This window comes from Rhizobium sp. 01N48 (assembly GCF_056399145.1).
Map to the genome: position 1 here is coordinate 334,920 of NZ_JBFTQT010000004.1, position 55,424 is coordinate 390,343.

Consider the following 55,424-nt stretch of genomic DNA (forward strand, 5'->3'; position numbering starts at 1 on the left):
CACATCGGGTGACGGATCGTGCTCAGGTCGCGATCGGGCGACGATCCCACCGATCCCACCACCGAAAACTTCGGCCCATACCATTGACCGACCCCTGAATCTCGCGGCAGCAGCGGCAAGGCCGAAAACCGTCGCATCCGCGGTAGCGTCGATAATCAGGTCGCAGTTGGAGATCGTTTCGAGTGCGGTGGCGGTCCACTCCGAACTCTCCTGGCCGCCAAGGTTTACGATTTGCACGGTGACCTTCGCGTCCGGAGCAATCTCGAGTAACCGTGCCCGCAGTACCTTTGCTTTGTGTGCACCGACACCACGCCAATCCAGCTCATTCCTCACCAAGTTTCCGGGAGCGAGAATGTCGTCGTCGAACAATTCAAGCTTCCGGGCACCCGATCGCACGAGCATTGCCGCCGTTCTCGATCCGAGAGACCCACATCCGATTAGTGCGATCCGCTTGTCGGCGAGCTCCGAGTTTGCAGTTGGAAGCCGTCGTTGGCCAGCGTCTACAACAAATGTGGAGTAGCCGTAATGGCGGACGCCGCCATCAGTCTTGCTAGACACCATCGCTAACCAAGCGGTGGAGTCATCTACAAGCAGGTAGGTGGCAGGCGGCCAATCCGGAAATTCAGTGGTGAGGCCTACGGCCTTCAAAACCGACGCCAAGTCTTCTTCTTTGGCGGGTCCGGGAAACATGATTCCGCGAGGAACGCGGATTGCGGTCCCCTTGTAATTAGTGGCGGTCGATACGGGCTTACTCTGTTGCCAGATCTTGTCTTCGTCCGAGCCAAGCATGGTAAGATGTGCCACGGCAGCGTCGCCGTAGTAGTGCTCGTTGACCTCGATTGGAACCAAGTGGCCATCATTCATGGCCTGGATCAAAAGCAATGCTTCCTCTGGTATGACAAGCCTGAAGTAGGTGCCGCGAAGACGCTGGCCTTCAGATGCCGCGTGAGCCGAGGGAACCCCGTCGCCCCCTGATTCAGCGCTCTCGCCAACAAGCAAGCGGTGGGCGCTTTCGATCATCATCGAGCCAGTGCAATTCAGCTCCCAGTTGTCGGGCCGATATTCGAGGCAAAGCTCGCCTGACGTACCGTACTGATGGCCGGATAGGCGTTCGCTGTCCGCGTTGAATACCAAGGGAGGAATCGAAGGGAAAAATTCCGGGTAGCGCATTACAAGACGCCATCTGGAATTCGCCTCGACAATCTCAAAATCCAATAACAACTTCAGTCCGTCCAGGCGCCACCGCACGTTCTGGAGCCAGTCAGCCGATTGCTCAAGCCGTGCAATTTCAAGCCGCTCAGACAGGCCTCGGCCAGGGTCAGAAACCCACCAGATCATTTGACGCCGAATCCTGCCGGCTTCCCCGGAACACGCGCCTGAGCGGGGAAAGAGGGCACGGCCGCGGCCACGCTCGCGGCCGTTGCAGGACGTAGTAGCGACGAGGCCGGCTTTGGCGCCGCACGATCTCTTGCCCGTTCGGCCAGACCACGACCTATGCGAGGCGCCACGGAGTCGGTTATCACCTGACGGCTGCTCACCTGGGCGGCATAGAAGAAGTCTCGCCGAGCTGCTTCCAGCCACTCGGAGAACGCAGCTTGGCGTTCCGGATATTCGGCCCACTTGTCTGCGAAGTTCTCCAAGGGGTCAGACGGATTGGCTATGTGGTATCGGACGCCGTCGAAACCGATGAAGCGGTCCATCTTGGTCAAGATCGAAACGAGAGCTTGTCCGATTGTTTCCTCGCCTTCGTATGCGTGAGCTGCCAAGGTCGTAAGGATGACCGAGATCGGTTTGACGTCCTTGCGGCCCGCGAACATCTGATCGCGATGCCGCTTGAGGATCATGATTGCCTGTTGCAGCGGGGTGACTACCTGGTACTCAGGAATGCTTTCCACGCTCGCCTGCGTCGATTCGGCGAGCTTTTGGCGCCTGCGCGAGAAAGCGTCAGCCATGCGCGAACGGAACCAATTGGCATAACCCTTGGGGTTGGAACGGGGCCAGTCGCCCGTGCGCTGAAAAAAGAGTGGGTGCTTATTGTCTGTGATGGCAATCGCGGTCCCGACCCATTGCGCATCAAGTCCCTTCGCTTCCAGCAGCAGTCGCGTAGAAGCGCCGTTAGGTAGCGCTGGCACAATATCCATATGGAATTGTGCCCCATCCGCATATTCGAGCGTCCAACAACGACGGCCTTCTCCGAGCGGCTTCACCATTGCCTGAGCTATACGATAGGCCTCGATTTCCACCCGAAGCATTTCCTTGAGGGTCTGTTGGGTCAACTGTTCCTTCGCCAGCGCGGCAAGCTCGCAGACCGAGTCGATGTCATACTGACCGTTTTCGTCGTCCGGTTTGATGACGGTGCCCAGCCGGAACGAACCCTGGGAATACACTTGGGGATCGTATTGCTTCACCGTCGACGCGTCGCGATGCAGCCAAGTACCCAAGGACTCGTAACGAGAAACCGCCTGCTGGTATCTAGTGGGTGAAATACTAAGCTCGTCCGCCAACGCCTCGAGGTAGCCTTCGGCTTCCTTTGTAATCGTAATCATGGCGCCCTCATCCTACTAATCCAATGATATGCACGACCACTGGTGCCTGCGCCGGTCGGCGCATAACGCCTGACAACTCGACCAGCTTCGTCCCAGAACTAGGCCGAGTTCGCCGAAACAGACAAACCTGAATGGATGGTGCCCCCCGGCGACTTATCGCACGTAGGTTGCATTTAGGTTCGCGCCGCCCGCAGATCAAGAGGGGCATGTTACAGGGGGTGCCTAAAAATGGAGAAACGAGATCAGCCACCTAGCAAACGAAGCCAATTCTGGACTCGAATACGCTTTTGACGTCGGACTGAGGCTCGACCACTTCCATTTGAGCTCGGAAGCCGCGTCGCGTCTCGCGAGAGCCGAAGTCGACAAGCTTGTCAGCGGATGGGACCACACGAGAGACCACGCTCCCGTATGGATCGAGCTTTCGGAAGAGCCCGTCAACTGAACGAGGAGACGGATATGAAGACCAAGGACTGGAGAGACGACTTAGCGCTGAGGCTCGAGACTTTGTCGATTCCTTCTTAGTTAAAGGCGCGAAACACGAGGGCGTCTAAGAGGCGATCAAAGCAGAGTTCGAGAACTTGGGGGCGACCTACAAACTTGATCCCGACCCGGCGGACGAAGATGCGGAGACGGTCGATGAACGCGCGAACGACTGGGCCGGTCGCCCGCACAACTAGAAAACATCTGACAAAATTGCGACATTCTGTCGCACTACCTTTAGTTAAATAGTTAGCTAGCTAATTTGTTTGCACCTGTATCTTCTCGATCCAGTCCTTCTTCGTTCTCCATCAAGTCCTTCGCCGAGCCACCGGGACGTTTTCGGTAGTGCGAGATAGGTACCGCTCTGCGATGGGAGCGTTGAAAATCCAGATCTTCCCATTGAGCCGGCACCAGTAGATGCTTCCCCAACGTGACTGGAGAGCAAGCGATGATCGTCATCAGGGGAGAATGCCGGCGAGGTCCTAGGGCGGAGCAGCCGGCGACATCAAAAATGCCTAGAGGGATTTGCCTCCCTTGTAACTCCGAGGCTGACGATGAACAGACCGTGCGGAAACGTCGGCTCCTGCTGCGGACAACTCTGGAGCGTGGTGCCGCGATAGATGTGTCCTTTTTATCCCATGACGAGAAGATGAAATTGATCCTGGAGATCATGGTCGCTCGCACAGCAACTAGGTAACCGGAGCGGGACGGTAGTGACATCAGAAGGAAACAGTTCGATGTATCGCGTAGACGAAGGCGTCTGGCACGATCACATGGGCAACTTAGCTTGCCACTCCGTGTTTCAAGTTGAGCTACCTTTTAGCCACTGTTCACCCCTCAAGCAGACGGTTGAGAACCATACCCATCGTTTCGCGATCATATCAGAGGGGCTCCCGAGGATCCCGCCGTGGTCGCCGCGGAGCTACTGCTCGCGAAGGGGCACCTGAAACCCGTGACCGTCATTATCGTGCAGGCTCGTATCATTTCCTTCGCTGTTCCCTTGGGCAGCTTCTACCTGAATAAGCGGATGAAGTGGGGAAAATGGAAGCAAGGCGTCCACTTTGCATGTCGTACCGCAGGATACCGCCATCGCATCTCATGCGTGGCGCTTGATCGACAGGGCAGGCTTCAAATCGGGCGGAATTGTACAGTGTGGTCCAAGTCTTGGGCTACGCAAATCGCTGACATTGACAGGCGCTGGAATCTCCACAGTCCCTGGTGATTTCGTAACACGCGCCGGCGAAATCATCCGCTACTAAACACGGGAGTTTGGAACACAATGGTCGACAACGGTCTGCTTGATCAACCAATACTGCGAATCCGGGCAACGGCCGTGCCGCCGCACGCCGGCCAAATTAGCAGCGATCACGAGTCGTCGAAAATCCCCGTCGGCTTTGTGATGCTGTTTGATGCCACAACAAATATGCCGCTTACCCTGTTCCACCAATTTCTTATCGAGACAGCGGTAGCGGGACGATCGAAATTCGAAGATTGGAAAAACACGGAAGAGGCTTACGCTGACGACGGAGCGAACTACGCTGCTTTTTTGTACTTTCGAGGAAAGACGCTGGAAACCGGTACATTTGCAGATCTTAAAGGCTACTCCGAGACGCTCGGGGCCGCTATTTCTAGCAACACCGGGCGAGAATTTGCCGATAGTTCCAAAAGCCGCCGCGTTGGTACGATGGTCGCATTTTACGAATGGGGATTCAATCGTGGCTCTATCGCTAGGGTCATTCCCGTTCGGCATGAGGCGAGGCTGCCTGCAGGGGTGCGGCCACATTGGACACAGTCCAGATCTCAGGATCCAATCAGAAGGCTGACACCTAGCGGTTCGGGACTTGCGGAAAAGGTCAAACTCATACCCATCAACTTGCTTCAAAGCGTACTGAATAACCTAGGGCCAAGGGTGGATAAGCGTGAGCCTTACGGGCCTGCATCCAGAGATAGAGTTGTCGCCGAAACCGGATACGGCACAGGGGCGAGGATTGGCTCCATCGCCGACGTTGAAGTCATCGATGTCCTTAATGCGGAGAGGCTGATCGACCCCACGGACCCAAATCAATTGCATACTATCCACGTCCGAACGAAGGGCCGGGCGCCAGAACTCATTTTAGTACAACAATCGATCTTGAGGAAGTGGCTGCTCTATATCCGTGGTGAGCGTGCAGAGATATGCCGCAAAGTCGCAGAGAAATTTGGGAAGGAACGCCATGTATCACCAAAACTGTTCTTAAACCACATCACTTCAAACGACAGGGATCTCGGCCGAACAGCGTCAAAGGATACACTCTCGCGTGCATTCACCTCAGCAATCATCCGTGCTGGCGGGATATTGCAGGAACGGCGTGCTCGTATCGACATCAACGGTGGGCCAGTCACCGATGATCGAGGTAACCCGGTTTGGGAGCCTTATGATGCTGCGGCGAACAGCTTTCACCATTTGAGACACACGTATGTCGTCATGACATACCATGCGATGAAGCTGGCTGGTCACAAAAACCCGTGGAAGACGATCAGCGAGGCCATCGGTCATAAGCATATTGCGACAACAATCGATACGTACGCCAAGCACGTCGCCATTGATGAAGGCGAACTAGGTGACGCCGTTGCAGCTTTACTCACTTCACTCGATGGTGAGTAACATGGCTTGGCGCAAGGGCAAGCGGGTCTCGGCACATCTCCGCCCGCAAAATGTTCAGCCACGGCACGGCGACGCAGGCGGACTGGGTATTAGCTCTGATGACGTCGTGACGACGATTACATTTCGAGATTGGTCAGCGGAAAATTTAAAGCAGGTCGTTCGATTGAAACTGTTCCAGGAAACTCCGGCATTAGTGCTGCCTTGCGCAGCTTTCCTTCAAGAACGTGGACAAGGGGCGAGACCAACTACACGTGAGGGATTCCTCAAGAAGCTAAAATATCTCTCGACATTCATTTCCGCCTACGGCGCCTCGTACGGAATACGCATCGTAGAATATGCTCATTTTTCGTCGCGCTTCATGGACGAATTCAAAAAATGGCTGAGCGGGCAAGGCAATGTACGTCCAAAGGTCAACGATAAAGGAGGTCTCGCGAAGATTACCGTGGGCAACGTGTATAAACTGGTTCGCGATCTTATTCGTTGGATATCTGACGATAATCAGTACTCCGAGCTCGCCCCAACCGGGATCTCGTTTGATCTTAACCCGTCAGATAAAGGCTATAAGGATATTAAGTCGCGGCCTGCGTTACCCGAAGTTGACCTGAAGGTAATCAGAAGAGCTTGCTTTGATGAGCTCGCAATCACAATGGCGAAATTGAAACGCGGCCGATTGATACTTGAGGATGAAACCATCGTCATTCCAAGTTTATCTTCCCCGCCAAAAGCCTTCGAACCTTTTGACGTTTGCTTGAAGGCCTACCACTCCGTTCAGCAGCTTAAACTCTCGCCGAGGGATTTTAAATCGAAATGCCCTGGTTTAAAGCGCGCTTTGAGGCCTCCATACAACCTGCTAGGCGACGTCCTCGAACACATCCATTTTACGGCACGATCAATCGTTCCAGTAATGGTTCTCTTAGCCATGCACTTCGGCTTTGAACCAGATACCTTTGTGGCCTTGGACTGGTCACGTGAAAAGGACTCTCAGCTATATGGCGCCGCGCGAGGTGTCGTCACGGGGGTGAAATACAGAGGCGGACGGCGGGAGAAGTCAAAATCATACGCGCGTACAGATAAGAAAGATTTTTCCCCCGCGGGCCTTTTTAACGTCCTGAGGAGAATTTCTACCGAAACTGCAAAGCTAGTTGAGTCCGACTGCAAGAAAATTTTCTGTTTTACCCGACGTACTGGCACTTTCGGCTTCTTCAAAAACTCGGGTGAATTTAACAAATCGCTCAACCGCTTCATCAAACAGCATCGACTGCCTCACTTTACACTTTCGTCGTTCAGGAAAACCGGCGGAACTCTAGTTGGAAAATTAACTGGAGGCGACGTAGCCGCACAGAAGGAGCACCAGCAGCATGAGAGCGTAAATACGACGCTGAGGAGCTATCAAGACGAAAGCAACAAAGCTCGAAGAGCGGATAAACTTGCCGAATTGATGAACATTCGCGCACGCCGACTCAAAAACGGTGGAAAGGTCGATACTAGAGGCGGAGGACTTCCAACGCGCCGGAAGTTGGCCGCGACTATGGGGTTTAACTGTATAGACCCATATGACTCTCCTCAGCATGGCCAAACGTCTGGGCAGTTGTGTCAAGCTTATGGACGTTGCCCAGCTTGTCCATTAGCCGTGATCGATCACCTTAGCGCGCATGATTGCTGCCGTCTGCAGCAATTGCGAACACGGCTCATTGAGGCCCGTTCGACGGTTGATCCATCTCGATGGCAACGGCACTGGCTTCCTCAGCTTGTAGCACTGGACAATGACTGGCTTCCCGCGTTCACGCTAGACACTAGAGAGAAGGCAAGCGTCATGGTTCTGCCGCCTATTCCTGAGGTTGATTGAACACATGTCTAATCGATATGGCAAGCGGAAGCCGGAAGATCCTGCGTACCTTTGGTCTTTGGCACGATTATCGGTCTACCAGGTCACGCCTTATTCAATGTTTGACGACGGAGTATGGCGTTTCGATCCTTTGGTTGCCGGAAAAGGCACGATCCCCGCGAATTGGCGCCTGGGTGTTCCCGACGAGGTATGGCTGTCTCGCAGATTTCAACGGCTAATTCGCGATGCAAAGCGCTTCATAATCGCCTATATTGCAGCCGACCGTCCACGACCGTCGTCAATAGTGTCGCGAATAATTTGCCTTCGAAAACTGCTGTTATGGATGTATCAGCGCGATTATCTTTCATTTTCTCAACTAGATCCACGAGCACGAAGAGAATATTTCGATTTCACTTGCGGCCAGTATATCGATGAAAACGCCAATTACAAAGTCGTTGCAGACACGATAGACGGCCACATGTCTATCATTACGCTGCTCTTTAAGCATCGAGACATGTTCGTTAGTGTGCCGCGAGTGCAACTCAATCATGGAGATATGCAAGGCGTCCAATGGGGTGGGTTCGGGAGAAAGGCGGGAGCTAAGATCCCAACACCTATCCCGCCTGTACCAGACGAGATTTTTAATCCGCTTATGGAAGAAGCTCTTCAATGGATAGATGTCTACAGCGCCGATATAATCGAGCTTGTGCGCATGCAGGAAGCCGCCGCTGCCCAGTGCCTCTCGTGGAAATCTAACAACTACGCTGAGTTTATCAATTCGAGGCTAGAGGGGTATCAGTTCCGGCTTTGCCCGAGAACGAATAAGCCTTGGCGTCTTCCACTCCAGCAGGTGGAAGAGCGATTTGAAAACGATGAGGACGGCGCTCGAACGCGAGGTTATCGCCCCGTCAGCGTATTGCGCACTCTCGTAAGCCATCTGCTGGCTGCATGTTCTATAGTCGTTCAGGGTTTTTCCGGCATACGTGTCAGCGAACTTCTTGGTCTGACAGAGACTGGAGAGGTAGGCGATGACCTTCCATCTTGCGTTCAGGTACGTAGTAGTATGGAGGGTCTTAATGAGGTCTTCCTTATGAAAGGCCTGATATTCAAGGGGAATCGTAGCGAAGACGCGCGTGATGGATCTTGGGTCATAGGAATACGGCCGGCTGGCAGCGAGTTCCGTCCAGAGATCGTACGTGCGTTGCTAGTGTTGAGAGAATTGATTGCCGGATGGCGCCTGCTAACTACCGATGAGCAAGCGTTTCTTAATCCCCGAGTTAATCGTGGCTTTCCCCGGACGAAAGGAAGCGTTGGCGCAACGCGCGTGGAGGTTATAAGCGAGCTTCAGCAAAGATTTCTACAAGAGAAGGTAAAAGTCCCGACGAAGGTGTTCGGTTGGCATCTGACAACACATCAATTTCGGAAGAGATTTGCGCAGGACATTGTGAGGTGTGATCCTGACGCAATGCCAGCCGTCCGAGAGCACTTTAAGCACATATCGATGCATGTGTTGGAAACAGGATATCTAGGTGACGACAATGAGCTCATTAAACTCGTTGATGACTTTGCTTTACGTGATGCAGCCGCCCAACTGATCGCCATCATAGACGGTGAACCGGTCTCCGGACGTATGCCGGAGGTGTTCCGTAGACGTACCCGACATCTTGAAGCCCAAGTGCTCGGCAAACTCTCTAAGGCCGAGCGCCAGCAGAAAGTGCTCGAGTTTGCGGAAAGTGAGGGCCTGCGTGCGTGGCCAACAGTCTTCGGCACATGCCTTTTCCGCCCAGAAACCGCGTTGTGCCATTTTTCCGAGAAGGGCTTCTATGATTCTTCAGCAGATCGACCGCTCGCAAGTGGACGTTGTGCAGATATGTGCGGGGAGTGTTCCAACTTAGTAGTATCCCGTCGCCACCTGTCCTATTGGAAGAGTAAATATATACAGAATGAGAGGCTTTTGCGTCTTTATAAAAGCGAAGGAAACGTGACTTGGGGTCTACTGGCTGCGCGTCGCGCGCGGGTATCCGCAAGCTTCTTAAAAGATCACGGGATAGAACCGGAGGAAATTTTAAATGCCGCGTAACGTCGAAGATGATTTTATCGCAGCTTTCCACCGGATCTCGGCGGGCGCGCCCACTCATCCCAAGCTATGTGCTAGACTTGCTGCCGGCAAAAATGTCGCAGCTAATCAATCAACAGTCGCGCTTGAAGCGGGACATTCTAGGACGCTCATATCGCAGCGCGCCCCTGGATACGAGCGGATTTGCGAGTTGTTAAGCTCCGCGGGTGAAGCCGCCCAGCCGATTTCGCAAAACAGCCGACAGTCTAGGTCCGAAACCTCCACGGAGAGGCTTGCTAGGCTTACCGCGGAAGTGAGGCTCCTGACGATGCAACGGGACCGCTTCGCCACATCACTTTCAGAAGCCTACCTCGCCTTAAGCATCAAAGATCGAGACATTGCTAGCCTGTCCGAGCAGGTGAACAGGCGCGACAGCAATCGGATTGATTCAGACAGCTTCGATCCATAACATCTGAACACCAGGACCCCGTATAAAGTTCGAGTCCTGTCGCCCCGACCATTTAATCAGATTTTCGGCAGCCCCCAGGAGCCGAGATCACAATCAAAACTCTGATGAATAACTGGATTTGGCAGCCGCGTCGCGGCGCAGCGCGAATTATTGATTCGACATCTGTCAACAACATTTGACGTGGATATCCAGTATTAAATTGGATTAAGCCGACGCTGAGAATAAATCAGCTGGTAAACCTATGGTCGTCTCGAATATCGCGCCGATTTGTGGCATGGATATACAGGAGATGCATGAGGTTGTTCATGATTGATATCGCTGGAAGTCAATCTATTCGTGAATGGATGTCAGAGGCACTTTCGAAATTGATCGATAATGCTATCCAGTCCGGTTGGCCGGAGCATGATGTCGCCCTGTTGCTGATGGAGCTTGCAGAGGATCATTTCATGCGGGTTACGGCCGGCGTTATCATTGAGGACGCGCTGTATTCCCAGCGCGCCGCCAATATCAAAAACTGAGCGCGATCGCGTCGCGCCAGTCGCTTGCAAGTGTCATTTCTGCTCGATGGACACGCCGTTCTGGCCGATGCTCATCTCGACGCCCTTCGGCTTCGTCTGTTCGTGATAGATATAGGCACCAAGCCCGGCGACGACGACAATCAGAGCGCCGATAACAACATAAAGACCGTTCGAGTTTCTCAAGAAACATCCCCCAACATTTTGATAATGCGCGGGAATAACGCGAAACCTCGATTTTGGTTCCAGCGTTCAGTCGTCGTTTGCAGAGTTCAGGTTTTCCGGACGGATACCCTCGTCGCTGCCGCTGCGTGCCTTCAGCCGGACGCCTGGGCCACCCTCGTCATGATTGCCGCTGGCGATAAACAGCACGCCGCCGGTTTCGAGCGCCTGCTTGACCGCCAGCAGTGCCTGCGGCTCGCCTTGCGTCTCGTCGCGCTCAAGAGTTTCGAGGGTTGCGACGGGCAGGCCGGAGGCGGTTGCCAGTTGCTCTATGGAGATGCCCATCATGGCGCGGGCGGCGCGTATCTGCATGGCTGTGATCATAAGGAAAGACTAGCGCGCCGGTGGCGGTTCGCAAGGCCTCAGTGGCGGTCGCGAGCGTTTGGATTGCGCATATACCGCGCCTCGAGCGCAGCGCAGCCCCAGACGACACCGAAGAGCAGGTAGACATGGCGCCAGTGGTCGATGTCGATGACGTTGCCGATCGCCGCATGGCCGAGGACGCCGATCCAGGCGATCATCAGATAGGGCTGCCAAGGCCGGTTCTTCAGCAGGTTCTTGAAGCCGAGATAGAAGGTCCAGAAAAGCATGCCGACATAGCTGACGAAGCCAAGCCAGCCGTAGGTCGTCAGAGATTTCAGCCAGATATTATGCTCGTCTTCGGGAAAGATGGTGCCGAACACCATCGGCCCGATGCCGAGCGGTCGCTCCATCATCATCGTGAAGCCGATCCGGTGGCGATCGAAGCGCCCGAGGTGCTCGCCGTCATATTGCTGCACCAACTGGGCGCGCGTCGAGAAGAGGTCGCTGACCTTGGGAAACTGCAAGGCGATGACAAGCGACGCCACCATCATCAGGATCGCGGCCAGCGACAGAACGAGAATGCGCAGCCGGAACGCGCCGCTGCGTTCCTTGAGCAGCATCACGAAGATCAGGAGGATGATGGTGAGCAGGAACAAGCCCCAGGCCGCGCGCGAGAACGACAGGAAGACGCCGAGTGCGAGGATGAGGAGTGCCGCCGCCTTGATCGGTGCCGCGCGCAGGTTTCCCGTCAGGATGCCGTGCACGAGATAGAGGGAAGGGGGCACGAGGAACGGTCCGAACACGTTCGGGTCCTGGAAGGCACCCTTGGCGCGGTCGTAGAGCGTGAAGACCTCGGAGCCCGGAAAAGCGTGGAAGTAGCCAAGGATGCCGAGCATCGAGGTGATGACGGCGGCAAACGCCCAGGCATTGAAGATGAGCGGCAGCCGGCGATGACTGTCCTCGATGATCGCGGCGTAGAAGACGGCGGTCAAGGCGAGGAAGGTCGAGACTGCGACATACATCGGACCATCGGCGAGATCCTTCATCTGCGTCAAGGACAGCATGCCGCCGACGTTGAAGGTGATCAGCAGCGCCAGAAGCGGAACGGTATAGCGCGAGATCCTGAGGCCAAGGATGAACCACAGCCCGACGAGTCCGGCCATCCAGAGTTCATACGGGGCGGGTTCGCTGATGACGAAGCCCGACAGGAATACGCCGACGGTCACGGCCGCCGAGCCGATCAGCCGCAGTGTTGCCCGTTGTGGATGGGCGACGCGTGGGTATGTCGCCTCGATCGCGCTCAATAGGCGTTTTCCGTGTTAAACAGGCGGAACGGCGTGAGGAACAGGATCTTCAGGTCGAACCAGAGCGACCAGTTCTCGATGTAGTAGAGATCGTAGGCCGTGCGGAACTTGATCTTGTCGTCATTGTCGACTTCGCCGCGCCAGCCGTTGATTTGCGCCCAGCCTGTGACGCCGGGCTTGACGCGGTGGCGCGCGAAATAGCCCTCGACGACATCGCCGAAGGCGCGGTCGCGGGCCTGTGCAAGCACGGCATGCGGGCGCGGGCCGACGAGCGACAGATTGCCGAGAAGCACGTTGAACAGCTGCGGCAGTTCGTCGATCGACGTCTTGCGGATGAAGCGGCCGACGGGCGTGACGCGCGGGTCGCCCTTGGTGACCGCCGCCTTTCCGGTCGGGTCGCTCATGTTGGTGTACATCGAGCGGAACTTGAAGACGTTGATGACCTCGTTGTTGAAGCCATGCCGCTTCTGCATGAAGAAGACCGGTCCCTGCGACGTCGCCTTGATGGCAACGGCCGTTGCCAGCATGATCGGCCAGAGCACGAGAAGCGCAAGCACGGCGAAGAAGATATCGAAGCAGCGCTTGGCCACCGAATCCCAGTCGCGAATGGGCTTGTTGAAGATATCGAGCATCGGCACCGATCCGACATGCGAATAGGCGCGCGGACGGAAGCGGAGCCGGTTCGAATGCGCGGCGAGACGGATATCGACAGGCAGAACCCAAAGCTTCTTCAACAGTTGCAGAATGCGCGCTTCCGCGCTGAGCGGCAGTGCGATGATCAGCATGTCGATACGTGTCAGGCGCGCGAACTCGACGAGCTCGCCGATCGTCCCGAGCTTCGGATAGCCCGCGACCATTGCCGGCGACCGCTTGTCGCCGCGGTCATCGAAGATGCCGCAGATGCGGATGTCGTTGTCGGGCTGCTGTTCGAGCAGGCGGATGAAATCCTTGGCCGGCTGGCCGCCGCCGACGAGAACCGCGCGGCGCTCCATGATGCCGTTTCGCGCCCAGTTTCGGATGCCGTAGGCGAGCAGGAAGCGCGATGCGAGCAAGAAGACGCCGCCGAGGATGAACCACGAGAGATAGGACCGCAGCTGTGCCGTATCGACAGGACTGACGATCGCGACAATGGCGACCATGGCACCAAAGACTAGCGTCCATGTCAGGAGCACCTTCGGCAGCGGGCGCGTGCGGGCGCGCAGCGCCGGGATCGTGTAGCAATCAGCCGTCTGCAGGGCGAGCACCAGCGCGGCGCCGACGCATATGGATGCGACCGCGCGCATGGAGATCGTTTCCTCCGTATCCATCCACAGCAGGAAGGAGAGGAGGCCGATGCCGAATTGCGAGAGAAATTCGATCAGGCGAAACTGGCCGATCATGATCGCGGGCGTGCGTGTGCCGTCGCTGAACTGCTCGGCGATCTGACGCGCATAGTCGTTGAGCGGCTCTGAGGTGGTTTTCTCAGTGCCGCCGCCGCTGCGTCGATTGACGTCGGAAACTTGCTTGCGCAGGGTTTCCAGATCAAATTGATCGTTGTTCTCTGCCTTGTTCATGAGGCTACCGCCGCTGTTTCACCAGTCGGCAATAGCAGAAAGCCCCTAAGAAACGTTTTACGAAGTGGCTTTACTTGTCTTTGCGGCCCGGCGCTCAAGCAGTTCGCGATAGAGTTTCAACACATCCTTGGCCATGACCGTGGCGGAAAAGACCGACCGTACCTGATCGATCGGAGGCATGGTTTTCTCGTGCCATTCGGGAACGCGAATGGCGTCCGCCATCACCCGGGCGAGGTCGTCGGCATCGTCAGGCGCGACCAGCGCCGCGCTATCCTTGCCGAGCGCTTCCGGAATGCCGCCGACGCGTGTCGCGATGATCGTCTTGCCGGCGCCCAAGCCCTCGAGGACGATATAGGGCATGGCTTCCGCGCGGGAGGGTACGACGAGGTTCTGCGACATCGCGAATGCCTGCTGCACGCGCATCGCAGGCAGCATGCCGATACGCTTGCCGAGGCCGCGCTCGACCATCATCTCGCGGTAGCGATCTCGATCCGGTCCGTCGCCGATCATAAGAGCCGACAGCGGCCGGCCGATCAGGCGCTCCGTCTTTGCAAACGCGTCCACAAAAAGGTCGGGACCCTTAAGGTCCCGCAACATGCCAACATAGATGAAGTGGACGGCATCGGACCGTGTCGGGACGAGCTCGAAGTCTCGCTCGCTGATCCCGTTGTAGATCAGCCGCGTTTGCGTCCGCGGGCGGCCGACCCGCTTGGTGTAGGTGTCGCGCTCGTACTCGCAGATGAACACCAGGGCGTCCGTGAGATATTCCTGCAGCCGCTCCATGCGGAGCACGAACTGCCCCAGAAGCGACGAGCGGGAATAATGAAGGCTTCCGCCATGGGCAGTGTAGAGGCGGGCTACGCAATACCTGTTCACCCGCAGGGCTGAGCCGGCTAGCCGCGCGAGCACACCGCCTTTGGCGCCGTGTCCGTGCAGCACATCCGGCCGCAAACTTTTGATCTTCTTGTAGGCGTCCCAAAGCACGCCAATGTCCGAAGGGCTGATCGAGCGCCGGATCGGCACGCGCGTCAGCCCCAGCGCCAGATAGGGCCTGATGTCGTCGAACAGCGCGTCCTCGTGCTCTCCACCGGTCGAACTGTCGCAAAGAATGCCCACTTCATGGCCGGCCTTGCTGTGCTCGATCACCAGATCGCGCACGTGGCGGAAGATGCCGCCGACCGGGGACCTGAAGCAGTGAATGATGCGAAGGGGCCGCTGTTCGCTCATCTATGATCAGAACAGCCGTTCGCGGACATAGAGCGTATCGCCGGCGATGATGGCGGACGAGATGTTGACGCGTCCCGTCATCACCTGGCCGTTGATCTTTCTGGTCACATCGACGGCGCTCTGGTTGGCGCGCGGCGTAAAGCCGCCGGCAACGGCGATCGCGTTCTGCGCGGTCATGCCCGGAACATAGGCGTATTGGCCGGGCTGGCCGACTTCACCCATGATGAAGATGGAGCGATAGCGGTCGACATCGATGGTGACGTCGGGATCACGGAGGTAGCCCTGCTTGAGTTTTTGCGCGATCTGACCGGAGAGCTGCTGCAGCGTACGGCCACGCGCCGGCACCTGACCGACAAGCGGGAAGGCGATGTAGCCGGCCTGGTCGATCGTGTAGGTGTTGGTCATGCTCGGCTGATCGAACACGGTAATGCGAAGCCTGTCGCCGCTATCCAGCGAATAGGGCTGGATCGTTGCCTGGTTGAATGCGCGCGGCGCGGGCTGATAGCTGTTGCAGCCGCCCAAGACTGCTGTCATGGCGGCGAGGCTCAAAGCCATCAGAAACTTGGGCTGTGCGACGGGCATCTGCTTCTCACAGGAAACGAAACTCTTGTCCCGTTATCGATCCGTTAGGGTTAATGACCGGTAAAGACCGCCATCAAATTCGCTCTTTCTTGAACTGCGAAGGCTGTCAGCCCTGCGCCTCCAAGCATTAACCCTTGAGTTACTATAGTCATTTACCCTCGCGGCACCTTTGTTCTTGGAGTACGAGCATGTCCGGCGTGACGGGTAATCAGGATGTCGATATCGATCTTGCCCAGCTGGTCCGCGGCGTTTGGGCCCGCCGGCTCAAGGTCGTGGCGATCACCTTGCTCGGGGCAGGGGTAGCGTTTGCCGGCGCCAAGATGATCTCGCCGAAGTATCGCAGCGAGACCCGCATCCTGATCGAGCCACGCGCGCCGGCCTTCGCCACCGCGCAGGCAACGGATGCGAATGCAGGCCAGCTCCTCGACGAACTGAACATCTCCAGCCAGGTGCAGCTCCTGCAGTCGGCCGATCTGATCAAACAGGTCATCAGCAGCCAGAAGCTCTACGATCTCCCCGAGTTCGACGCAGCCGCCAACAGCTCCGCGCTCGGCGACATTCTGATCGCGCTGCATTTGAAAAAGAGCCCGCTTGCCAACCCGCCGGAAGAGCGCGTCATCGACGCCTTCGTCGAGCGCCTGCAGGTCTATCAGGTTCCCGGCTCCCGCGTCATCGGTATTACCTTCACCTCCAAGGATCCGGCGCTCGCCGCAACGATCCCCAACGCCATGGCCGCCGCCTATCTCGCCAAGCAGAGCGGCGCCAAGCTTGATTCCAACTCGGAAGCCACGCGTTGGCTGGAGCCGGAAATCGAGAACCTCCGGACGAAGGTCAGCGACGCCGAGCAAAAGGTTGCCGAATACCGCGCCGCGCACGGCCTGCTGCCGACCAACGGCGGCGGCAATTTCCAGACGCAACAGCTGAACGATATCTCCGCCGAACTGACACGTGTCCGCGGCGAGAGGGCCAATGCCGAGGCGCGCGCGCAGTCCGTGCGCAATGCGCTGTCATCGGGCGAAGCATCCGATACGCTGCAGGACATCATGTCGTCGCAGTCGATCCAGCGGCTGAAGGGAACGGAATCCGGGCTACAGTCGCAGATCTCCGACCTCCAGACGTCGCTCCTCAACAACCATCCGCGCCTGAAGAGCCTCCGCGCCCAGCTCGCGGACATCAAGACGCAGATCCGTCAGGAAACGCAGAAGATCCTGGCAAGCATCGAAAACGAAGCAAAGGTCGCGACGCTTCGCGAGCAGGAGCTTGAGCAGCAGTCCAACAAGGTCAAGGCAAACAGCGCCCAGGCCGGTGAGGATGAAGTTGGCCTGAATGCGCTTGAGCGCGAAGCCGCCGCCCAGCGTCAGCTGCTCGAAACCTACCTGTCGCGCTTCCGCGAGGCCGCCTCGCGCGCCGACAAGAATTCCAGCCCGGCGGACGCCCGCATCGTGTCGACCGCCGTTCAGCCGGTCGACCCCTACTTCCCCAAGGTCGTCCCGATCGTTGTCGTCGCAGCACTCGCGACCTTCATCATGACCTCGATCGCCATCATGCTGGCGGAGCTTTTCAGCGGCCGCGCGCTGCGGCCGACGTCGAGCGCCGAGGTCGAGGAACGCATCGAACGGGAAACGGTCGAAGTCGTGGTCGTTGATGCGCCGCCGGCACGCACACCGGCGTCGAGCATGCTTGCCGTCCAGCAGGAAGAGCAAGACGAACAGGAAGACGAGGTGGCCGAAGACCTCGTCCTGGAAGAGCCTGAGGATGAGAACGAGTTCTCCATCGCGTCCGTCGCACATTACCTCATCGGCAGCCGTGCACCCCTCGCGATCGCAATTTCACCGACCGGTGACAATGGCTCGGCCGCGACCGTTGCCCTGGCGCGCACGCTTGCGTCCGCCGGCTCCCGTGTCGTGCTCGTAGACATGACGGGCTCCGGTCACCCAACGGAACTGATGGCGCAAGGCCGCTCGCTGCCTGGCGTCACCGACCTTCTGTGCGGTGAGGCAGCCTTTGGCGACACCATCCATGGTGATTACCTCTCCGACGCCCACTTCATCCCGCAGGGCACCAGCGACATGCGTCGCGCCATGCGCGGGGCCGATCGCCTCTCGCTGCTGCTCGACGCTCTCTCCTCGGCCTACGATCTGGTGCTGGTCGAATCCGGCGCTGCCGATGCGGCCGGCGTCTCCAAGCTCACGCAGAGCAAGACGGTCGAAATCATCCTGTCCATGCCGGAAATCGTCGAAGAAGAGTTCGTGGCCGCGATGACCAGCTTTGAGGAAGCGGGTTACGAGCGCGTCGTGCTGATGTCCGGCGGCAATACGGATGGCAATGCGGCGGTCGCCCAGCAGGCGGCCTGATCAAACGCCGGCGAACCGGCGCAGACGCTGGGCGGCGCGATAGAGCCGCTGCTGTGACTTGATATAGGCCTTGGCTCGGGTAACGAGCCGATGCGCCGTGCCGGCGACCATGCCGCGAGCGGTGAGGGGCAGCACCACATCATAGTGATCAGTCTCGACAGGCGCCCAGGAGCGCTTGTAGCCCTGGTCGCCCAGGCCGAAATCGAACATGCTGACGCCCTTGCCGTGCAGCCCCGATATCATCTGCCAGAACAGAAACTCGCCCGGGCTGGCCTCGGCGCCGATGCTCTCGTCGATCGCGCTGAACTGGCAGATCACATGATCGCCCTTGCGCGAGATGCCCGCGACGGCCGCCACGTGACCGGCATGCTCGCCTCTTAGCTGGATCGCATGCATTTCGAGACCTGACAGTTCCCTCTCGGCATCACGGACATCAATCGCGCCGTGCAGAAATGCCTTCGTCTCGGCGTCGGCGAAGACATCGGGCAGTCCCATCGCCTTGAAGCGTTCGCTCTTCAGCCGGAAGAACTGGTCGAGAAGCGCGTGCTGACTCTTGGCATCCGTACCATGGACATAATCGAAGCCCCCGATCTCCTCCAGCCGCTTCGACTGCACCCGGAACTTCTTCCGCCGGCTTTTGGCGTTCAACTGCTTCAGCGTCGCTTCCATCGTGTCGAACAGCGGCAGCTGGTAGGCGTGGTTCTGGTTCTGCACCGTCGGCAGCAGCGCCAGCGGATTACGGCGACCGCGCCATGTCAGAGGAATGTTCTGCAGGAGCAGGAGATCCGCTTTGCCCTTGAGCGCGCCGGAGATATGGGCGGCAAGGTGTCTTGCATCAAACGCCTCGGAGGAATCCGCGAAATCGGCGGCAAACAGGCCGGTATTGATGTTGCTATGGTCGGCGCCGATGAACTTCGCGACACGCACGCCGCGCGAGCGGACGACCTCGACGGGGAGAATGAAGACGGTTCGCGTCCCCGACCGGCCACGGATGATGGCGGCCGGATTGCCGTAGGCCTTCATCCAGGAGGCGCACCAGTCATAGCCCTGGTGCAGGGAGTTCAGATTGTCACGCTCAAGCGCGCGCCATTCGGGCTCGATAGCCTCTATGGAATCGACAATGTCGATCTCGATCGCATCTAAGGACAGCCGCGCATTTATCTCCCTGAGCTTCGCCAATCCGGCATCTGCGTCGGCGGCGATGTCACGCGGCGCGGATTCCAATGGAAGCTTTTGCGTTTGCACGGGCGTTCTCCGGGAAAAGATACTGCCCGGGAAAATAGCGCGGCAGCGCATCCATTTCCTTTACGCGCGCCGAGCCGACGGCTTTTCCGTCAATCACGGTTAGTCCGCGATTAATGCCTATTGCTGCTTCGGGCCGGCCATCCACTTGATGATGACCATCGCAGGCAATACCCAGAGCAGCCCCGTCAGCGAGAAATAGAGCAGGTGGCCCCACCATGGCGCATTGCCGAGCGTCGCAACCGCGATCGTATTCGCAACCAACGCATAGACCAGAACGAGGACGACGATGAGGATGGTGCCGATGAACTTGCGAAGGCGGACGGGCATCTGGTGAATTCCGGTATGGGATGTGCAGGCCACCGCGACGGCATGCCGCAAATGTTCGGACTTGTTTTGCATCAGTGGCTAAGGCAAATCAACTGTCGGAACGAAGGAGTCCGTCCATGGCCGTCGCCGATCTTACGACTGAACAGGAAATTCTGCGCCAGGTGCGCAAGCAGGATAGCAATCGCAAAGCCATACGAATTTGGCTCGGCATCGTCCTTCTCGCGCTGTTCTGTCTGGTGATTGTGGGCGGCGCGACGCGACTGACCAATTCCGGCCTGTCGATCACCGAGTGGAAGCCGATCCACGGCGTAATCCCACCGCTGAACGCCACGGAATGGGAAGAAGAATTCAAGCTCTACCAGCGCATTCCCGAATTCCAGCAGATCAACAGCGACATGACCGTCGATGAGTTCAAGGGCATCTTCTGGTGGGAATGGGCGCACCGCCTGATCGCCCGCGGCATCGGCGTGATCTTCGCGCTGCCGCTCCTCTACTTCTGGGCAACCGGCAGGATCGAGCGCCGCCTGCGCTGGCCTCTCGTCGGCATACTGGCGCTCGGCGGCTTCCAGGGCGCCATCGGCTGGTGGATGGTCTCGTCGGGCCTGACCGCGCGCACCGATGTCAGTCAGTACCGCCTGGCGACACACCTGATCACGGCGTGTCTGATCTTCGCATCCTGTATGTGGATCATGCGCGCGCTCTCGCCGCATTCCGAAGACACGGCGCCGACCAAAAGCGCGCGCGTATGGGCCTGCGTGATCGCCGCGCTGACCTTGTTCCAGATCTATCTCGGCGCGCTGGTCGCCGGTCTCGATGCGGGCTTCACCTACAATACATGGCCGCTGATGGACGGCGCCATCGTGCCGTCCGATCTCCTGATCCAGCAGCCCGCCTGGATCAACTTCTTCGAAAACCCGAAGACCGTACAGTTCATCCACCGCATCGGCGCCTACACGCTGTTTGCCGTGACGCTGATCAACATGATCATGCTTTTGCGCGCAGCACCAGCAACGACCCACGCACGCCGCGCCGTCGTCATGTTCGGCCTCGTCACCATCCAGGCCTCGATCGGCATCGCCACATTGCTGCTCGAAGTCCCGCTCGACTGGGGTCTGCTGCACCAGGGCGGCGCACTCGTCGTCTTCGGCTTCGCGATCGCCAACTGGCGCGGCTTCTACGGCGAATACCCGCACGCGACGGTTATTTCCGAACGCGATTGATTTGGGGCCACGACCTGCGTTGTGAATGCACGGGTCGTGGCTAGCCTTGCGCGGCGGCCGCGCCTTACAGCAATCATCAAGTTTGCCTCAGCGAGATCCGGCCGGAAGCCGATCTCGCTGTTTGCATATCTGCCTACCGCCAAACCGGTGCAGCTTCTGGCTGGAATCAGTTTCGCGCTTATGGCAGCCAAAAGCGCCGATACGCATAGCCGAGCCTAGCGTGAGCGATGGTTGCTGGTAGGGTAGGGATAACGCCGCCGCGTATGGAAAGCGCTCAGGCATCCGGAGGGCGGATATAGCGCGCCCTGTTTACCGTGGCGGCAAGACTGACATCCAGTCCCCGCCACCGGGCAACCGATGCGTCCAATCGAACGACACATAACCCCTGAACGAAAAAAATCCGGCTGCGTCGCCGCAGCCGGATTTCAATTACTTACGTCCGAAAATCAGTCTCAGAAAAAACCGCGGCGCTGCCACCAGCCGGCCTTCTTCGGCTTCCCGTCGCCATCAGTCGCTTCCGTGGTCGACGACTTGACGGTTGGTTCGGAGGAGGCGACGTTTGCGCCGCGATTGGCGCGAACGGGCTTTGCTTCCTCTTCAGCAGCGGGCGCTGCCAGATCGGCGGAGGCCTCAGTGACTTCCGGCTCGGCGGCAGGGGCTGCTTCGGTAACCGGAGCTGCTTCAGCGGCAGGTGCCACCTCTGCTTCCACCACAGGCTCTTCGACCGGCGAGGCCTTGCGGCTGCGGCGAGCGCGCTTCGGCTTCACGTCTTCCGTCACCGTGGCGCCGGCTTCGACGGCGGCCATGGCCGAAGAGGCTTCGACAGCTTCTGCTGCGGCAGCTTCCACGACAACATCTACCGGTGCGCTGTCTTCGGTTGCGACTGCGGCATCGTCCGTGGTCTCAACTGCTTCCGCGCTTGCGGCAACATCGCCATCGGCTTCGGCAACATCGTCGCCCTCAGCGCCTTCGCCACCTTCCTCGCGGTTGCGGCGACCGCCGCGCTTGCCGCGACGGCGGCGCTTGCGGCGCTGTGCGTCATCGCCTTCGGCGCGCTCTTCGGAGCCGGCAGCGGACGTGGCTTCGGCGTCGTCGCCTTCCTCGTCACCACCGTCCTCGTCGCCAGCCTGTTCCGCACCGTTCTCGTCGGATGCCTGCTGCTCGCCATTGCCGTTGCGGCCACGACGACGACGGCGACGCTTGCGCTTGCGTCCATCACCTTCGCCCTCTGCACGGGCAGCGGCAGCCGGACGTTCCGACGCCTGCTTTTCTTCCAGCTCTTCGTCTTCTTCCTCGTCGATCTCGATCACGACGTCATCGTCGTCGTCTTCGGGGATCGCCGCGAAGTTGAAGAGGGTTTCGATCTTGACCGGGTTCTCGACGGCTTCGCCGCGATCGATCGCGAAATGCTGCGCGCCAACCGCGCCATCGGCATCGATGATGATGGCGACGCCGAAGCGGGCTTCATAGTCAACGATCGTCTGACGCTTGTGGTTGAGGATATAAAGAGCGATCTCCGGCGTCGTGCGAACCGTGATGTCGTGGGTCGTGTTCTTGAGCAGATATTCTTCGATACCGCGCAGCACGTGCAGGGCAACGGAAGACTGCGAGCGAACGTGACCGGTGCCGCCGCAATGCGAGCAGACCTGCGTCGTCGATTCGAGAACCGATGCGCGAATGCGCTGGCGCGACATTTCGAGCAGGCCGAAGTGCGAGATGCGGCCAACCTGGATGCGGGCGCGATCGTTCTTCAGGCAATCCTTCAGCTTCTTTTCGACAGCGCGGTTGTTGCGCTTTTCTTCCATGTCGATGAAGTCGATGACGACAAGGCCAGCCAGGTCGCGCAGGCGCAGCTGACGAGCGACTTCGTCGGCGGCCTCGAGGTTGGTCTGCAGTGCCGTGTCTTCGATCGAGTGCTCGCGGGTCGAACGACCGGAGTTGACGTCGATCGAAACCAGCGCTTCGGTCTGGTTGATGATCAGGTAGCCACCCGACTTCAGCGTCACCTGCGGCTGCAGCATACGGTCGAGCTGGGCTTCGATGCCGGAGCGCGAGTAGATCGGGTGAATGTCGCGGTAAGGCTGGACCACCTTGGCGTGGCTCGGCATCAGCATCTTCATGAAGTCTTTCGCTTCACGATAGCCTTCTTCGCCGGAGACGATGATCTCGCCGATATCCTTGTTGTAGAGGTCGCGGATCGAACGCTTGATGAGCGAGCCTTCCTCGTAGACGAGGCAAGGCGCGGTCGATGCGAGCGTCAGCGTACGGACGTTTTCCCAAAGACGCATCAGGTATTCGAAGTCGCGCTTGACCTCGACCTTGGTGCGGTTGGCGCCGGCGGTGCGCAGGATGACGCCCATGCCCTGCGGCACTTCGAGCATCTTGGCAATTTCCTTCAGGCGCTTGCGGTCCTGAGGGCTGGTGATCTTGCGGGAGATGCCACCGCCACGTGCGGTGTTCGGCATCAGAACCGAATAACGGCCGGCAAGCGATAGGTAGGTGGTCAGGGCGGCGCCCTTGTTGCCACGTTCTTCCTTGGCGACCTGAACGAGCAGGATCTGGCGACGCTTGATGACTTCCTGGATGCGGTACTGCTTGCGCGGCTTGCGCTGCACACGGTCAGGAACTTCTTCCATGGCGTCTTCAGCGCCGACGTTCTCGATCACTTCTTCTTCGTGATCATGATCGTCGTCATCCTCGTCGTCACCGCGGCGGCGCGCATCGACGTCTTCGGAAATCGTGTCGGTCTCGACCATGGCGGCCATCTCGCCGCCGTTGGAACCTTCGTCGTCGGACGATGCCGCGGCGTCAGCTTCAACCGTCGCTTCGTCAGCGGCGGGAACGACCTTCTTACGGCTCCGGCGGGGCTTGGCTGCCTTCTTTGCAGGCGCTTCCTCGACGGCTTCGACAACCTCTGCAGTCTCGACGGTCTCTRCTACCTCTACCGCGGCTTCGACTGGCGCATCAGATTCGTCCTTGGCAACGATGCCGACATCGGGTTGGTCCTGGGTCGCGGGGTCGATCCGTGCCGTATCAACATGCTCGACATCGTCGTCGCGGCGATGCTCTTCGGCTTCGGCGCGCAACAGGGCCTGACGGTCGGCAAGCGGGATCTGGTAATAATCGGGATGGATTTCGGCGAAGGCCAGGAAGCCGTGCCGGTTGCCGCCGTAATCGACGAAAGCAGCCTGCAGCGAAGGCTCGACCCTCGTTACCTTTGCGAGGTAGATGTTGCCGCGAATTTGCTTCTTGTGTTCTGACTCGAAGTCAAATTCTTCTATGCGGTTTCCGCGAACGACAACGACGCGCGTCTCTTCCTCGTGAGACGCGTCGATAAGCATTTTGTCTGCCATGTAAGCTGAGCTCCTCGGCGCGGTCGATCGTCGGCAGTCTCCGCAGTCGATAAGACAAGGGGAGTGCGGACCGTCATAGCAGCGCCGGATAGTGAAAGTCGCGATTGGTTCGGTGTGGAAGGCAGCAGCCAGACAGCAGCGGGGAAACTCTTCTCCCGGGGTCTGTAGACTTTAGATAAAACCTGCTGCGACACCATAAAAGACCAAGCGAGATCGACAAAACAAAGACCTTATTCAGGCCCGATGAGTTTGCTCTCTCTTTAAAGAGCGGTTGGTGGCAATCCACCGATGAAGTTTCCGCATACTCCGGAAAAATCAGGATCCATTGTCGAGTGGAAGCATGTAAGACGGCGGACGATTGCCGGTTGTGGCGCCAGGTCCTTTGCGGTTGGCTGCCTTGTCGGCGACTCTATCCCGTCAGTGCTTCTACCCTAAAATTGCTTGTATGTTTTCTCCGTCACAATAGCAAGGGAAAAGCCAAATGTGCCATAATATTGATGGATTTGCAGCATCATAAAAAATAGCGGTGGACGAGGTGATTCCGGCGCGGCGACAGTGACAATTGTTCTCGGTCGCAATCGCGTGTATCGCGGGATCCGGCATTGATGACAATTGGGGCATGACAGTCGGTTGTATAGCGAGACGCGGCGCGCAACGGTGAAATCCGGCTTGCGGACGAAAAACTTCAGGGCTTGGCTGGTTGCCGCGGTGATGGCCGCGGCCGTTCCGTTGGTCGGTCATTCGGTCGCGGCCGCGGCCGGCGAAGAGCGCCTTCTGGCCTACGGCGCGCGTATCGTCGGCGACGACGCCAGGACCCGCATCGTCATCGATTTCGATCGTCCCCCGAGCTTCTCCATCCACTACATTGCCAATCCGGAACGGGTCGTCGTCGATCTTCCGGCAACGGCCTTCGGTTTCCCCGCCAAGGATCTCGAGGCGAGGGGGCTTTTCAAGGATATCCGCTACGGCACGATGGACGGCGACAGCGCCCGTATCGTGTTGACGGCGACAAAGCCCGTTCGCATCGGCATGGCGAGGGTTCAAGCCGATGAAAACGGCAAGGGCCAGCGCCTCGTTCTCGAAGCCGAGATGACCGACAAGGCGACGTTTGCCGAACTGGTGAAAGCCCAATCCTGGAACGAGCCCGAGGTCGCGCAGACAACCAGCGCCATACCAGCGCCCGAAAAGGCTGAGCCCGGCGACTTCATCGTCGCCGTCGATGCTGGCCATGGTGGCATAGATACCGGCGCGATCGGCGTCGACACGAAGACCCAGGAAAAGGATGTCACGCTGGCATTCGCCAAGACTCTCGCGGACCGGCTGAACCGCGAGCCCGGCATCAAGGCTTTCCTGACCCGCAAGGATGATTCGTTCCTGTCGCTTTCCGAGCGGGTACAGATCGCGCGGCAGAACCACGCGGCACTCTTCGTCTCGATGCATGCCGACACATTGCGCCAGAAGGATATTCGCGGCGCCACCGTCTACACCATCTCCGACAAGGCGTCCGACAAGCTCGCCGCCGATCTAGCCGATCGCGAAAACCTGTCCGACCAGATCGCCGGCAAGGCGGCCGCGACCGAGCCGCCCGAAGTGGCTGACATCCTGCTCGACCTGACTCGGCGCGAAACGCAGGCGTTTTCGATCTCGATGGCCGAAAGCGTGCTGGCCTCCTTCAAGGATCAGGTCGGGACGATCAACAACCCGCACCGCCACGCCGGCTTCCGCGTTCTGCAGGCACCAGATGTTCCCTCCATCCTGCTGGAACTCGGCTTCCTCTCGAACAAGGAAGACGAGAAACTGCTGCTCGACGACACCTGGCGCGCCAAGATGGGCGACCTGTTGACGGAAGCGGTGAAGCATTACCACGCATCCATGGTCGCCAATGGCGGCTGACGGGCGGCCGTTGCTCAGATGTGACACTTGCGTGGGTAAACATGTATGCGTGTGGAATTGCAGGCAAAAGCCCTACTTTCCTCACATTCAGGCCATTACTCACGGCTATGTTTCCGTGTGCAAAACGGAATTGGCTTGTGGCCGCATCCGGCATGGAGTAATTCGCGCAGCGTGCAAAGTGCCGCGGTTCATGCGATTGTTATGCGCGCGCCGATCGACAATTGAGATACCGGTAGCTTAGATATGATCAGACTTCTTGGATATTTCTTCGGAGCGGCTTGCGTCCTGTTCCTGGGCGTAGCGGCGGCCGTTGCCGTTTATTTGGCGACGGTGACGAAGGATCTTCCTGATTACGCGGTGCTGAGCAGCTACGAGCCGCCGGTGACGACGCGCGTGCATGCCGGCAACGGCGCGCTGATGGCCGAGTACGCCAAGGAGCGCCGCCTGTTCCTGCCGATCCAGGCTGTTCCCGATCGCGTCAAGGCCGCGTTCCTCTCCGCCGAAGACAAGAATTTCTACCAGCATCCTGGTATCGACGTCACCGGTTTCGGCCGCGCCGTGGTCGCCTATCTGACCGGCGGCCCGACGCAGGGCGGCTCCACGATCACGCAGCAGGTCGCCAAGAACTTCCTGCTGTCGAGCGAACAGACCATGGAGCGTAAGGCCAAGGAAGCCATCCTCTCCTTCCGCATCGAGCAGGCCTACAGCAAGGACAAGATCCTCGAGCTCTATCTCAACGAGATCTTCTTCGGCCTGAACTCCTACGGTATCGCCAGCGCCGCACTCACCTATTTCAACAAGTCGGTCAACGAACTGACCATCGCCGATGCCGCCTATCTGGCTTCGCTGCCGAAGGGCCCGGCGAACTACCATCCGTTCCGCCATCCTGAGGCTGCGGTAACCCGCCGCAACTGGGTTATCGACCGCATGGTCGAGAATGGCTATGTCAGCCAGTCGGATGGCGCTGAAGCCAAGAAGCAGCCGCTCGGCGTCACTGGCCGCACCAGCGGTCCGTCGCTCTTCGCATCCGGCTACTTCGCCGAAGCCGTCCGCCGCCAGCTGATCGACCAGTACGGCGAGAAGATGCTCTATGAGGGTGGCCTCTCGGTTCGCACCTCGTTCGATCCGCAATTGCAGGTCTTCGCCCGCAAGGCGCTGCAGGATGGCCTGATCAACTACGATGAGCGCCGCGGCTTCCACGGCCCGATCAAGCAGATCGACACGACGTCGGACTGGGGCAAGGCGCTCGCCGATATCCCGGCTCTCTCCGACGTTCCGGAATGGGATCTCGCCGTCGTGCTCGCCGTCGCCAGCGACAGCGTCGACATCGGCCTGCAGCCGCAGAAGGATGGCGCCGGCAAGATCGGCGCCGACCGTCAGCGCGGCACCATTGAAGCCAAGAACATGCAGTGGGCCTTCCGTTCGGCCACCGGCGGCAAGACCTCCAAGTCGCCGCAGGGCGTGTTGCAGCCGGGCGACGTCGTCTTCGTCGAGCGCCTCGGCGGTGACAGCTCAACATCCTACCGTTTGCGCCAGCCGCCCAAGGTCGGCGGTGGTCTCGTCGCCATGGACCCGAAGACCGGCCGCGTGCTGGCCATGGTCGGCGGCTTCTCCTATGCGCAGTCGGAATTCAACCGCGCAACGCAGGCGATGCGCCAGCCTGGTTCCTCCTTCAAGCCTTTCGTCTACGCAGCCGCGATGGACAATGGCTACACGCCGGCCTCCGTCGTCAGCGACGATCCGCTCGAAATCCAGGTCGGCAACGGCCAGGTCTGGGCGCCTGACAACTACGAAGGCGAGGGCGGTGGCGCCAACACGCTGCGCTTCGCCATCGAGCATTCGCGCAACCGCATGACGGTGCGCCTCGCCAACGACCTCGGCATGAACGTCGTTGCCGAATATGCCAACCGCTTCGGTATCTACGACAAGATGATGCCGGTATTGGCCATGTCGCTCGGCTCCGGCGAAACCACCGTCCTGCGCATGGTTTCGGCCTATTCGGTCATCGCCAACGGCGGCAAGCAGATCAAGCCGACGCTCATCGACCGCATCCAGGACCGCTACGGCAAGACCATCTTCAAGCATGAGGAGCGTGTCTGCGAGGCCTGCAACGCCAGCGACTGGCAGAACCAGGAAGAGCCGAACGTGGTGGATAACCGCGAAACCGTTCTCGACCCGATGACCTCCTACCAGATCACCTCGATGATGCAGGGCGTTATCCAGCGCGGCACGGCCGCCGGCAAGGTTCAGCTCGGCGAACGCGACGTCGCCGGCAAGACCGGCACGACCAACGATGAAAAGGACGCCTGGTTCGTCGGCTTCACGCCGGATCTGGTCGCCGGTCTTTATATCGGTTTCGATTCGCCATCGACGCTGGGCCGCGGCGGCACCGGCAGCTCGCTGTCCGCGCCCGTCTTCAACGAGTTCATGCAGGCGGCTGTGAAGGATACGCCTGTGTCGAAGTTCGTCATCCCCGCCGGCATGAACCTGATCCCGATCGACCGCAAGACTGGCATGGCCGCGACGCAGGGCGATCCGAACACCATCATCGAAGCCTTCAAGCCCGGCACCGGCCCGGCCGACAGCTACTCCGTCATCGGCATGGACAACACCATGGCGCCGGAGGAAATCCTGAAGACCTCGCCGCAGGCCAATCAGGCGGTTCAATCCGGCGCCGGCGGTCTCTACTGACATTTTCGACTGATAGCGTGGCGGTCGCGGCTCTTTACATCCGCGGCCGCCACAACTATTTGACGGACGACTTTTGAAGACAACGCAAAAGAAGCGGGACAATGCGAGCGGAAATCCAGAACGTAGTCGATGAAACCAAGCAGGCTATCACCCTGCTGAGGAGGCATCTTTGACTGGGACCAGGCGATAAGACGACTGGACTGGTTGAACAACAAGGCAGAGGACCCGAATCTCTGGAACGATGCCACCGAAGCACAGAAGCTGATGCGCGAGCGCCAGCAGCTCGATGACGGCATCAGCGGCGTACGCCGTTTCGAACAGCAGATCAAAGACAATATCGAGCTCATCGAGATGGGCGAGGACGAGGGCGACGAGGCCATCGTCAAGGAAGCCGAAGACGCGCTAAAGGCACTCAAGGCCGAAGCCGCGCGCCAGCAGGTCGAAGCGATGTTGTCTGGCGAAGCCGACAGCAACGACACCTATCTCGAAGTTCATTCCGGCGCCGGCGGCACGGAAAGCCAGGACTGGGCGAACATGCTTTTGCGCATGTATACCCGCTGGGCCGAACGCTCGAAGTTCAAGGTCGAGTTGCTCGAAGTGCATGACGGCGAAGAAGCCGGCATCAAGTCCGCGACGTTGCTCGTCAAGGGCCACAATGCCTATGGCTGGCTGAAGACCGAATCGGGCGTTCACCGCCTGGTCCGCATCTCGCCCTACGACAGCAACGCGCGTCGCCACACCTCGTTCTCGTCCATCTGGGTCTACCCCGTCGTCGACGACTCGATCCAGATCGACATCAACGAAAGCGATTGCCGCATCGACACCTACCGCTCGTCCGGCGCCGGTGGTCAGCACGTCAACACGACCGACTCCGCTGTCCGCATCACTCATATGCCCTCGGGCATCGTGGTGCAGTGCCAGCAGGAACGCTCGCAGCACAAGAACCGCGCCAAGGCCTGGGACATGCTTCGCGCACGTCTCTACGAAGCGGAACTGAAGAAGCGCGAAGACGCGGCCAACGCGGAAGCGGCCTCCAAGTCCGACATCGGCTGGGGCCACCAGATCCGCTCCTACGTCCTGCAGCCTTACCAGATGGTCAAGGACCTGCGCACCGGCGTTACCAGTACCGCGCCCGACGACGTGCTGGATGGGGAACTCGACGAGTTCATGGAAGCAGCGCTCGCCCACCGCATCAGCGGCAAGGCGGATGCCGTGGTCGACGACGTCGACTGATCGATCTTGGTGAGATCGATATCGAAAAGGCCCCATCCGGGGCCTTTTTTGATTCTGGCTGTGCGTCTTTCGAAGCGCGACGGACTTTAATGCCCTGACTTCTCGACGCTGATATCCCCGAACTCATCGATGATGACGGTCCAGCTATTTGCGTCGCCATCCGGATCGGTCTTCAGATAGACCATCGCGAAAAGCCCTGGCTCGTTCAGTCGGCCGGTCGAGTTCTCGGGACGGATATCCGTCACATAGGGATTGAGGTCGTTCAGTTCCTGAACCTCGACCGTCGAGACGATTTCGGGCCCGGTCTCGGTCTGCGCGATCTGCTGCAGATAAACCTTGGCGGTGCGATCGGCCTGGCGAACCGCAAACAGCTTGTAATAGCCATGGCGAGGTTGGCTGGGCGCGGCGGGTACGGCCGTCGCTGCGGCCGGAGCATTCGGCGTGCTTGCGGCTGGCGGACGGGTCACCGCCGGCGCATTGCCGTCGTCCGCCCAGTAGCCCGTGCTCGTCGCGAATGTGATGCTCGCGGGCAATATGGGATCGGTGGCATCCGTCGCCTGGGCAGCAAGCGGAATTGCGGCGATCAGCAGCGCGCAGGCTGTCAGTCCGAAACGCTTCATCGCCTCAATCCTCGAATTGCTCGGATAGAATACGGTCGGACCAGGAACGGTCGGGGTCGGAGAGGATGCGCGCCGTCATGTGCTCGGATTGCGCGATCCGCACATGGAGCACCGACTTCACTTCCGAATTATCGGCAACCGCGTTCACCGGCCGCTTTTCCGATTCGAGAATATGAATGTCCACCGTCACCTTGTTCGGCAACAGTGCCCCGCGCCAGCGGCGGGGACGGAACGCGCTCACCGGCGTCATGGCCAAAAGCGGCGCGTCGAGCGGCAGGATCGGACCATGCGCGGAGAGATTGTAGGCCGTCGACCCGGCCGGCGTCGCCACCATCAGCCCGTCGCAGATCAGCTCCTCAAGCCGAACGACGCCATCCACTTCGACCCTGAGCTTGGCGGCTTGGTAGGATTGGCGAAAGAGCGAGACCTCGTTGATCGCAAGCGCGGTATCGCTCGTACCATCCGCATTCGTGGTCGTCATCCTCAGCGGACGAAACGTGTTCTCGACGGCGGCATTGATCCGCTCCCGCAACGCGTCGGTGCGGTACTCGTTCATCAGAAAGCCGACGGAACCCCGGTTCATTCCATAGACGAGCCTGCCGGAGTTCATCGTGCTGTGCAGCGTCTGCAGCATGAAGCCGTCGCCGCCGAGTGCCACGATCACATCGGCATCCTTTGCGGGCACATCCCCGTAAACGCGAATCAGTTCATCGCGCGCCGCCAGCGCCTCGGCGGTAGGGGAAGCCAGAAAACAGAGGGTTTGAAAGGATACGCTCATGCAATGCCCTTTGATAAAGTCCGCCTAGCTAAATGATAATGGGCTGGCACGACAAGGCATTTTAAGGTCGCAGCTGTTCGCCGAGACTACTCTCTGCATAGGTGAGGAGAGGGCAGAAGGGCGCCAGTTTCATGGCGCCCCCTGTTTGTGATCGGCTTCGAACGGATCGCGGTCGGCCCGTGTCTGTGGCCCATCGGGTCAGCGACAGCGCCTTACTTGTTCTGAAGCAGCCAGATCTTCCCGCCCATGGTGATGCCATAGGTATCGGTGGTGCCATCGTCGGTGAGGTTGCGGCGCTCCAGGAAACCGTGCTCGCACAGATCCACAAGCGTCTTCGCGGTGACCGTCTTGATCTTCTGCGGGCGCTCTTTCCAGCGGTCCGTTTTCGCATAGGTCACGGTTGCGTTCTCATGCGTCCACTTGCCGGCCGCTTGCGGATAGAGATCGCCGTCACGGGCGAGTTTAAGTCCCGCGATCTGCGCCGGGGTGAGTTCAGCCATTTCAATAACCTCTTGGCATGTTGCACGGATCAGCCGTGAATGCAGGGGAACCCTGGGAAACCAAGGGCAATAGGAACCAAATGTTGCAACGCGAGCATCTCGTTTACCGAGGCCCGTCGGTGTGGCAACAATCGATTCCTTCGAAGAATTGTGGTGCCCCCGGCAGGGTTCGAACCCGCGACCCCCTGATTACAAATCAGGTGCTCTACCAACTGAGCTACAAGGGCAACGCCCGCCAATTAGCAGATTTTGCTGCTCTGTAAAGAAAAATCGGCCACGATTTGATTTCACTCAGTGATTTCAACAGGCCGTAATCGGGCGATAGTTTGCTGTGGCTAGTTCGGCGTTGTCTGCCGAACGGTCGATTGCAGGTGGCCGCCATTCTCGCCCATGCCATCGCCGGAAGACGGCATGGCAGCGATGCTGAGAACCGAAACAACCATGAGAGCGATGACAGCGATCATTATTCGCACGCGATTTCTCCTTTTGAACGAGGAAGAAACGCAAATAAGGCAATTGGGTTCCGGAACGGGTGTCGCGGCTATTGCGCAGGCGGCGGTGCTGTCGTGGTGGGATTGGTGCCTGGAGCGACCGGGGCGAGAGGATCGGGCTGGTGCACGGGTTGGGTCTTGTCGATCCAGCCGATGCTGAGAATGATGGCGACAAGGATGCCGATGAAGAGAATGCCGATGATGAGGGGACGAACTGCCATGTCGGATGCTTCTCCTTGTTGGTCGGAGCATTGCTGGATGATAACCGCTGCTGACGTCAAAACCGAGGCGGTCGAGCATCAGCAGCGGCATCTTTCGGCATGGTGGCTTGTCCGTGAGCCTGTCAGCCCTTCAGATGAATGCGCGCCGCGTAGAGCGCGATCGCCGCTGCGTTGGACACGTTGAGCGACTTGATCTCGCCGGGCATATCGAGCCGCGCCAGCGCATTCACCGTCTCGCGCGTCTTCTGGCGCAATCCCTTGCCCTCGGCGCCGAGGACCAGTGCGACCTTGTCGCCGGAAAAGGTACCCTCCAGCGGAGCCGGGCCTTCCGAATCAAGGCCGATGGTGACGAAGCCGAGCTTGTGCAGTTCGCCGAGCGCGTCAGCGAGATTGGTGATCTGGATATAAGGGATGAGTTCCAGCGCGCCGGAGGCGGATTTGGCGAGCACGCCCGATTCGGTCGGGCTGTGGCGCTGCGTCGTGATCAGCGCACCGGCATTGAAGGCGACGGCCGAGCGCATGATGGCGCCGACATTGTGCGGATCGGTCACCTGATCGAGCACCAGGATCAGCGGGCTGTCCTTCAGCGCTTCTAGGCGGCGCACGGGCAGGGGACGCGTTTCCAGCATCACGCCCTGGTGGATGGCGTCTGGGCCAAGCACCTTGTCGAGATCCTGCGGCGAAACCATCTCGACCGATATGCCGAGTTTCTCGACATCGATCTCAAGGCGGGCCAGCGCGTTCGGGGTCACCGACAGCTTTATCTTCTTGCGCTCTTTATTCTCGAGCGCGGCACGCACCGTGTGCAGGCCATAGAGATGGACCTGGTCCGGAGCGAGTGCCGGCGGCTTCCAGTCATCGCCGCCACGCTTGCGCTTCTGGAAGCCGGGGGGTGGAATTTCGCCGCGTTCGCGCTTGTTGTCGCGATGCGCACGACGCAGGTTGGCGTAGTGCGTATCCTTGGCGGATTTTTCGTCGGAGGGCGTGCCCCCGGTTTTGTTGTCTTTGCTCATGCCGCTTTATAGCGGTGGCATTTCTTTCCGCATAGGATTTCTTTGTCCACAGGGGCTTTCCATCGCCGATGACATTTTTCGCATATTTTCCATCGTCATCGTGTTGACATAGGCAACTCGGCCCGTCATATACGCGGCGCAGACCGAGGGGCGGCAACGCTTCGAAAGTCTAGCAGACTTGGTCTAACGATCCGGACGAAAAACTGGAGAGATGCCCGAGTGGTTAAAGGGGACGGACTGTAAATCCGTTGGCTCAGCCTACGTTGGTTCAAATCCAACTCTCTCCACCATTCGTCCTCGGATCGGACCAAACCCCGCGGGTATAGCTCAATGGTAGAGCAGCAGCCTTCCAAGCTGAATACGCGGGTTCGATTCCCGCTACCCGCTCCATTTTTCAAATCGAAGTCTGACATTATCCACAGCGCGCAAGCGCTTGTTTGCGTTTCCCTATCGCGCTGACGCGTCGCGTCCGATCTCAGCCCCACAGCAACACGAAGGGGGAGGCGAGCGCAATGATGCCGGCCGCCATCCAGCGTGTGCGCCCATCCATCGTGAATTCGTCACGCGACAGCCATTTGCGCACGGCGACATAACCGACGGCGATGACGGCGCTATAGATGAGTGCGCGCCACAGGATCGACCATCCGCCGCCGAAAAGCCCGATCGCAATGCCGAACCCAGTGAGTGCGCCGAGGATGCCGTAGCCGACATCGAACATCAGCGTCGTCGTGGTCGATAGCGGCCTGAGCACCCTTGGAAACGCGATGGCGACGGCCGCCGTAAGCAGCCATATGGCGACGATCGCCTGCAGCGTCGACGAGCTGACGATGGAGGCCGCCAGCGCCGGTAGCCGCTCTGGCGTCGAGAGCCGCACGACCTGCGCGATCCAGTCTATCGCGGCCGCCAATATCCACAATATGAATGCGCAGCCGGCAAAGATCAGAAAATTGCCGGCCGATCGTTTCGCGATGTGCTTTGGGTCCATGCCGTGCTCTCCTCAAGCGATCGCCGGCGTGGCTCCGGCAACGCAAGTAATATCACAGCATCAATCGCTTGTGGCGGTTTATGGTGAAAACGCGCACGCTTGTTCGCACTTCTATATTGCCGATCGAATGCTTCGTTCCCATATGCGGCGGCAGTGCGGAATAGCGTCCGCAATTAAGTCTTGCGCAATTCCGCCGAAAGCCTTAAACGGCGGCACTAAACCGGTTCGCCGGGGTCATCCATTTCGTTCACAGGAAGCATTCAAATGGCAAAGAGTAAGTTTGAGCGCAACAAGCCGCACGTTAACATCGGCACGATCGGCCACGTTGACCACGGCAAGACGTCTCTGACGGCAGCGATCACCAAGTACTTCGGCGAGTTCAAGGCGTACGACCAGATCGACGCTGCTCCGGAAGAAAAGGCACGCGGTCGGCTGCTGACGGCCCGATGCCGCAGACCCGCGAGCACATCCTGCTCGCTCGTCAGGTTGGCGTTCCGGCTCTGGTCGTGTTCCTCAACAAGGTCGACCAGGTCGACGACGCGGAACTGCTCGAGCTCGTCGAGATGGAAGTTCGCGAACTTCTGTCGTCCTACGACTTCCCGGGCGACGACGTTCCTGTCGTCAAGGGTTCGGCTCTGGCCGCTCTCAACGATTCGGACAAGAAGATCGGCGAAGACGCCGTTCGCGAACTGATGGCCGCTGTCGACGCCTACATCCCGACGCCTGAGCGTCCGATCGACCAGCCGTTCCTGATGCCGATCGAAGACGTGTTCTCGATCTCGGGTCGTGGTACGGTTGTGACCGGTCGCGTCGAGCGCGGCATCGTCAAGGTTGGTGAAGAAGTCGAAATCGTCGGCATCCGCGCYACCTCGAAGACGACGGTTACCGGCGTTGAAATGTTCCGCAAGCTGCTCGATCAGGGCCAGGCTGGCGACAACATCGGCGCACTGGTTCGCGGTGTTAACCGTGACGGCGTTGAGCGTGGTCAGATCCTGTGCAAGCCGGGCTCTGTCAAGCCGCACAAGAAGTTCATGGCTGAAGCCTACATCCTGACGAAGGAAGAAGGCGGTCGTCATACGCCGTTCTTCACGAACTACCGTCCGCAGTTCTACTTCCGCACGACGGACGTGACCGGCATCGTCTCCCTGCCGGAAGGCACGGAAATGGTTATGCCTGGCGACAACGTCACGGTTGCCGTTGAGCTGATCGTTCCGATCGCGATGGAAGAAAAGCTGCGCTTCGCTATCCGCGAAGGCGGCCGTACCGTCGGCGCTGGCATCGTTGCCTCGATCATCGAGTAATCATTGAGATCGGCCGTCTCGAAAGAGACGGCCGCTTCGATGACATTATTATGAAGCAAGTGGCTTTAGCCGCTTGCTTATTACAAAGAAATACGGCACATGGCGCGCAAGCGCTGTTTGCGCGCTGCTTCGTCGTTTCGAAGCGGCAGACTGAAGCTAACATAAAGGTGGCCGAAAGGCCTGAAGACTGGATAGGGATGCCGGTTTCCGACGTCCCTCTCGATCTTTGAAACCGGTGGTCCGCCTTTAGGGAAGAAAACAACCCGTGCCTTGAACAAGGGCGCGTAAGTAACAAACACAAGGATAACGTCGAATGAACGGCCAAAATATCCGCATTCGCCTGAAGGCGTTCGATCACCGCATTCTCGACGCTTCGACGCGCGAGATCGTGTCGACGGCGAAGCGCACCGGCGCAAGCGTCCGGGGCCCCGTTCCGCTTCCGACTCGCATCGAGAAGTTTACGGTAAACCGGTCCCCACACATCGACAAGAAGAGCCGCGAGCAGTTCGAGATGCGCACGCATAAGCGCCTCCTCGACATCGTTGACCCGACACCGCAGACGGTAGACGCGCTGATGAAGCTCGATCTCGCCGCTGGTGTCGATGTTGAGATCAAGCTCTGAGCCTAGCTCGAGCTGAGTTGGAAGGATTGAACCGATGCGTTCAGGTGTGATTGCACAGAAGGTCGGCATGACCCGCGTCTATAACGACGCCGGCGAACATGTTCCGGTAACAGTACTGCGTATGGAAGGCTGCCAGGTCGTAGCCCAGCGCACAGTAGAAAAGAACGGCTACGCCGCAGTTCAGCTTGGTGCTGGCACGGCGAAGGTCAAGAACACGTCCAAGGCGATGCGCGGCAATTTCGCTATTGCCAACGTCGAGCCGAAGGCCAAGCTCGCTGAATTCCGTGTAACGGAAGACAACCTGCTTGACGTCGGCACCGAGCTCAAGGCTGGCCACTTCGCCACCGGTCAGCTCGTCGATGTCACCGGCACGACGATTGGTAAGGGCTTTGCCGGCGCCATGAAGCGTCACGGCTTCGGCGGTCTGCGCGCCACGCACGGTGTGTCGGTTTCGCACCGCTCGCACGGTTCGACCGGCTCGCGCCAGGACCCGGGCAAGGTTTTCAAGAACAAGAAGATGGCTGGTCACATGGGCCAGACGCGCGTAACGACTCAGAACCTTGAAGTGGTTTCGACCGACGAAGATCGTGGTCTGATCCTGATCAAGGGTGCAGTACCCGGTTCCAAGGGTGCCTGGATCATCGTGCGCGACGCCGTCAAGTCGGCCGCGAAGTAAGGGAGCCAGACCAATGGAATTCAACGTCAAGACCCTCGAGGGAAAAGACGCAGGGAAGGTTTCTCTTTCTGACGCGATTTTCGGTCTCGAGCCCCGCGAAGACATTCTCGCCCGCGTAATCCGCTGGCAGCTTGCCAAGAAGCAGCAGGGCACTCACCAGGCAAAGGGCCGCGCCGACGTATGGCGCACCGGCGCCAAGATGTACAAGCAGAAGGGTACGGGCCGCGCTCGTCACCATTCGGCTCGTGCTCCGCAGTTCCGCGGCGGTGGTAAGGCTCACGGCCCGGTTGCTCGCAGCCACGAACACGACCTTCCGAAGAAGGTTCGCGCTCTCGGCCTGCGTCTGGCTCTGTCGGCAAAGCTGAAGTCCGATGATGTCATCATCATCGACAACCTGGTTGCTGCTGAAGCAAAGACCAAGGCTCTGGCTTCGACCTTCGCAACGCTCGGCCTGACCAACGCTCTCTTCATCGGCGGCGCCGAACTTGATGGCAACTTCAAGCTCGCAGCCAAGAACATCCCGAACATCGATGTTCTGCCGATCCAGGGCATCAACGTTTATGACATCGTGCGCCGTGGCAAGCTCGTGCTTTCCAAGGCTGCCGTTGAAGCTCTAGAGGAGCGTTTCAAGTGACCGATCTTCGCCACTATGATGTGATCGTCTCGCCGTCGATCACCGAAAAGTCCACTCTGGTATCTGAAAACAACCAGGTTGTTTTCAACGTCGCTAAGACGGCGTCGAAGCCGGAAATCAAGGCTGCAGTCGAGGCGCTCTTCGGCGTCAAGGTCACGGCCGTCAACACTCTGCTCCGCAAGGGCAAGACCCGTCGTTTCCGCGGTTTTGTCGGCAAGCAGAAGGACGTGAAGAAGGCAATCGTGACTTTGGCTGAAGGCCAGACGATCGACGTCTCCACCGGTCTCTGAGGAATAAAAACATGGCATTGAAAACATTCAATCCTACGACCCCGAGCCAGCGTCAGCTGGTCATCGTCGACCGCTCTTCGCTCTACAAGGGCAAGCCGGTCAAGGCGCTGACGCAGGGTCTGACCAAGAGCGGCGGTCGTAACAACCTCGGTCGCATCACGGCTCGCTTCATCGGCGGCGGTCACAAGCGTACGTATCGTCTGATCGACTTCAAGCGTCGCAAGTTCGAAGTTGAAGGCACGGTCGAGCGTATCGAATACGACCCGAACCGTACGGCGTTCATCGCGCTCATCTCCTACGCCGATGGCGAACAGGCCTACATCATCGCTCCGCAGCGCCTTGCTGCCGGCGACAAGGTCATCGCCTCTGAAAAGGCTGTGGACGTAAAGCCGGGCAACACCATGCCCCTGCAGTACATCCCGGTTGGCTCCATCATCCACAACGTGGAAATGAAGCCGGGCAAGGGCGGTCAGATCGCTCGCTCCGCTGGTTCCTACGCACAGCTCGTAGGCCGCGATGCGGGTCTCGCGATCCTTCGTCTGAACTCTGGCGAACAGCGCCTCGTGCCGGGCTCCTGCCTTGCTTCGATCGGTGCGGTTTCGAACCCTGACCACGCCAACATCAACGACGGCAAGGCCGGTCGTACTGTATGGCGCGGCAAGCGTCCGCATAACCGCGGTGTTGTCATGAACCCTGTCGACCACCCGCACGGTGGTGGTGAAGGCCGCACCTCCGGTGGTCGTCACCCGGTTAGCCCATGGGGCAAGCCGACCAAGGGCAAGCGCACCCGGTCGAACAAGTCGACCGACAAGATGATCATGCGCTCGCGTCATCAGCGTAAGAAGTAAGAGAGGAAGTCTCCAATGGCTCGTTCAGTATGGAAAGGTCCGTTCGTTGACGGCTATCTTCTCAAGAAGGCTGAGAAGGTTCGTGAAGGCGGACGTGCAGAAGTAATCAAGATCTGGAGCCGTCGCTCCACGATCCTGCCCCAGTTCGTCGGTCTCACCTTCGGCGTCTACAACGGCAGCAAGCATATTCCGGTCAACGTCAATGAAGACATGGTCGGTCACAAATTCGGTGAATTCTCTCCGACCCGGACCTACTACGGTCACGGTGCGGACAAGAAGGCAAAGAGGAAGTAACGATGGGCAAGGCAAAAGCCGAACGCCGGCTGAAGGACAACGAGGCGCAAGCAGTCGCCCGCACGCTCCGCGTCAGCCCACAGAAGCTCAACCTGGTTGCTGCGGCTATCCGCGGCAAGAAGGTCGAGCGCGCACTCGCTGAGCTGGAATTCTCCCGCAAGCGCATCGCAGGCGCCGTCAAGAAGACGCTCGAATCTGCGATCGCAAACGCCGAGAACAACCATGATCTCGACGTTGACTCGCTGGTCGTAGCGGAAGCTTACGTTGGCAAGTCGATCGTCATGAAGCGTTTCCACGCTCGTGGCCGTGGTCGTGCATCGCGCATCGAAAAGCCCTTTGCGCACCTCACGATCGTTGTTCGCGAAGTTGAAGCCGCCACCGAGGAGGCCGCATAATGGGTCAGAAAATCAATCCAATTGGTTTCCGTCTTGGCATCAACCGTACCTGGGATAGCCGCTGGTTCGCGGACAATGCCGAATACGGTCAGCTGCTGCACGAAGACCTGAAGATGCGCAAGTTCGTCATGAACGAACTGAAGCAGGCTGGTATCTCCAAGGTGGTTATCGAGCGTCCGCACAAGAAGTGCCGCGTCACGATCCACTCGGCTCGTCCGGGCCTGATCATCGGCAAGAAGGGCGCAGACATCGACAAGCTCCGCAAGAAGCTGTCGGACATGACGAACTCCGAAACGCACCTCAACATTGTTGAAGTTCGCAAGCCGGAAGTCGACGCTGTACTGGTCGCTCAGTCGATCGCTCAGCAGCTCGAGCGTCGTGTTGCTTTCCGTCGCGCCATGAAGCGCGCCGTTCAGTCCGCAATGCGTCTTGGCGCCGAAGGCATCAAGATCACCTGCGCGGGCCGTCTCGGCGGTGCTGAAATCGCTCGTACGGAATGGTACCGCGAAGGTCGCGTGCCGCTGCATACGCTGCGCGCTGACATCGACTACGGCACAGCCGAAGCGGAAACCGCTTTCGGTATCTGCGGCATCAAGGTTTGGATCTTCAAGGGCGAAATCCTTGAGCATGATCCGATGGCCTCCGAGCGCCGCGCACTCGAGGGTGATGCTCAGGGTCCGGCTAGCCGTGACCGCGATCGTCGCCGCGACAACGCTTAATAGCGTTGGTGGCAGATAAGTTCGGAGAATAAGAAAATGTTGCAGCCAAAGCGTACCAAGTACCGCAAGCAATTCAAGGGCCGCATCAAGGGCGTCGCCAAGGGTGGTTCCGACCTCGCCTTCGGTGAATTCGGCCTTAAGGCTCAGGAGCCAAACCGCGTAAATGCACGCGAGATCGAAGCGGCCCGCCGCGCGATCACGCGCTACATGAAGCGTGCTGGCCGTGTATGGATCCGCGTGTTCCCGGATGTTCCGGTAACCGCAAAGCCGACCGAAGTCCGTATGGGTAAGGGTAAGGGCTCTGTTGAATATTGGGCATGCAAGGTCAAGCCAGGCCGCATGATGTTCGAGATCGACGGCGTCAGCGAAGAAATCGCTCGCGAAGCGCTTCGCCTCGGCTCTGCCAAGCTCTCGGTCAAGACGCGCTTCGTACAGCGCATTGCAGAGTAAGGAGCAAGGCACATGAAAGCCGAAGAAGTTCGCGGCCTGACGGCCGATCAGCTCAAGGACAAGCTCGCCGACCTGAAGAAGGAGCAGTTCAACCTGCGCTTCCAGAAGGCCACCGGTCAGCTCGAAAAGTCCTCCCGCGTCAACGAAGTTCGCAAGGACATCGCCCGCGTGAAAACCATTGCCCGCCAGAAGGCGGCAGAAGCAAAGGCCTAAGAATATGCCGAAGCGCATCCTGCAGGGCGTCGTCGTTGGCGACAAGAACGAGAAGACTGTAGTTGTCCGCGTTGAGCGTCGTTTCGCTCATCCGCTGATGCAGAAGACCGTTCGTCGTTCCAAGAAGTACAAGGCCCACGACGAAAACAATCAGTACAAGATTGGCGATACCGTATCCATCGAGGAATGCGCGCCGATCTCTAAGGACAAGTGCTGGACGGTCATTTCCGGCCAGGCAAAGTAAGAATTTCTCGCGAGGCCTTGCGTCTCGCGGAAATTTCTGTATGAAGCAGCGTCAGAACGCTCGTTCGTCGAGCGTTCTTTTGCTTTGAGCGCACGGAAGGTCCCGTTTGGGAAACCACCCTGGCACGATCTATCCAGCGCTAGTCAAGCTATTGCCGTGTTTTCGCCTGCTCTCGTGGCAAGCGGCCGGCTGACAATTTTCATATGCCGGGGTAGGGGGCGTAGCCCAACCATTCCGGTAAACACAAGAAGGCGACCTGATATGATTCAGATGCAAACAAACCTCGACGTGGCGGATAATTCCGGCGCACGTCGTGTCATGTGCATCAAGGTGCTGGGCGGTTCTAAGCGCAAGTATGCCTCGATCGGCGACGTTATCGTCGTTTCGATCAAGGAAGCTATTCCGCGCGGCCGCGTGAAGAAGGGTGACGTGATGAAGGCGGTTGTCGTTCGCACCGCCAAGGAAATCCGTCGCGTAGATGGTTCCATCATCCGCTTCGACACCAATGCAGCAGTCCTCATCGACAACAAGAAAGAGCCGATCGGCACCCGTATCTTCGGACCGGTTCCGCGCGAACTTCGCGCCAAGAACCACATGAAGATCATCTCGCTCGCTCCAGAAGTTCTGTAAGGAGCACGAACGATGCAAAAGATTCGTAAGGGCGACACGGTCGTCATGCTCGCAGGCAAGGACAAGGGCCGCACTGGCGAAGTCCTTCAAGTTCTGCCCAAGGAAGACCGCGCCGTCGTCCGTGGCGTCAACGTCGTGAAGCGCCACCAGCGCCAGACGCAGACCCAGGAAGCCGGCATCATCAGCAAGGAAGCCTCGGTTCACTTGTCCAACGTCTCGATCATCGACAAGGACGGCAAGCCGACCCGCGTTGGTTTCAAGGTTGTTGACGGCAAGAAGGTCCGTGTGGCCAAGCGTTCCGGTGAGGTGATCTGATGGCTCAGGCAAAGTACGAGCCGCGGCTCAAGAAGGAATATGTCGAGCGCATCCGCGCGGCGATGCAGGAGAAGTTCTCCTACGCCAACGAGATGATGATCCCCAAGCTCGACAAGATCGTAATCAACATGGGTGTTGGTGAAGCAACGGCTGATTCGAAGAAGCCGACTGTTGCCGCAGCTGACCTGGCCGCTATTGCTGGTCAGAAGCCGGTCATCACCCGTGCACGCAACTCCATCGCTGGCTTCAAGGTCCGCGAAGATATGCCGATCGGCGCAAAGGTTACCCTGCGCGGCGCTCGCATGTACGAGTTCCTGGACCGTCTCGTGAACATCGCGCTTCCGCGCGTTCGCGACTTCCGCGGCCTGAACCCGAAGAGCTTTGACGGCCGTGGCAACTTCGCCATGGGCATCAAGGAGCACATTGTGTTCCCTGAGATCAACTACGATAAGGTTGATCAGATGTGGGGCATGGACATCATCGTTTGCACGACGGCCACCAAGGACGACGAAGCACGGGCTCTGCTCACAGAGTTCAACTTCCCGTTCCGTCAGTAACCGTAACGACGAGCGTAGAAAAGGAACCACACATGGCGAAGACCAGCGCAGTTGAAAAGAACAAGCGCCGCCGTATTACGGTCGCCAACCAGGCCGCTAAGCGCGCCGAGTTGAAGGCGATCATCATGAACCAGGCTCTTCCGATCGAAGACCGGTTCAAGGCCTCGATCAAGCTGGCATCCCTGCCGCGCGATGGATCGAAGACCCGTATTCGCAACCGTTGTGAAGTATCGGGCCGTCCGCGCGCATACTACCGCAAACTGCGCATGTCGCGTATCGCGCTGCGTGAACTCGGCAATCTCGGCAAGGTGCCGGGCATCGTCAAGTCCAGCTGGTAAGGAGCAGGTTAGATGACAATGACTGATCCGTTGGGCGATATGCTCACCCGCATCCGTAACGGCGCTTCCCGCCGCAAGTCGTCGGTCTCGACGCCTGCTTCGAAGCTCCGTGCACGTGTTCTCGATGTTCTCCAGGCTGAAGGCTACATCCGTGGCTACGCTCTTGTCGATTTCGGCAATGGCAAGTCTGAAATCAACATTGAGTTGAAGTACTACGAAGGCGCATCGGTGATCCGTGAGATCGGCCGTGTGTCCAAGCCGGGCCGCCGGGTTTATGTCTCGGTCAAGTCCATTCCGCAGGTCGCGAACGGTCTCGGCATCACCATCCTTTCGACTCCGAAGGGTGTGATGGCTGATCACCAGGCTCGCGAACAGAACGTTGGTGGCGAGGTTCTTTGCTCGGTATTCTAATACCGAGCATCGATCTCCATAGCGAACAGACAGGATATAAAAATGTCTCGTATCGGTAAGAAGCCCGTTCAGATTCCTGCTGGGATTACGGCTACGGTCGAAGGCCAGAAGGTTACTGCAAAGGGCCCGAAGGGCGAGCTGTTCTTCGTCGCAAACGACGAAGTCGGCGTTAAGCTCGAAAACAATGCGGTTGTCGTGACGCCGCTCACGCAGTCGAAGGATGCTCGTTCGAAGTGGGGCATGTCCCGCACGATGATCGAGAACATCTTCACGGGTGTTAAGGACGGCTACGAGCGCAAGCTCGAAATCAACGGCGTTGGTTACCGCGCGTCGCTTCAGGGCAAGAACCTGCAGCTCGCTCTCGGTTTCAGCCACGACGTGGTTTATGAGCCGCCGGTCGGCATCACGATCGCTGTGCCGAAGCCTACTGAAATTGTTGTCACTGGCATCAATAAGCAGCAGGTCGGCCAGGTTGCCGCTGAAATCCGCGAGTACCGCGGTCCTGAGCCTTACAAGGGCAAGGGCGTCAAGTATGCCGGCGAACGTATCGTTCGCAAAGAAGGCAAGAAGAAGTAAGGATCACGCGAAATGGCTAGCAGGAAAGAAGCACTTGCACGTCGTGCCAACCGCGTGCGCCGTCATCTCAAGTCGGTGGCCAATGGCCGTCCGCGCCTGTCGGTTCATCGCTCCTCGAAGAACATCTACGTTCAGGTTATCGACGATGTTGCCGGCAAGACCCTCGCGGCTGCCTCGACGCTCGATAAGGACCTGCGCGGTTCTCTGAAGACCGGTGCTGACACCGCGGCAGCTGCCGCCGTTGGCAAGCTCGTCGCCGAGCGCGCCTCCAAGGCTGGTGTCAAGGAAGTCGTATTCGACCGTGGCGCCTTCATCTATCACGGCCGTATCAAGGCCCTGGCAGATGCAGCCCGCGAAGGCGGTCTGACCTTCTAATGAATTTCCGGCCGGAGCCCTAAACTCCGGCCGGATTTTAACCGGACCGCAAACGCTCCTCGATAGGGGAGGCTGATGCGGTCCTCGTGTTGTCTGCCGTTCCACCCGCAAAAGAAAAAGGAAAAGGACAATGGCACAGGAAAGAAAAGGTTCGCGCGACGATCGCCAGAACCGCGAAGAGCGCGATAGCGAATTCGTCGACAAGCTGGTCGCGATCAACCGCGTCGCCAAGGTCGTCAAGGGCGGCCGTCGTTTCGGTTTCGCAGCCCTCGTCGTCGTCGGTGACCAGAAGGGCCGCGTTGGCTTCGGTCACGGCAAGGCACGTGAAGTGCCGGAAGCAATCCGCAAGGCAACTGAAGCTGCCAAGCGCGAACTGATCTTCGTACCGCTGCGTGACGGCCGTACGCTGCATCACGACGTTCACGGCCGCCACGGCGCCGGCAAGGTTCTGCTTCGTTCGGCCAAGGTCGGTACCGGTATCATCGCCGGTGGTCCGATGCGCGCTGTTTTCGAAACGCTCGGCGTTCACGACGTCGTCGCTAAGTCGACCGGTTCCTCGAACCCATACAACATGGTTCGCGCTACCTTCGACGCTCTGAAGCACCAGGTTCACCCGAAGGACATCGCAGCACAGCGCGGCATCAAGTATGCAACGCTTCAGGCTCGCCGTGCCGCTTCCGGTAACGCTTCTGAAGAATAAGAGGAGCTGATCCATGGCCAAGGCTACAAAGAAGACCGAAGCAAAGACGGTTACCGTCGAGCAGATCGGCAGCCCGATTCGCCGTCCGGATGTCCAGCAGCGCACGCTGATCGGTCTCGGGCTGAACAAGATGCACCGTCGTCGCACGCTGGAAGATACCCCTTCCGTTCGTGGCATGATCCGTGCTGTCCAGCATCTCGTTCGCATCGTCGACGAGAAGTAAGCAGGGAGTATTCGCTATGAAACTCAATGAAATCAAAGACAACGAAGGTTCGACCCATAGCCGCAAGCGCCTCGGCCGCGGTATCGGTTCGGGCTCCGGCAAGACCGGTGGTCGCGGTGTCAAGGGTCAGAAGTCCCGTTCGGGCGTAGCCATCAACGGCTTCGAAGGCGGTCAGATGCCAATCTACCGTCGCCTGCCGAAGCGCGGCTTCAACAACATCTTCAAGGCCGACTTCGTTGTCGTGTCCCTGGAGCGTGTTCAGGCTGCTATCGACGCTGGCAAACTCGACGCCAAGTCCACGGTTGATGCAGCAGCTCTCAAGGCTGCCGGCGTTATCCGTCGCGTCAAGGACGGCGTTCGCGTTCTCGCCGACGGCGAGCTGAAGGCAAAGGTCAAGTTCGAAGTTGCTGGCGCTTCCAAGCCGGCAGTCGAAAAGATCGAAAAGGCTGGCGGTTCCGTCACGCTTCTTTCTGCCGCAGCTGCAGAGTAATTTAATCTATGATAAACCGCCCGGGGTGCTTCACACCGGGCGGTTTTGCTCCCATATGTGAGCCTCACAAAAACCGGTCGGATGCACGTGCGTCAGGACAGGTTAGACGAACAACAGGGTGAGGCATAGGTTGCGCCCGCAATCCGTCCGAAGCCCGCTTTTGAATAATTCAGAAATGCCGATCCGGCGTTCTGCCTTTAGCTTGGTCAGAGCCCGAAACCGGTAGCGCGGAGATACGCATGGCGTCTGCAGCGGAACAGTTGGCTTCCAACCTCAATTTCTCGACCTTCGCCAAAGCCGAGGATCTCAAGAAGCGCCTGTGGTTTACACTGGCAGCTCTCCTCGTCTATCGGTTGGGAACGCACATTCCGCTTCCCGGCCTCAACCCGCAGGCCTACGCACAGGCCTTCCAGGGCCAGGCGGGCGGCATTCTCGGCCTCTTCAACATGTTCTCGGGTGGCGCTGTTCAGCGCATGGCGATTTTCGCCCTCGGCATCATGCCCTACATTTCCGCTTCGATTATCGTGCAGCTGATGACCTCGGTCGTCCCGGCGCTCGAGAACCTGAAGAAGGAAGGCGAGCAGGGCCGTAAGATCATCAACCAGTACACGCGCTACGGCACGGTGCTTCTCGGCACGCTGCAGGCTTATGGCATTGCCATTGGTCTCGAGAGCGGGCAGGGGCTGGTTGTCGATCCGGGCATCTTCTTCCGCGTCTCCACGGTCATCACGCTGCTCGGCGGCACGATGTTCCTGATGTGGCTCGGCGAGCAGATCACCTCGCGCGGTATCGGTAACGGCATCTCGCTCATCATCTTCGCCGGCATCGCCGCTGGCCTGCCTTCGGCTCTTGCCGGTACGCTCGAACTCGGCCGCACAGGCGCGCTGTCGACGAGCCTCATCCTGCTGGTCATCGTCGTTGCGATCGCCGTCATCGCGATCATCGTCTTCGTCGAACGCGCCCAGCGCCGCCTTCTGATCCAGTATCCGAAGCGCCAGGTGGGCAACCGCATGTTCCAGGGCGATACCTCGCACTTGCCGCTGAAGCTCAACACCTCGGGTGTCATCCCGGCGATCTTCTCGTCCTCGCTGCTGCTTCTGCCGGCAACGATCGCGGGCTTCGCCAGCACGACGAACATGCCGACCTGGGTGACTTCCATCGTCGCGGCTCTTGGCCATGGCCAGCCGCTCTACATGCTCCTCTACGGTTTGCTGATCGCCTTCTTCGCCTTCTTCTACACGGCCATCGTCTTCAATCCGAAGGACACGGCCGACAATCTGAAGAAGCACGGCGGCTTCATCCCGGGCATCCGTCCCGGTGAGCGCACCGCCGAGTACATCGATTACGTGCTGACCCGCATTACGGTCATCGGCGCGATCTATCTGGTCTTCGTCTGCATTCTTCCGGAAATCCTCGTGTCGCAAACCGGGATCCCGTTATCCCTTGGTGGCACTTCGCTTTTGATCGTCGTTAGCGTAACTCTTGATACGGTGGCACAGATCCAGGGTCATCTGATCGCGCAGCAGTACGAAGGCCTGATCAAGAAATCGAAGTTGCGTGGAGGAAAGAGGGGTCGATGAGACTTATACTTTTGGGGCCGCCGGGCGCGGGTAAGGGGACTCAAGCTCAGCGGATCGTGGAAAAGTACGGCATTCCGCAACTTTCCACGGGTGACATGCTTCGCGCCGCCGTTCAGGCCGGTACCGAAGTTGGCAAGCGCGCCAAGGCCGTCATGGATGCTGGCAAGCTGGTCTCAGACGACATCGTCATCGCAATCGTGTCGGAGCGTATCGACCAGCCCGATTGCGAGAATGGCTTCATCCTCGACGGTTTCCCACGCACGCTGGTTCAGGCCGATGCGACAGAAGCCATGCTCAAGGGCAAAGGCATCGAACTGTCGAAGGTCGTCGAAATCCAGGTCGACGACGCTATCCTTGCGGACCGCGTTTCGGGCCGTTACACCTGTGCTAACTGTGGTGCCGGCTATCACGACACCAACGTCAAGCCGAAGGTGGAGGGGGTCTGCGACCGCTGTGGTTCGACTCACTTCAAGCGTCGTCCCGATGACAACCGCGAAACTGTGGTGACGCGTCTCGGCGCTTACTACAAGGAAACATCGCCGCTGATCGGCTACTACTATGCCAAGGGCAAGTTGCAGTCGGTGGATGGCATGGCAGACATCGATCACGTCACCGGCGAGATCGAGGGCATACTTTCGAAGCTGTAAGGCTTTGGAAATAAAACTTGGCGGGAGCGGTTGCTTTTCAGCACTGATTCCGTTAAACACCGCGCCAACTCGCGATATCTGATGCGATCGGCGCGGACTTCCGATAGGAATTCCGGGTTCGATCGTTTTGACTTGTTGAGAACCTGAATTGTAATTGCGGCCTTTCAAGGCCGTGTAACGAGACACCACTTGCCGGATGGCAACTGGAACGCAAGGAGAATAGGCGTGGCACGTATCGCTGGCGTCAACATCCCGACCGCAAAGCGCGTTGTAATCGCGCTGACGTACATTCACGGGATCGGTCCGAAATTCGCACAGGAAATCATCGAGAAGGTCGGTATTCCTGCTGATCGTCGCGTGAATCAGCTCACCGACGCTGAAGTCCTGCAGATCCGCGAAACCATCGACCGCGATTACCAGGTCGAAGGTGACCTGCGTCGCGAGACCTCGATGAACATCAAGCGTCTGATGGACCTCGGCTGCTACCGCGGCCTGCGTCATCGCCGTGGCCTTCCGGTCCGCGGTCAGCGCACGCACACCAATGCTCGTACCCGCAAGGGCCCGGCAAAGGCTATCGCTGGTAAGAAGAAGTAATTTCCGGGAAACCGGAGGTGAGGGGGCTGGCGGTCTGCGCCGGCCTCTTTTGAGTTTGGGGCAGGGCCGCAAGGTCTCGTTCCGGTGTAGCCGCTGGTATTACGGCGGTGCAGAGATCCAAGAAAGGGATTAAAATGGCCAAGGAAGCCGTACGCGTTCGCCGTCGCGAACGTAAAAACATTTCGTCGGGCGTCGCTCACGTCAACTCGACCTTCAACAACACGATGATCACGATCACCGACGCACAGGGCAACGCCATTGCCTGGTCGTCTGCTGGCGCCAAGGGCTTCAAGGGCTCGCGCAAGTCGACCCCGTTCGCTGCTCAGATCGCTGCTGAAGACTGCGCCAAGAAGGCTCAGGAACACGGCATGAAGTCGCTGGAAGTTGAAGTTTGCGGTCCGGGTTCGGGTCGTGAATCCGCTCTGCGCGCCCTCCAGGCTGCTGGTTTCATGATCACGTCCATCCGCGACGTGACCCCGATCCCGCACAATGGTTGCCGCCCGCGCAAGAAGCGTCGCGTCTGATCATCGCCATTCACAACATCGGTGAGCGGATCCTCGCTCCCGATGCTTCTCAAGCTCGGTTGTCACGATTGGATGGTGGCAACGAACGGAAGGCAAAAATATGATTCAGAAAAACTGGCAGGAATTGATCAAGCCGAACAAGGTCGAGTTCTCTTCGAACTCGCGCACCAAGGCGACGCTCGTAGCAGAGCCGCTGGAGCGCGGTTTCGGCCTCACCCTCGGCAACGCGCTTCGCCGCGTTCTGCTGTCCTCGCTGCGCGGTGCCGCAGTGACGGCCGTGCAGATCGATGGCGTGCTGCATGAATTCTCGTCGATCCCTGGCGTTCGTGAAGATGTCACCGACATCGTTCTGAACATCAAGGAAATCGCCATCAAGATGGATGGCGACGACGCAAAGCGCATGGTCGTGCGTAAGCAGGGTCCGGGCGTTGTAACGGCTGGCGACATCCAGACGGTCGGCGATATCGAAATCCTCAACCCCGAGCATGTGATCTGCACGCTCGACGAGGGTGCCGAAATCCGTATGGAATTCACCGTCAACAACGGCAAGGGCTATGTTCCGGCCGATCGCAATCGTGCGGAAGATGCTCCGATCGGTCTCATCCCGGTCGACAGCCTTTATTCGCCGGTCAAGAAGGTGTCCTACAAGGTTGAAAATACCCGCGAAGGACAGGTTCTCGACTACGACAAGCTGAACATGACCATCGAAACCGATGGCTCGATCTCCGGCGAAGATGCCGTCGCTTTCGCGGCTCGCATCCTGCAGGATCAGCTTGGCGTGTTCGTCAACTTCGACGAGCCGCAGAAGGAAACCGAAGAAGAAGCAGTCACCGAACTCGCTTTCAACCCGGCTCTCCTCAAGAAGGTAGACGAACTCGAACTGTCTGTTCGCTCGGCAAACTGCCTGAAGAACGACAACATCGTCTACATCGGCGACCTCATTCAGAAGACCGAAGCAGAAATGCTCCGCACGCCGAATTTTGGTCGCAAGTCGCTGAACGAAATCAAGGAAGTTCTCGCTTCCATGGGCCTGCACCTCGGCATGGAAGTGCCCGCATGGCCGCCTGAGAACATCGAAGATCTCGCCAAGCGTTACGAAGACCAATACTAACCATCAAACGGCGGGCGAGATGCCTGCATGTGAAGGAGAATAGCAATGCGCCACGGTAAAGCCGGCCGCAAGCTGAATAGAACCGCTAGCCACCGCAAGGCAATGTTTGCCAACATGGCGGCTTCGCTCATCACCCATGAGCAGATCGTGACCACCCTGCCGAAGGCAAAGGAAATCCGTCCGATCGTTGAAAAGCTCGTAACCCTCGGCAAGCGCGGCGACCTGCACGCTCGTCGTCAGGCGATCTCGCAGATCCGCGACGCCGCTGTTGTTTCGAAGCTCTTCGACACGATCGCTTCGCGCTACGCAACCCGCAACGGCGGCTACCTGCGTATCATGAAGGCTGGCTTCCGCCAGGGCGACAACGCCGCTCTCGCCGTCATCGAATTCGTTGACCGCGACACCTTCGCCAAGGGCGCAGCCGACAAGGCTCGCGTTGAAGCCGAAGCAGCTGCTGCTGAAGCCGCTTAATATTTTCCGGTTCGCCGGAAGCAAAACAGCCGGGCTGAAAAGCCCGGCTGTTTTCGTTTGTGGTATGTGCTGCTGCCATGTGGTGTTGGCAGCTATTCGAAGCCCGGCAGGCTAAAGAGCTTGCCGTCCGGCGAACGCATCCATTCACTGAATGGTCCGTAAGTCAGCTTGCCCGAGATGATCCCACGTAGCACGCGCTCACAGGCCTCGTTAGCAGCCTGCTTGATCGGCATATTGGTCCGCGCAGCCATGTCATCTTTTTGACTGTCAGTAAGCGTCTCCAGGACAGACGTCGGGCAACTTTCGATAAAGCGTGTACGCGTTTCCGCAGATGAGCGTAAGACCGCTGCGTAGTACACGAAGTCAGCATCGCTCATTTCACGATCGGTGGCGCTTACGGGTAGAGCGATCGACAAATTCCCGAATAATAGAGATATGACAATAGATGCGCGCATGTTGAGCTCCGAGGCATCTGAATTCATAGATGGTTGCTGGAGCGAAGGCAAATCTATCTATGCGGGTGGTGGGGTGGCCTGCTGATAAAGCGGATGGGCTTATGCCGGAAATCGGTCACTGCGCTGGCTCGCCGCAATCAGATCAGTTTACCGCCTCCGCGGATCTCATCCGGCCGCTCTTGCCACCCCGGGCGCGCTTCCTGCTCCGCGCAATCGGTCGCCACGACCGATACAGGATCATCAGGATGATCAGGCCGATATAAACATACTGCTCGAGATCCAGAAGCTTGGTCGACAGCGCGAAGTGCACCGCGCCACAGGCAGCGATGATGTAGATCAGCTTGTGCAGCCATATCCATTTCGAGCCGAGCTTCCGGATCGACAGGTTGTTGGAGGTGACAGCCAGCGGCACGAGCAGCACAAGCCCGGCCATTCCGAACATGATGAAGGGCCGCTTCATCACATCGTCGAGGACAGCGAAAACGTCGAGCGCCTGATCAAGAACCATGTAGACCGTGAAGTGCATGGCCACGTAGTAAAAACAGAGAAGACCGAGCGCGCGGCGATAGCGCAGGTAATTCCAGCCGAGGAGATCGCGGGCAGGGGATACGGCGAGCGTCAGCACCAGGAAGCGGATCGCCCAGAGGCCGAGGAACAGCTCGAAGGTCTTGACCGGATCGGCGCCCAGCTGGTCGGTGGCGCCGAGATAGAAGGTCCAGGCGGCAGGCGCCAGCCCGACGACGTAAAGCAGCCAGACGGAGGCCGAGTGCCATCGCTTCGGCAGGCTGAACGAAAGCGTTGCCATCAGAAGTTCGCCTTCAGGTCCATGCCCGCATAAAGGCTCGCGACCTCATCGCCATAACCGTTGAACGGCAGCGTCGGATGTCGGCTGGCGCCGAAGAAGCCGCTCTCGCCGATCCGCCGCTCAGTCGCCTGGCTCCAGCGCGGATGATCGACGGCGGGGTTCACATTGGCATAGAAGCCGTATTCCTGCGAATTGGTGACCTGCCAGGTGTTCTTCGGCTCCTTGTCCGTCAGCGTGATCCGAACGATCGACTTGATGCCCTTGAAGCCATATTTCCAGGGAACGACGAGCCGGATCGGCGCACCGTTCTGGTTCGGCAGCGTCTCGCCATAGAGGCCGACGGCAAGCAGCGTCAGCGGATGGTTGGCCTCGTCGAGCCGCAGCCCTTCGACATAAGGCCACTCGAGCGATTGGAAGATACCCTTCTGCCCCGGCATCTCTTCCGGGCGCACAACGGTCTCGAAGGCGACATACTTGGCGCTCCCGAGCGGCTCGACCTTGCGGAGCAGCGAGGCCAGCGGAAAGCCGTCCCAGGGGATGACCATCGACCAGGCTTCGACGCAGCGCATGCGATAGGTCCGGCTCTCGATGGGGAATTCCTTCATCAGCGCGTCGAGATCGAAGGTGCCCGGATTGTTGACCATGCCGTCGACCTTGATTGTCCAGGGCATGGGCTTGAAGTCGCCCGACAGCGCCGCCGGATCACCCTTGTCGAGACCGAACTCGTAGAAGTTATTGTATGTCGTCACATCCTTGATCGGCGTCAGCTTCTCGTCGACCTTGTACTTGCTGTCGACGGTCGTAAGTGCGGCTGCGCTGGCAGTGCCGGCACCCAATAGACCCACTGCGCCGATCGCGGCGGCGCCAAGGAACTGGCGGCGATCAAGATAGGTCTGGCGCGGCGTGATCTCAGACGAAGCGATCTTGGGTGGACGGTAGACGGGCATGATATCCTCCTGAGCAACAGAAGCTCGGCATCGACCTTGAACGCATTCAAGCTCGTTTCGGATCACTGTTTACGCCTTGAAGCGGCCGGCCGGGAAGCCAACTTATCGTGTAGCGAAATCATAGGTTCTGCCTGTAACAAACCACGTCCTGCCCACGTATATGGTCGATGGGCGCCTGAGGCGTACCGAGGAGTACCGCTTTTGCCTTTCCCGGTAGTGACAGCATATACTCTTTGGATTAGGACAATTCCAAAAAGCAGCGATGTCAGGAGCGTGTCGTTAAGATCCGCCCGGTATCGCCCAAGACTTCCGATGTTGTGAGGAAACACCAATGCCAGCTTATCGTTCGAGAACCACGACCCACGGCCGCAACATGGCGGGCGCACGCGGCCTTTGGCGCGCCACGGGCATGAAGGATTCGGATTTCGGCAAGCCGATTATCGCGGTGGTCAACTCCTTCACTCAGTTCGTGCCGGGCCACGTCCACCTCAAGGACCTCGGCCAGCTCGTCGCGCGCGAAATCGAAGCGGCCGGCGGTGTCGCCAAGGAGTTCAACACGATCGCCGTCGACGACGGTATCGCGATGGGCCATGACGGCATGCTCTATTCGCTGCCTTCGCGCGAACTGATCGCCGACAGCGTCGAATACATGGTCAACGCCCACTGCGCTGACGCCATGGTCTGCATCTCCAACTGCGACAAGATCACCCCCGGCATGCTGATGGCCTCGCTGCGCCTCAACATCCCGACGGTCTTCGTCTCCGGCGGCCCGATGGAAGCCGGCAAGGTGGTGCTGAACGGCAAGAAGGTCGCGCTCGACCTCGTCGATGCCATGGTCGCAGCCGCCGACGACAAGATCAGCGATGAAGACGTCGCTGTCATCGAGCGCTCCGCTTGCCCGACCTGCGGCTCCTGCTCCGGYATGTTCACGGCAAACTCGATGAACTGTCTGACGGAAGCCCTGGGCCTGTCATTACCCGGCAACGGCTCCACGCTCGCCACCCACTCCGATCGCAAGGAGCTCTTCCTTGAAGCCGGTCGCCGCGTCGTCGAACTCGCCCGCCGTTATTACGAACAGGACGATCTGACCGCCCTGCCGCGCACCATCGCCAGCAAGGGCGCGTTCGAGAACGCCATGGCGCTCGATATCGCCATGGGCGGCTCGACCAATACCGTTCTGCACATTCTCGCGGCGGCCCATGAAGGCGAGATCGATTTCACGATGGACGATATCGATCGCCTGTCGCGTCGCGTTCCCTGCCTGTCGAAGGTCGCGCCCGCCAAGGCCGACGTTCACATGGAAGACGTTCACCGCGCCGGCGGCATCATGGCTATCCTCGGTGAACTCGACCGCGCCGGCCTGCTGAATGTCGATCTTCCGACGGTCCACGCACCGACCATGCGCGAAGCGCTCGCGCAGTGGGATGTCGCCGTCACCGACAACAAGGCCGCCTTCGATCTCTTCAGCGCGGCTCCCGGCGGTGTTCCGACGCAGGTCGCCTTCAGCCAGAGCTCGCGTTGGGAAGAACTCGACCTCGACCGCGAAACCGGTGTCATCCGCGATGCCCAGCATCCCTTCTCCAAGGATGGCGGTCTGGCAGTCCTGAAGGGCAACCTCGCGCTCGATGGCTGCATCGTGAAGACCGCTGGCGTCGATGAATCGATCCTGAAGTTCTCCGGCCCGGCCAAGGTCTATGAGAGCCAGGATGCGGCCGTAAAGGCGATCCTGTCCAACGAAGTCGTCGCCGGCGATGTTGTGGTCATCCGCTACGAAGGCCCGAAGGGCGGCCCGGGCATGCAGGAAATGCTCTATCCGACGAGCTACCTGAAGTCGAAGGGCCTCGGAAAGGCTTGCGCACTGATCACCGACGGCCGCTTCTCCGGCGGCACCTCGGGTCTGTCGATCGGCCATGCCTCTCCGGAAGCGGCCAATGGCGGCACCATCGGCCTCGTGCGCGAAGGCGACATGATCGACATCGACATCCCGAACCGCACGATCAGCCTGCGCGTGGATGACAAGGAACTGGCAACCCGCCGTGCCGAACAGGACGCCAAGGGCTGGCAGCCGGCCGAAAAGCGCAAGCGTAACGTCACGACCGCGCTGAAGGCCTACGCCGCCTTCGCTACCAGCGCCGATCGTGGCGCCGTTCGCGATCTCGGCGATCGCTGAACCCGCTGATTAAGAGTCAGCTGCTCTAATGAACCGGTCGCCTCAAAGCGGCCGGTTTATGTTTTTGTAGGTTTCTGCCAGCTGCTTCAGCCGCTCGTCATAGGCGGCCTGGATGCAGGCGACGTCGGCGGCGCACTCCTGGCGCTTCTTCAGCCACGCCGTCTGCTCG

Annotated in this window: 60 protein-coding genes, 3 tRNA genes and 2 pseudogenes (2 of these 65 cut by a window edge); 41 read left to right on the forward strand and 24 right to left on the reverse strand. The window is 59.0% G+C overall.

Going from position 1 to position 55,424, the window contains the following annotated elements; genetic code table 11:
* A protein-coding gene (locus AC1DOG_RS10820; protein ID WP_477927941.1) for a ThiF family adenylyltransferase crosses the window boundary here: on the reverse strand, positions 1–1,338 show its 5' portion. 381 nt of this gene lie to the left of the window's left edge; only the first 1,338 of its 1,719 coding nucleotides appear in the window; the start codon lies at positions 1,336–1,338; its stop codon lies beyond the left edge, outside the window.
* Positions 1,335–2,546, reverse strand: a complete 1,212-nt coding sequence (locus tag AC1DOG_RS10825; protein ID WP_477927943.1) for a nucleotidyltransferase domain-containing protein — start codon at positions 2,544–2,546, stop codon at positions 1,335–1,337. The genes AC1DOG_RS10820 and AC1DOG_RS10825 overlap by 4 nt, the downstream gene beginning before the upstream one ends.
* A 1,759-nt stretch (positions 2,547–4,305) precedes the next feature.
* Between AC1DOG_RS10825 and AC1DOG_RS10830 the strand changes: the two genes are divergently transcribed.
* The 5 genes from AC1DOG_RS10830 (at position 4,306) to AC1DOG_RS10850 (ending at position 10,538) form a co-directional block, all read left to right on the forward strand.
* Entirely contained in the window at positions 4,306–5,670 is a 1,365-nt protein-coding gene (locus tag AC1DOG_RS10830; protein WP_477927945.1) for a hypothetical protein, read from the forward strand.
* A gap of 1 nt (position 5,671) precedes the next feature.
* Positions 5,672–7,516: a hypothetical protein gene (locus AC1DOG_RS10835; RefSeq protein WP_477927947.1), complete on the forward strand. Its 1,845-nt coding sequence runs from the start codon at positions 5,672–5,674 to the stop codon at positions 7,514–7,516.
* A 4-nt stretch (positions 7,517–7,520) separates the two neighbouring features.
* Positions 7,521–9,575, forward strand: a complete 2,055-nt coding sequence (locus tag AC1DOG_RS10840; RefSeq protein ID WP_477927949.1) for a hypothetical protein — start codon at positions 7,521–7,523, stop codon at positions 9,573–9,575.
* On the forward strand, positions 9,565–10,020 hold the full coding sequence (locus tag AC1DOG_RS10845; RefSeq protein ID WP_477927951.1) for a hypothetical protein: 456 nt from the start codon (positions 9,565–9,567) through the stop codon (positions 10,018–10,020). Before AC1DOG_RS10840 ends, AC1DOG_RS10845 begins: the two co-directional genes overlap by 11 nt.
* 305 nt (positions 10,021–10,325) lie before the next feature.
* Positions 10,326–10,538, forward strand: coding sequence for a hypothetical protein (locus AC1DOG_RS10850; protein ID WP_477927953.1), 213 nt, complete (start codon positions 10,326–10,328; stop codon positions 10,536–10,538).
* 33 nt (positions 10,539–10,571) lie between these two features.
* Here AC1DOG_RS10850 and AC1DOG_RS10855 read toward each other — a convergent pair whose 3' ends face one another.
* From AC1DOG_RS10855 to AC1DOG_RS10885, 7 genes and pseudogenes are all read right to left on the reverse strand, one after another.
* The gene (locus AC1DOG_RS10855; protein WP_018898672.1) at positions 10,572–10,721 is read right to left on the reverse strand and encodes a hypothetical protein; all 150 of its coding nucleotides are present in this window, start codon (positions 10,719–10,721) and stop codon (positions 10,572–10,574) included.
* A 66-nt stretch (positions 10,722–10,787) separates the two neighbouring features.
* A complete protein-coding gene (locus tag AC1DOG_RS10860) occupies positions 10,788–11,081 on the reverse strand; it encodes a helix-turn-helix domain-containing protein (RefSeq protein WP_111561170.1) in 294 nt (97 codons plus the stop codon).
* Between the two features lie 38 nt (positions 11,082–11,119).
* A complete protein-coding gene (locus AC1DOG_RS10865) occupies positions 11,120–12,364 on the reverse strand; it encodes an O-antigen ligase family protein (RefSeq protein WP_477927955.1) in 1,245 nt (414 codons plus the stop codon).
* Positions 12,361–13,671: an undecaprenyl-phosphate glucose phosphotransferase gene (locus AC1DOG_RS10870; RefSeq protein WP_477928165.1), complete on the reverse strand. Its 1,311-nt coding sequence runs from the start codon at positions 13,669–13,671 to the stop codon at positions 12,361–12,363. The genes AC1DOG_RS10865 and AC1DOG_RS10870 overlap by 4 nt, the downstream gene beginning before the upstream one ends.
* Before the next feature lie 17 nt (positions 13,672–13,688).
* Positions 13,689–13,917: pseudogene (locus AC1DOG_RS10875) on the reverse strand (undecaprenyl-phosphate glucose phosphotransferase); the annotation flags it as partial.
* 57 nt (positions 13,918–13,974) lie between these two features.
* Positions 13,975–15,144: a glycosyltransferase family 4 protein gene (locus tag AC1DOG_RS10880; protein ID WP_477927957.1), complete on the reverse strand. Its 1,170-nt coding sequence runs from the start codon at positions 15,142–15,144 to the stop codon at positions 13,975–13,977.
* 6 nt (positions 15,145–15,150) lie between these two features.
* Positions 15,151–15,726: a polysaccharide biosynthesis/export family protein gene (locus AC1DOG_RS10885; RefSeq protein ID WP_018898667.1), complete on the reverse strand. Its 576-nt coding sequence runs from the start codon at positions 15,724–15,726 to the stop codon at positions 15,151–15,153.
* Between the two features lie 188 nt (positions 15,727–15,914).
* Between AC1DOG_RS10885 and AC1DOG_RS10890 the strand changes: the two genes are divergently transcribed.
* Positions 15,915–18,080 carry a GumC family protein gene (locus tag AC1DOG_RS10890; protein ID WP_477927960.1) on the forward strand — a complete coding sequence of 722 codons (2,166 nt, stop codon included), beginning with the start codon at positions 15,915–15,917 and terminating at the stop codon, positions 18,078–18,080.
* Here the strand turns inward: AC1DOG_RS10890 and AC1DOG_RS10895 are convergent, their stop codons facing one another.
* Together AC1DOG_RS10895 and AC1DOG_RS10900 are read right to left on the reverse strand one after the other, a co-directional pair.
* On the reverse strand, positions 18,081–19,325 hold the full coding sequence (locus AC1DOG_RS10895) for a GNAT family N-acetyltransferase (protein ID WP_477927962.1): 1,245 nt from the start codon (positions 19,323–19,325) through the stop codon (positions 18,081–18,083).
* Between the two features lie 117 nt (positions 19,326–19,442).
* Positions 19,443–19,652, reverse strand: a complete 210-nt coding sequence (locus tag AC1DOG_RS10900) for a DUF2842 domain-containing protein (RefSeq protein ID WP_018898664.1) — start codon at positions 19,650–19,652, stop codon at positions 19,443–19,445.
* A gap of 116 nt (positions 19,653–19,768) precedes the next feature.
* Here AC1DOG_RS10900 and AC1DOG_RS10905 point away from each other — a divergent pair, with 116 nt between their 5' ends.
* Positions 19,769–20,872: a COX15/CtaA family protein gene (locus AC1DOG_RS10905; RefSeq protein ID WP_477927964.1), complete on the forward strand. Its 1,104-nt coding sequence runs from the start codon at positions 19,769–19,771 to the stop codon at positions 20,870–20,872.
* A gap of 452 nt (positions 20,873–21,324) precedes the next feature.
* On the opposite strand, the gene AC1DOG_RS10910 is transcribed toward AC1DOG_RS10905, so the two are convergent.
* Positions 21,325–24,225, reverse strand: a complete 2,901-nt coding sequence (locus tag AC1DOG_RS10910) for an Rne/Rng family ribonuclease (protein ID WP_477927966.1) — start codon at positions 24,223–24,225, stop codon at positions 21,325–21,327.
* Between the two features lie 711 nt (positions 24,226–24,936).
* Here AC1DOG_RS10910 and AC1DOG_RS10915 point away from each other — a divergent pair.
* The 3 genes from AC1DOG_RS10915 (at position 24,937) to prfB (ending at position 30,042) form a co-directional block, all read left to right on the forward strand.
* Positions 24,937–26,118, forward strand: a complete 1,182-nt coding sequence (locus AC1DOG_RS10915) for an N-acetylmuramoyl-L-alanine amidase (protein ID WP_477928167.1) — start codon at positions 24,937–24,939, stop codon at positions 26,116–26,118.
* Positions 26,119–26,361: 243 nt separating this feature from the next.
* A complete protein-coding gene (locus AC1DOG_RS10920; RefSeq protein WP_018898660.1) occupies positions 26,362–28,809 on the forward strand; it encodes a penicillin-binding protein 1A in 2,448 nt (815 codons plus the stop codon).
* Positions 28,810–28,910: 101 nt separating this feature from the next.
* A protein-coding gene (gene prfB / locus AC1DOG_RS10925; RefSeq protein WP_111561177.1) for a peptide chain release factor 2 occupies positions 28,911–30,042 on the forward strand; the annotation gives its coding sequence in 2 pieces (ribosomal slippage) (positions 28,911–28,979 and positions 28,981–30,042; 1,131 coding nt in all).
* 86 nt (positions 30,043–30,128) lie between these two features.
* Here prfB and AC1DOG_RS10930 read toward each other — a convergent pair.
* The 7 genes from AC1DOG_RS10930 to rlmB form a co-directional block, all read right to left on the reverse strand.
* A complete protein-coding gene (locus AC1DOG_RS10930; RefSeq protein WP_477927968.1) occupies positions 30,129–30,662 on the reverse strand; it encodes a hypothetical protein in 534 nt (177 codons plus the stop codon).
* 4 nt (positions 30,663–30,666) lie between these two features.
* Positions 30,667–31,440: an NAD kinase gene (locus tag AC1DOG_RS10935; RefSeq protein WP_018898657.1), complete on the reverse strand. Its 774-nt coding sequence runs from the start codon at positions 31,438–31,440 to the stop codon at positions 30,667–30,669.
* A gap of 212 nt (positions 31,441–31,652) precedes the next feature.
* Positions 31,653–31,940 (reverse strand): hypothetical protein, encoded by a 288-nt coding sequence (locus tag AC1DOG_RS10940; RefSeq protein WP_018898656.1) that lies wholly within the window; start codon positions 31,938–31,940, stop codon positions 31,653–31,655.
* Between the two features lie 151 nt (positions 31,941–32,091).
* A tRNA-Thr gene (locus AC1DOG_RS10945) sits at positions 32,092–32,167 on the reverse strand.
* A gap of 108 nt (positions 32,168–32,275) precedes the next feature.
* On the reverse strand, positions 32,276–32,413 hold the full coding sequence (locus AC1DOG_RS10950) for a hypothetical protein (RefSeq protein ID WP_181459189.1): 138 nt from the start codon (positions 32,411–32,413) through the stop codon (positions 32,276–32,278).
* A 68-nt stretch (positions 32,414–32,481) separates the two neighbouring features.
* Positions 32,482–32,652, reverse strand: a complete 171-nt coding sequence (locus AC1DOG_RS10955) for a hypothetical protein (RefSeq protein WP_477927971.1) — start codon at positions 32,650–32,652, stop codon at positions 32,482–32,484.
* Positions 32,653–32,774: 122 nt separating this feature from the next.
* Positions 32,775–33,665, reverse strand: coding sequence for a 23S rRNA (guanosine(2251)-2'-O)-methyltransferase RlmB (gene rlmB / locus AC1DOG_RS10960; RefSeq protein ID WP_477927973.1), 891 nt, complete (start codon positions 33,663–33,665; stop codon positions 32,775–32,777).
* Between the two features lie 205 nt (positions 33,666–33,870).
* Here rlmB and AC1DOG_RS10965 point away from each other — a divergent pair.
* A tRNA-Tyr gene (locus AC1DOG_RS10965) sits at positions 33,871–33,955 on the forward strand.
* A 26-nt stretch (positions 33,956–33,981) separates the two neighbouring features.
* A tRNA-Gly gene (locus tag AC1DOG_RS10970) sits at positions 33,982–34,055 on the forward strand.
* 85 nt (positions 34,056–34,140) lie between these two features.
* On the opposite strand, the gene AC1DOG_RS10975 is transcribed toward AC1DOG_RS10970, so the two are convergent.
* The gene (locus tag AC1DOG_RS10975) at positions 34,141–34,650 is read right to left on the reverse strand and encodes a hypothetical protein (RefSeq protein WP_477927975.1); all 510 of its coding nucleotides are present in this window, start codon (positions 34,648–34,650) and stop codon (positions 34,141–34,143) included.
* A gap of 264 nt (positions 34,651–34,914) precedes the next feature.
* Here AC1DOG_RS10975 and AC1DOG_RS10980 point away from each other — a divergent pair.
* The 28 genes and pseudogenes from AC1DOG_RS10980 to rplQ all read left to right on the forward strand — a co-directional run bounded on the left by AC1DOG_RS10980 (position 34,915) and on the right by rplQ (position 50,878).
* A pseudogene (locus tag AC1DOG_RS10980) lies at positions 34,915–35,951 on the forward strand (elongation factor Tu).
* A gap of 313 nt (positions 35,952–36,264) precedes the next feature.
* Complete coding sequence (gene rpsJ, locus AC1DOG_RS10985; RefSeq protein WP_003547547.1) at positions 36,265–36,573, forward strand: 30S ribosomal protein S10; 309 nt, start codon at positions 36,265–36,267, stop codon at positions 36,571–36,573.
* Positions 36,574–36,607: 34 nt separating this feature from the next.
* The gene (gene rplC, locus AC1DOG_RS10990) at positions 36,608–37,249 is read left to right on the forward strand and encodes a 50S ribosomal protein L3 (RefSeq protein WP_112941573.1); all 642 of its coding nucleotides are present in this window, start codon (positions 36,608–36,610) and stop codon (positions 37,247–37,249) included.
* Positions 37,250–37,262: 13 nt separating this feature from the next.
* Positions 37,263–37,883 (forward strand): 50S ribosomal protein L4, encoded by a 621-nt coding sequence (rplD, locus tag AC1DOG_RS10995; protein ID WP_018900275.1) that lies wholly within the window; start codon positions 37,263–37,265, stop codon positions 37,881–37,883.
* Complete coding sequence (locus AC1DOG_RS11000; RefSeq protein ID WP_018900274.1) at positions 37,880–38,173, forward strand: 50S ribosomal protein L23; 294 nt, start codon at positions 37,880–37,882, stop codon at positions 38,171–38,173. Before rplD ends, AC1DOG_RS11000 begins: the two co-directional genes overlap by 4 nt.
* 11 nt (positions 38,174–38,184) lie before the next feature.
* The gene (rplB, locus tag AC1DOG_RS11005; protein ID WP_477927978.1) at positions 38,185–39,021 is read left to right on the forward strand and encodes a 50S ribosomal protein L2; all 837 of its coding nucleotides are present in this window, start codon (positions 38,185–38,187) and stop codon (positions 39,019–39,021) included.
* 15 nt (positions 39,022–39,036) lie between these two features.
* Positions 39,037–39,315: a 30S ribosomal protein S19 gene (gene rpsS / locus AC1DOG_RS11010; RefSeq protein WP_018900272.1), complete on the forward strand. Its 279-nt coding sequence runs from the start codon at positions 39,037–39,039 to the stop codon at positions 39,313–39,315.
* Between the two features lie 2 nt (positions 39,316–39,317).
* Entirely contained in the window at positions 39,318–39,710 is a 393-nt protein-coding gene (gene rplV / locus AC1DOG_RS11015; RefSeq protein ID WP_018900271.1) for a 50S ribosomal protein L22, read from the forward strand.
* Positions 39,710–40,429 carry a 30S ribosomal protein S3 gene (gene rpsC, locus AC1DOG_RS11020; protein WP_113010801.1) on the forward strand — a complete coding sequence of 240 codons (720 nt, stop codon included), beginning with the start codon at positions 39,710–39,712 and terminating at the stop codon, positions 40,427–40,429. The genes rplV and rpsC overlap by 1 nt, the downstream gene beginning before the upstream one ends.
* Before the next feature lie 36 nt (positions 40,430–40,465).
* The gene (gene rplP / locus AC1DOG_RS11025; protein ID WP_003573792.1) at positions 40,466–40,879 is read left to right on the forward strand and encodes a 50S ribosomal protein L16; all 414 of its coding nucleotides are present in this window, start codon (positions 40,466–40,468) and stop codon (positions 40,877–40,879) included.
* 12 nt (positions 40,880–40,891) lie between these two features.
* The gene (gene rpmC, locus AC1DOG_RS11030; RefSeq protein ID WP_016553554.1) at positions 40,892–41,092 is read left to right on the forward strand and encodes a 50S ribosomal protein L29; all 201 of its coding nucleotides are present in this window, start codon (positions 40,892–40,894) and stop codon (positions 41,090–41,092) included.
* Between the two features lie 4 nt (positions 41,093–41,096).
* The gene (gene rpsQ, locus AC1DOG_RS11035; RefSeq protein ID WP_018900269.1) at positions 41,097–41,336 is read left to right on the forward strand and encodes a 30S ribosomal protein S17; all 240 of its coding nucleotides are present in this window, start codon (positions 41,097–41,099) and stop codon (positions 41,334–41,336) included.
* Between the two features lie 261 nt (positions 41,337–41,597).
* Positions 41,598–41,966, forward strand: a complete 369-nt coding sequence (gene rplN, locus AC1DOG_RS11040) for a 50S ribosomal protein L14 (RefSeq protein WP_018900268.1) — start codon at positions 41,598–41,600, stop codon at positions 41,964–41,966.
* 12 nt (positions 41,967–41,978) lie between these two features.
* Positions 41,979–42,281 (forward strand): 50S ribosomal protein L24, encoded by a 303-nt coding sequence (gene rplX, locus AC1DOG_RS11045; protein WP_018900267.1) that lies wholly within the window; start codon positions 41,979–41,981, stop codon positions 42,279–42,281.
* Positions 42,281–42,838, forward strand: a complete 558-nt coding sequence (gene rplE, locus AC1DOG_RS11050) for a 50S ribosomal protein L5 (protein WP_018900266.1) — start codon at positions 42,281–42,283, stop codon at positions 42,836–42,838. Before rplX ends, rplE begins: the two co-directional genes overlap by 1 nt.
* Positions 42,839–42,870: 32 nt before the next feature.
* Positions 42,871–43,176 (forward strand): 30S ribosomal protein S14, encoded by a 306-nt coding sequence (gene rpsN, locus AC1DOG_RS11055; RefSeq protein WP_018900265.1) that lies wholly within the window; start codon positions 42,871–42,873, stop codon positions 43,174–43,176.
* Between the two features lie 12 nt (positions 43,177–43,188).
* Positions 43,189–43,587, forward strand: coding sequence for a 30S ribosomal protein S8 (rpsH, locus tag AC1DOG_RS11060; protein ID WP_018900264.1), 399 nt, complete (start codon positions 43,189–43,191; stop codon positions 43,585–43,587).
* 42 nt (positions 43,588–43,629) lie between these two features.
* Positions 43,630–44,163 carry a 50S ribosomal protein L6 gene (rplF, locus tag AC1DOG_RS11065; protein WP_018900263.1) on the forward strand — a complete coding sequence of 178 codons (534 nt, stop codon included), beginning with the start codon at positions 43,630–43,632 and terminating at the stop codon, positions 44,161–44,163.
* Positions 44,164–44,175: 12 nt separating this feature from the next.
* Positions 44,176–44,538, forward strand: a complete 363-nt coding sequence (gene rplR / locus AC1DOG_RS11070) for a 50S ribosomal protein L18 (protein ID WP_018900262.1) — start codon at positions 44,176–44,178, stop codon at positions 44,536–44,538.
* A 130-nt stretch (positions 44,539–44,668) separates the two neighbouring features.
* The gene (gene rpsE / locus AC1DOG_RS11075) at positions 44,669–45,238 is read left to right on the forward strand and encodes a 30S ribosomal protein S5 (RefSeq protein WP_018900261.1); all 570 of its coding nucleotides are present in this window, start codon (positions 44,669–44,671) and stop codon (positions 45,236–45,238) included.
* Between the two features lie 13 nt (positions 45,239–45,251).
* Positions 45,252–45,461 carry a 50S ribosomal protein L30 gene (rpmD, locus tag AC1DOG_RS11080; RefSeq protein ID WP_016553562.1) on the forward strand — a complete coding sequence of 70 codons (210 nt, stop codon included), beginning with the start codon at positions 45,252–45,254 and terminating at the stop codon, positions 45,459–45,461.
* A 16-nt stretch (positions 45,462–45,477) separates the two neighbouring features.
* The gene (gene rplO / locus AC1DOG_RS11085) at positions 45,478–45,951 is read left to right on the forward strand and encodes a 50S ribosomal protein L15 (RefSeq protein WP_016553563.1); all 474 of its coding nucleotides are present in this window, start codon (positions 45,478–45,480) and stop codon (positions 45,949–45,951) included.
* Between the two features lie 239 nt (positions 45,952–46,190).
* A complete protein-coding gene (gene secY, locus AC1DOG_RS11090) occupies positions 46,191–47,531 on the forward strand; it encodes a preprotein translocase subunit SecY (protein ID WP_018900260.1) in 1,341 nt (446 codons plus the stop codon).
* Entirely contained in the window at positions 47,528–48,178 is a 651-nt protein-coding gene (locus AC1DOG_RS11095) for an adenylate kinase (RefSeq protein WP_026283317.1), read from the forward strand. The genes secY and AC1DOG_RS11095 overlap by 4 nt, the downstream gene beginning before the upstream one ends.
* A 225-nt stretch (positions 48,179–48,403) precedes the next feature.
* Positions 48,404–48,772, forward strand: a complete 369-nt coding sequence (gene rpsM / locus AC1DOG_RS11100) for a 30S ribosomal protein S13 (RefSeq protein ID WP_018900258.1) — start codon at positions 48,404–48,406, stop codon at positions 48,770–48,772.
* A gap of 134 nt (positions 48,773–48,906) precedes the next feature.
* Positions 48,907–49,296, forward strand: a complete 390-nt coding sequence (rpsK, locus tag AC1DOG_RS11105) for a 30S ribosomal protein S11 (RefSeq protein WP_003547577.1) — start codon at positions 48,907–48,909, stop codon at positions 49,294–49,296.
* 100 nt (positions 49,297–49,396) lie between these two features.
* A complete protein-coding gene (locus AC1DOG_RS11110) occupies positions 49,397–50,407 on the forward strand; it encodes a DNA-directed RNA polymerase subunit alpha (protein ID WP_477927985.1) in 1,011 nt (336 codons plus the stop codon).
* A gap of 45 nt (positions 50,408–50,452) precedes the next feature.
* On the forward strand, positions 50,453–50,878 hold the full coding sequence (gene rplQ, locus AC1DOG_RS11115; RefSeq protein ID WP_018900257.1) for a 50S ribosomal protein L17: 426 nt from the start codon (positions 50,453–50,455) through the stop codon (positions 50,876–50,878).
* Positions 50,879–50,970: 92 nt separating this feature from the next.
* On the opposite strand, the gene AC1DOG_RS11120 is transcribed toward rplQ, so the two are convergent.
* The 3 genes from AC1DOG_RS11120 to msrP all read right to left on the reverse strand — a co-directional run bounded on the left by AC1DOG_RS11120 (position 50,971) and on the right by msrP (position 53,085).
* On the reverse strand, positions 50,971–51,333 hold the full coding sequence (locus AC1DOG_RS11120) for a hypothetical protein (protein ID WP_477927986.1): 363 nt from the start codon (positions 51,331–51,333) through the stop codon (positions 50,971–50,973).
* Positions 51,334–51,475: 142 nt separating this feature from the next.
* Positions 51,476–52,138, reverse strand: coding sequence for a protein-methionine-sulfoxide reductase heme-binding subunit MsrQ (gene msrQ / locus AC1DOG_RS11125; protein WP_477927987.1), 663 nt, complete (start codon positions 52,136–52,138; stop codon positions 51,476–51,478).
* On the reverse strand, positions 52,138–53,085 hold the full coding sequence (msrP, locus tag AC1DOG_RS11130) for a protein-methionine-sulfoxide reductase catalytic subunit MsrP (RefSeq protein ID WP_477927989.1): 948 nt from the start codon (positions 53,083–53,085) through the stop codon (positions 52,138–52,140). The genes msrQ and msrP overlap by 1 nt, the downstream gene beginning before the upstream one ends.
* 331 nt (positions 53,086–53,416) lie before the next feature.
* Here msrP and ilvD point away from each other — a divergent pair, with 331 nt between their 5' ends.
* Positions 53,417–55,255, forward strand: coding sequence for a dihydroxy-acid dehydratase (gene ilvD, locus AC1DOG_RS11135; protein ID WP_113238536.1), 1,839 nt, complete (start codon positions 53,417–53,419; stop codon positions 55,253–55,255).
* 42 nt (positions 55,256–55,297) lie between these two features.
* On the opposite strand, the gene AC1DOG_RS11140 is transcribed toward ilvD, so the two are convergent.
* A protein-coding gene (locus AC1DOG_RS11140; RefSeq protein ID WP_047509929.1) for a periplasmic protein crosses the window boundary here: on the reverse strand, positions 55,298–55,424 show its 3' end. The gene runs 227 nt beyond the window's last position; the window shows 127 of its 354 coding nt (coding positions 228–354); the start codon falls outside the window, past its right edge; the stop codon is at positions 55,298–55,300.

Excerpts from the sequence above, each read along its gene's own strand:
- AC1DOG_RS10885 (WP_018898667.1), bottom strand. The coding sequence starts at position 15,726 with ATGCCCGTCGCACAGCCCAAGTTTCTGATGGCTTTGAGCCTCGCCGCC.
- rplF (WP_018900263.1), top strand. The coding sequence starts at position 43,630 with ATGTCTCGTATCGGTAAGAAGCCCGTTCAGATTCCTGCTGGGATTACG.
- AC1DOG_RS10870 (WP_477928165.1), bottom strand. The coding sequence starts at position 13,671 with ATGGATACGGAGGAAACGATCTCCATGCGCGCGGTCGCATCCATATGC.
- rplD (WP_018900275.1), top strand. The coding sequence starts at position 37,263 with ATGGAATTCAACGTCAAGACCCTCGAGGGAAAAGACGCAGGGAAGGTT.
- AC1DOG_RS10940 (WP_018898656.1), bottom strand. The coding sequence starts at position 31,940 with ATGGCTGAACTCACCCCGGCGCAGATCGCGGGACTTAAACTCGCCCGT.
- AC1DOG_RS10880 (WP_477927957.1), bottom strand. The coding sequence starts at position 15,144 with ATGAGCGAACAGCGGCCCCTTCGCATCATTCACTGCTTCAGGTCCCCG.
- rpsJ (WP_003547547.1), top strand. The coding sequence starts at position 36,265 with ATGAACGGCCAAAATATCCGCATTCGCCTGAAGGCGTTCGATCACCGC.
- AC1DOG_RS10915 (WP_477928167.1), top strand. The coding sequence starts at position 24,937 with ATGGCCGCGGCCGTTCCGTTGGTCGGTCATTCGGTCGCGGCCGCGGCC.
- AC1DOG_RS10835 (WP_477927947.1), top strand. The coding sequence starts at position 5,672 with ATGGCTTGGCGCAAGGGCAAGCGGGTCTCGGCACATCTCCGCCCGCAA.
- AC1DOG_RS10860 (WP_111561170.1), bottom strand. The coding sequence starts at position 11,081 with ATGATCACAGCCATGCAGATACGCGCCGCCCGCGCCATGATGGGCATC.
- secY (WP_018900260.1), top strand. The coding sequence starts at position 46,191 with ATGGCGTCTGCAGCGGAACAGTTGGCTTCCAACCTCAATTTCTCGACC.
- AC1DOG_RS10905 (WP_477927964.1), top strand. The coding sequence starts at position 19,769 with ATGGCCGTCGCCGATCTTACGACTGAACAGGAAATTCTGCGCCAGGTG.
- AC1DOG_RS10840 (WP_477927949.1), top strand. The coding sequence starts at position 7,521 with ATGTCTAATCGATATGGCAAGCGGAAGCCGGAAGATCCTGCGTACCTT.
- AC1DOG_RS10900 (WP_018898664.1), bottom strand. The coding sequence starts at position 19,652 with ATGCCCGTCCGCCTTCGCAAGTTCATCGGCACCATCCTCATCGTCGTC.
- AC1DOG_RS10845 (WP_477927951.1), top strand. The coding sequence starts at position 9,565 with ATGCCGCGTAACGTCGAAGATGATTTTATCGCAGCTTTCCACCGGATC.
- rplC (WP_112941573.1), top strand. The coding sequence starts at position 36,608 with ATGCGTTCAGGTGTGATTGCACAGAAGGTCGGCATGACCCGCGTCTAT.
- AC1DOG_RS10830 (WP_477927945.1), top strand. The coding sequence starts at position 4,306 with ATGGTCGACAACGGTCTGCTTGATCAACCAATACTGCGAATCCGGGCA.
- rpsQ (WP_018900269.1), top strand. The coding sequence starts at position 41,097 with ATGCCGAAGCGCATCCTGCAGGGCGTCGTCGTTGGCGACAAGAACGAG.
- AC1DOG_RS10890 (WP_477927960.1), top strand. The coding sequence starts at position 15,915 with ATGTCCGGCGTGACGGGTAATCAGGATGTCGATATCGATCTTGCCCAG.
- AC1DOG_RS10825 (WP_477927943.1), bottom strand. The coding sequence starts at position 2,546 with ATGATTACGATTACAAAGGAAGCCGAAGGCTACCTCGAGGCGTTGGCG.
- rpsC (WP_113010801.1), top strand. The coding sequence starts at position 39,710 with ATGGGTCAGAAAATCAATCCAATTGGTTTCCGTCTTGGCATCAACCGT.
- rlmB (WP_477927973.1), bottom strand. The coding sequence starts at position 33,665 with ATGAGCAAAGACAACAAAACCGGGGGCACGCCCTCCGACGAAAAATCC.
- AC1DOG_RS10930 (WP_477927968.1), bottom strand. The coding sequence starts at position 30,662 with ATGAAGCGTTTCGGACTGACAGCCTGCGCGCTGCTGATCGCCGCAATT.
- msrP (WP_477927989.1), bottom strand. The coding sequence starts at position 53,085 with ATGCCCGTCTACCGTCCACCCAAGATCGCTTCGTCTGAGATCACGCCG.
- AC1DOG_RS10920 (WP_018898660.1), top strand. The coding sequence starts at position 26,362 with ATGATCAGACTTCTTGGATATTTCTTCGGAGCGGCTTGCGTCCTGTTC.
- AC1DOG_RS10955 (WP_477927971.1), bottom strand. The coding sequence starts at position 32,652 with ATGGCAGTTCGTCCCCTCATCATCGGCATTCTCTTCATCGGCATCCTT.
- rpsH (WP_018900264.1), top strand. The coding sequence starts at position 43,189 with ATGACAATGACTGATCCGTTGGGCGATATGCTCACCCGCATCCGTAAC.
- rplO (WP_016553563.1), top strand. The coding sequence starts at position 45,478 with ATGAAACTCAATGAAATCAAAGACAACGAAGGTTCGACCCATAGCCGC.
- rplV (WP_018900271.1), top strand. The coding sequence starts at position 39,318 with ATGGGCAAGGCAAAAGCCGAACGCCGGCTGAAGGACAACGAGGCGCAA.
- AC1DOG_RS11120 (WP_477927986.1), bottom strand. The coding sequence starts at position 51,333 with ATGCGCGCATCTATTGTCATATCTCTATTATTCGGGAATTTGTCGATC.
- rplE (WP_018900266.1), top strand. The coding sequence starts at position 42,281 with ATGGCTCAGGCAAAGTACGAGCCGCGGCTCAAGAAGGAATATGTCGAG.
- rpsE (WP_018900261.1), top strand. The coding sequence starts at position 44,669 with ATGGCACAGGAAAGAAAAGGTTCGCGCGACGATCGCCAGAACCGCGAA.
- rpsS (WP_018900272.1), top strand. The coding sequence starts at position 39,037 with ATGGCTCGTTCAGTATGGAAAGGTCCGTTCGTTGACGGCTATCTTCTC.
- rpmD (WP_016553562.1), top strand. The coding sequence starts at position 45,252 with ATGGCCAAGGCTACAAAGAAGACCGAAGCAAAGACGGTTACCGTCGAG.
- AC1DOG_RS10850 (WP_477927953.1), top strand. The coding sequence starts at position 10,326 with ATGATTGATATCGCTGGAAGTCAATCTATTCGTGAATGGATGTCAGAG.
- rpsN (WP_018900265.1), top strand. The coding sequence starts at position 42,871 with ATGGCGAAGACCAGCGCAGTTGAAAAGAACAAGCGCCGCCGTATTACG.
- rplR (WP_018900262.1), top strand. The coding sequence starts at position 44,176 with ATGGCTAGCAGGAAAGAAGCACTTGCACGTCGTGCCAACCGCGTGCGC.
- rpsK (WP_003547577.1), top strand. The coding sequence starts at position 48,907 with ATGGCCAAGGAAGCCGTACGCGTTCGCCGTCGCGAACGTAAAAACATT.
- rplN (WP_018900268.1), top strand. The coding sequence starts at position 41,598 with ATGATTCAGATGCAAACAAACCTCGACGTGGCGGATAATTCCGGCGCA.
- AC1DOG_RS11095 (WP_026283317.1), top strand. The coding sequence starts at position 47,528 with ATGAGACTTATACTTTTGGGGCCGCCGGGCGCGGGTAAGGGGACTCAA.
- rplX (WP_018900267.1), top strand. The coding sequence starts at position 41,979 with ATGCAAAAGATTCGTAAGGGCGACACGGTCGTCATGCTCGCAGGCAAG.
- rplB (WP_477927978.1), top strand. The coding sequence starts at position 38,185 with ATGGCATTGAAAACATTCAATCCTACGACCCCGAGCCAGCGTCAGCTG.
- msrQ (WP_477927987.1), bottom strand. The coding sequence starts at position 52,138 with ATGGCAACGCTTTCGTTCAGCCTGCCGAAGCGATGGCACTCGGCCTCC.
- AC1DOG_RS10935 (WP_018898657.1), bottom strand. The coding sequence starts at position 31,440 with ATGAGCGTATCCTTTCAAACCCTCTGTTTTCTGGCTTCCCCTACCGCC.
- rplQ (WP_018900257.1), top strand. The coding sequence starts at position 50,453 with ATGCGCCACGGTAAAGCCGGCCGCAAGCTGAATAGAACCGCTAGCCAC.
- AC1DOG_RS10975 (WP_477927975.1), bottom strand. The coding sequence starts at position 34,650 with ATGGACCCAAAGCACATCGCGAAACGATCGGCCGGCAATTTTCTGATC.
- rplP (WP_003573792.1), top strand. The coding sequence starts at position 40,466 with ATGTTGCAGCCAAAGCGTACCAAGTACCGCAAGCAATTCAAGGGCCGC.
- AC1DOG_RS11110 (WP_477927985.1), top strand. The coding sequence starts at position 49,397 with ATGATTCAGAAAAACTGGCAGGAATTGATCAAGCCGAACAAGGTCGAG.
- rpmC (WP_016553554.1), top strand. The coding sequence starts at position 40,892 with ATGAAAGCCGAAGAAGTTCGCGGCCTGACGGCCGATCAGCTCAAGGAC.